This window comes from Chryseobacterium sp. GW823-FHT05E08 (genome assembly GCF_058795655.1).
On the sequence record NZ_JBXAHY010000005.1, the window covers coordinates 230686 to 288356 of the forward strand.

Annotated in this window: 48 protein-coding genes (2 of these 48 only partly in view); 18 read left to right on the forward strand and 30 right to left on the reverse strand. The window is 33.5% G+C overall.

All coding sequences use genetic code 11. From position 1 onward, the window contains the following. A protein-coding gene (locus tag AC1Q7L_RS17795) for a phosphoadenylyl-sulfate reductase (RefSeq protein WP_492307088.1) crosses the window boundary here: on the reverse strand, positions 1-604 show its 5' portion. It extends 89 nt beyond the left edge of the window; 604 of the gene's 693 nt are visible here — the first part of the coding sequence; the start codon lies at positions 602-604; its stop codon lies beyond the left edge, outside the window. Positions 605-692: 88 nt separating this feature from the next. Continuing rightward, entirely contained in the window at positions 693-1100 is a 408-nt protein-coding gene (locus AC1Q7L_RS17800; RefSeq protein WP_066750672.1) for an RrF2 family transcriptional regulator, read from the reverse strand. A 142-nt stretch (positions 1101-1242) separates the two neighbouring features. On the opposite strand from AC1Q7L_RS17800, the gene AC1Q7L_RS17805 reads away from it, so the two are divergent. The 9 genes from AC1Q7L_RS17805 (at position 1243) to AC1Q7L_RS17845 (ending at position 7817) form a co-directional block, all read left to right on the forward strand. Then, positions 1243-1671: a DUF4268 domain-containing protein gene (locus AC1Q7L_RS17805; protein WP_410693518.1), complete on the forward strand. Its 429-nt coding sequence runs from the start codon at positions 1243-1245 to the stop codon at positions 1669-1671. Beyond that, entirely contained in the window at positions 1672-1803 is a 132-nt protein-coding gene (locus AC1Q7L_RS17810; protein ID WP_492307087.1) for a hypothetical protein, read from the forward strand. It abuts the gene before it with no gap. Positions 1804-2149: 346 nt separating this feature from the next. Continuing rightward, a complete protein-coding gene (locus AC1Q7L_RS17815) occupies positions 2150-2965 on the forward strand; it encodes a DUF2314 domain-containing protein (protein WP_492307086.1) in 816 nt (271 codons plus the stop codon). 85 nt (positions 2966-3050) lie between these two features. Continuing rightward, a complete protein-coding gene (locus tag AC1Q7L_RS17820; protein WP_492307085.1) occupies positions 3051-3356 on the forward strand; it encodes a hypothetical protein in 306 nt (101 codons plus the stop codon). Positions 3357-3452: 96 nt separating this feature from the next. Further along, positions 3453-4292, forward strand: a complete 840-nt coding sequence (locus tag AC1Q7L_RS17825; RefSeq protein ID WP_492307084.1) for an SDR family NAD(P)-dependent oxidoreductase — start codon at positions 3453-3455, stop codon at positions 4290-4292. 172 nt (positions 4293-4464) lie between these two features. Then, positions 4465-5379 carry a helix-turn-helix domain-containing protein gene (locus AC1Q7L_RS17830; protein WP_492307083.1) on the forward strand — a complete coding sequence of 305 codons (915 nt, stop codon included), beginning with the start codon at positions 4465-4467 and terminating at the stop codon, positions 5377-5379. Positions 5380-5448: 69 nt separating this feature from the next. Next, the gene (locus AC1Q7L_RS17835; RefSeq protein ID WP_492307082.1) at positions 5449-6033 is read left to right on the forward strand and encodes a Crp/Fnr family transcriptional regulator; all 585 of its coding nucleotides are present in this window, start codon (positions 5449-5451) and stop codon (positions 6031-6033) included. A 678-nt stretch (positions 6034-6711) separates the two neighbouring features. After that, the gene (locus tag AC1Q7L_RS17840) at positions 6712-7449 is read left to right on the forward strand and encodes an SDR family NAD(P)-dependent oxidoreductase (protein WP_492307081.1); all 738 of its coding nucleotides are present in this window, start codon (positions 6712-6714) and stop codon (positions 7447-7449) included. Between the two features lie 128 nt (positions 7450-7577). After that, a complete protein-coding gene (locus AC1Q7L_RS17845; protein ID WP_492307080.1) occupies positions 7578-7817 on the forward strand; it encodes a hypothetical protein in 240 nt (79 codons plus the stop codon). Between the two features lie 56 nt (positions 7818-7873). Here the strand turns inward: AC1Q7L_RS17845 and gldG are convergent, their stop codons facing one another. The 6 genes from gldG to kbl all read right to left on the reverse strand — a co-directional run bounded on the left by gldG (position 7874) and on the right by kbl (position 13238). Further along, on the reverse strand, positions 7874-9541 hold the full coding sequence (gene gldG, locus AC1Q7L_RS17850) for a gliding motility-associated ABC transporter substrate-binding protein GldG (RefSeq protein WP_492307079.1): 1668 nt from the start codon (positions 9539-9541) through the stop codon (positions 7874-7876). A 4-nt stretch (positions 9542-9545) separates the two neighbouring features. Next, positions 9546-10274 carry an ABC transporter permease gene (locus AC1Q7L_RS17855; protein ID WP_492307078.1) on the reverse strand — a complete coding sequence of 243 codons (729 nt, stop codon included), beginning with the start codon at positions 10272-10274 and terminating at the stop codon, positions 9546-9548. An 84-nt stretch (positions 10275-10358) separates the two neighbouring features. After that, positions 10359-10907 carry a CopD family protein gene (locus AC1Q7L_RS17860; RefSeq protein ID WP_492307077.1) on the reverse strand — a complete coding sequence of 183 codons (549 nt, stop codon included), beginning with the start codon at positions 10905-10907 and terminating at the stop codon, positions 10359-10361. An 8-nt stretch (positions 10908-10915) separates the two neighbouring features. Further along, entirely contained in the window at positions 10916-11377 is a 462-nt protein-coding gene (locus tag AC1Q7L_RS17865) for a hypothetical protein (protein ID WP_492307076.1), read from the reverse strand. A gap of 10 nt (positions 11378-11387) precedes the next feature. Beyond that, positions 11388-11924 carry a hypothetical protein gene (locus tag AC1Q7L_RS17870; RefSeq protein WP_492307075.1) on the reverse strand — a complete coding sequence of 179 codons (537 nt, stop codon included), beginning with the start codon at positions 11922-11924 and terminating at the stop codon, positions 11388-11390. A gap of 117 nt (positions 11925-12041) precedes the next feature. After that, complete coding sequence (gene kbl / locus AC1Q7L_RS17875; RefSeq protein ID WP_492307074.1) at positions 12042-13238, reverse strand: glycine C-acetyltransferase; 1197 nt, start codon at positions 13236-13238, stop codon at positions 12042-12044. Positions 13239-13401: 163 nt separating this feature from the next. Here kbl and AC1Q7L_RS17880 point away from each other — a divergent pair, with 163 nt between their 5' ends. Next, positions 13402-14280 carry a cupin-like domain-containing protein gene (locus AC1Q7L_RS17880; protein WP_492307073.1) on the forward strand — a complete coding sequence of 293 codons (879 nt, stop codon included), beginning with the start codon at positions 13402-13404 and terminating at the stop codon, positions 14278-14280. 210 nt (positions 14281-14490) lie between these two features. On the opposite strand, the gene AC1Q7L_RS17885 is transcribed toward AC1Q7L_RS17880, so the two are convergent. From AC1Q7L_RS17885 to priA, 4 genes are all read right to left on the reverse strand, one after another. Continuing rightward, positions 14491-16422 (reverse strand): M1 family metallopeptidase, encoded by a 1932-nt coding sequence (locus AC1Q7L_RS17885; protein ID WP_492307072.1) that lies wholly within the window; start codon positions 16420-16422, stop codon positions 14491-14493. Positions 16423-16484: 62 nt separating this feature from the next. Further along, positions 16485-18377, reverse strand: coding sequence for a M1 family aminopeptidase (locus AC1Q7L_RS17890; protein ID WP_492307071.1), 1893 nt, complete (start codon positions 18375-18377; stop codon positions 16485-16487). A 93-nt stretch (positions 18378-18470) separates the two neighbouring features. After that, positions 18471-19943, reverse strand: coding sequence for a D-alanyl-D-alanine carboxypeptidase/D-alanyl-D-alanine endopeptidase (gene dacB / locus AC1Q7L_RS17895; RefSeq protein WP_492307070.1), 1473 nt, complete (start codon positions 19941-19943; stop codon positions 18471-18473). 160 nt (positions 19944-20103) lie between these two features. Then, positions 20104-22545: a replication restart helicase PriA gene (priA, locus tag AC1Q7L_RS17900; protein ID WP_492307069.1), complete on the reverse strand. Its 2442-nt coding sequence runs from the start codon at positions 22543-22545 to the stop codon at positions 20104-20106. Between the two features lie 380 nt (positions 22546-22925). Between priA and AC1Q7L_RS17905 the strand changes: the two genes are divergently transcribed. After that, positions 22926-23123 (forward strand): hypothetical protein, encoded by a 198-nt coding sequence (locus AC1Q7L_RS17905; RefSeq protein ID WP_492307068.1) that lies wholly within the window; start codon positions 22926-22928, stop codon positions 23121-23123. On the opposite strand, the gene AC1Q7L_RS17910 is transcribed toward AC1Q7L_RS17905, so the two are convergent. The 7 genes from AC1Q7L_RS17910 to AC1Q7L_RS17940 form a co-directional block, all read right to left on the reverse strand. Further along, positions 23120-24028, reverse strand: coding sequence for an AEC family transporter (locus AC1Q7L_RS17910; protein WP_492307067.1), 909 nt, complete (start codon positions 24026-24028; stop codon positions 23120-23122). The genes AC1Q7L_RS17905 and AC1Q7L_RS17910 overlap by 4 nt on opposite strands. A gap of 171 nt (positions 24029-24199) precedes the next feature. Further along, entirely contained in the window at positions 24200-26686 is a 2487-nt protein-coding gene (locus AC1Q7L_RS17915; protein WP_492307066.1) for a beta-mannosidase, read from the reverse strand. Next, positions 26686-27063, reverse strand: a complete 378-nt coding sequence (locus AC1Q7L_RS17920) for a GxxExxY protein (RefSeq protein ID WP_410693541.1) — start codon at positions 27061-27063, stop codon at positions 26686-26688. Before AC1Q7L_RS17920 ends, AC1Q7L_RS17915 begins: the two co-directional genes overlap by 1 nt. A 187-nt stretch (positions 27064-27250) precedes the next feature. Continuing rightward, a complete protein-coding gene (locus AC1Q7L_RS17925) occupies positions 27251-27913 on the reverse strand; it encodes a copper homeostasis protein CutC (protein WP_492307065.1) in 663 nt (220 codons plus the stop codon). Between the two features lie 30 nt (positions 27914-27943). Next, positions 27944-28483, reverse strand: a complete 540-nt coding sequence (locus AC1Q7L_RS17930) for a hypothetical protein (RefSeq protein ID WP_492307064.1) — start codon at positions 28481-28483, stop codon at positions 27944-27946. 81 nt (positions 28484-28564) lie between these two features. Continuing rightward, positions 28565-29563 carry an isoaspartyl peptidase/L-asparaginase family protein gene (locus tag AC1Q7L_RS17935; RefSeq protein ID WP_492307063.1) on the reverse strand — a complete coding sequence of 333 codons (999 nt, stop codon included), beginning with the start codon at positions 29561-29563 and terminating at the stop codon, positions 28565-28567. A gap of 229 nt (positions 29564-29792) precedes the next feature. Beyond that, positions 29793-32048 carry a glycoside hydrolase family 20 protein gene (locus AC1Q7L_RS17940; protein WP_492307062.1) on the reverse strand — a complete coding sequence of 752 codons (2256 nt, stop codon included), beginning with the start codon at positions 32046-32048 and terminating at the stop codon, positions 29793-29795. Between the two features lie 105 nt (positions 32049-32153). Here AC1Q7L_RS17940 and AC1Q7L_RS17945 point away from each other — a divergent pair, with 105 nt between their 5' ends. Together AC1Q7L_RS17945 and AC1Q7L_RS17950 are read left to right on the forward strand one after the other, a co-directional pair. Then, positions 32154-32966, forward strand: coding sequence for a DUF4197 domain-containing protein (locus AC1Q7L_RS17945; RefSeq protein WP_492307061.1), 813 nt, complete (start codon positions 32154-32156; stop codon positions 32964-32966). Positions 32967-33335: 369 nt separating this feature from the next. Continuing rightward, positions 33336-33602, forward strand: coding sequence for a hypothetical protein (locus AC1Q7L_RS17950; protein WP_492307060.1), 267 nt, complete (start codon positions 33336-33338; stop codon positions 33600-33602). Between the two features lie 65 nt (positions 33603-33667). Here AC1Q7L_RS17950 and AC1Q7L_RS17955 read toward each other — a convergent pair whose 3' ends face one another. After that, positions 33668-34321, reverse strand: coding sequence for a CoA transferase subunit B (locus AC1Q7L_RS17955; protein WP_410693548.1), 654 nt, complete (start codon positions 34319-34321; stop codon positions 33668-33670). A gap of 280 nt (positions 34322-34601) precedes the next feature. On the opposite strand from AC1Q7L_RS17955, the gene AC1Q7L_RS17960 reads away from it, so the two are divergent. Beyond that, complete coding sequence (locus tag AC1Q7L_RS17960; RefSeq protein ID WP_492307059.1) at positions 34602-36410, forward strand: ABC transporter ATP-binding protein; 1809 nt, start codon at positions 34602-34604, stop codon at positions 36408-36410. Positions 36411-36420: 10 nt separating this feature from the next. Then, the gene (locus tag AC1Q7L_RS17965) at positions 36421-37101 is read left to right on the forward strand and encodes a DUF3575 domain-containing protein (RefSeq protein WP_492307058.1); all 681 of its coding nucleotides are present in this window, start codon (positions 36421-36423) and stop codon (positions 37099-37101) included. Positions 37102-37167: 66 nt separating this feature from the next. On the opposite strand, the gene AC1Q7L_RS17970 is transcribed toward AC1Q7L_RS17965, so the two are convergent. Continuing rightward, complete coding sequence (locus AC1Q7L_RS17970) at positions 37168-37869, reverse strand: CoA transferase subunit A (RefSeq protein WP_492307057.1); 702 nt, start codon at positions 37867-37869, stop codon at positions 37168-37170. Positions 37870-38032: 163 nt separating this feature from the next. On the opposite strand from AC1Q7L_RS17970, the gene AC1Q7L_RS17975 reads away from it, so the two are divergent. Together AC1Q7L_RS17975 and AC1Q7L_RS17980 are read left to right on the forward strand one after the other, a co-directional pair. Beyond that, on the forward strand, positions 38033-38527 hold the full coding sequence (locus AC1Q7L_RS17975; RefSeq protein WP_492307056.1) for a DoxX family protein: 495 nt from the start codon (positions 38033-38035) through the stop codon (positions 38525-38527). Between the two features lie 242 nt (positions 38528-38769). Next, a complete protein-coding gene (locus AC1Q7L_RS17980; protein ID WP_492307055.1) occupies positions 38770-39459 on the forward strand; it encodes a DUF3667 domain-containing protein in 690 nt (229 codons plus the stop codon). A 110-nt stretch (positions 39460-39569) separates the two neighbouring features. Here AC1Q7L_RS17980 and AC1Q7L_RS17985 read toward each other — a convergent pair whose 3' ends face one another. Continuing rightward, a complete protein-coding gene (locus AC1Q7L_RS17985; protein ID WP_492307054.1) occupies positions 39570-42311 on the reverse strand; it encodes a fibronectin type III domain-containing protein in 2742 nt (913 codons plus the stop codon). Between the two features lie 282 nt (positions 42312-42593). Between AC1Q7L_RS17985 and rplS the strand changes: the two genes are divergently transcribed. Then, a complete protein-coding gene (gene rplS / locus AC1Q7L_RS17990) occupies positions 42594-42950 on the forward strand; it encodes a 50S ribosomal protein L19 (protein ID WP_047398112.1) in 357 nt (118 codons plus the stop codon). Positions 42951-43320: 370 nt separating this feature from the next. Here rplS and AC1Q7L_RS17995 read toward each other — a convergent pair whose 3' ends face one another. From AC1Q7L_RS17995 to AC1Q7L_RS18030, 8 genes are all read right to left on the reverse strand, one after another. Further along, the gene (locus AC1Q7L_RS17995) at positions 43321-44316 is read right to left on the reverse strand and encodes an alpha/beta fold hydrolase (RefSeq protein ID WP_492307053.1); all 996 of its coding nucleotides are present in this window, start codon (positions 44314-44316) and stop codon (positions 43321-43323) included. Between the two features lie 84 nt (positions 44317-44400). Then, positions 44401-45381 carry an EamA family transporter gene (locus AC1Q7L_RS18000; RefSeq protein WP_492307052.1) on the reverse strand — a complete coding sequence of 327 codons (981 nt, stop codon included), beginning with the start codon at positions 45379-45381 and terminating at the stop codon, positions 44401-44403. 127 nt (positions 45382-45508) lie between these two features. After that, a complete protein-coding gene (locus AC1Q7L_RS18005; RefSeq protein ID WP_492307051.1) occupies positions 45509-48163 on the reverse strand; it encodes a T9SS-dependent M36 family metallopeptidase in 2655 nt (884 codons plus the stop codon). Positions 48164-48314: 151 nt separating this feature from the next. Beyond that, entirely contained in the window at positions 48315-50924 is a 2610-nt protein-coding gene (locus AC1Q7L_RS18010; protein ID WP_492307050.1) for a T9SS-dependent M36 family metallopeptidase, read from the reverse strand. Positions 50925-51112: 188 nt separating this feature from the next. Next, the gene (locus AC1Q7L_RS18015; protein ID WP_492307049.1) at positions 51113-52567 is read right to left on the reverse strand and encodes a T9SS type A sorting domain-containing protein; all 1455 of its coding nucleotides are present in this window, start codon (positions 52565-52567) and stop codon (positions 51113-51115) included. Positions 52568-52727: 160 nt separating this feature from the next. Continuing rightward, entirely contained in the window at positions 52728-54530 is a 1803-nt protein-coding gene (gene rpsA, locus AC1Q7L_RS18020) for a 30S ribosomal protein S1 (protein WP_072412729.1), read from the reverse strand. A gap of 159 nt (positions 54531-54689) precedes the next feature. Further along, positions 54690-57242 (reverse strand): DEAD/DEAH box helicase family protein, encoded by a 2553-nt coding sequence (locus tag AC1Q7L_RS18025; RefSeq protein WP_492307048.1) that lies wholly within the window; start codon positions 57240-57242, stop codon positions 54690-54692. Between the two features lie 6 nt (positions 57243-57248). Then, on the reverse strand, positions 57249-57671 hold the end of the coding sequence (locus AC1Q7L_RS18030) for a DNA methyltransferase (protein ID WP_492307047.1). It continues 1458 nt past the right edge of the window; 423 of the gene's 1881 nt are visible here — the last part of the coding sequence; its start codon lies beyond the right edge, outside the window; the stop codon is at positions 57249-57251.

Consider the following 57671-nt stretch of genomic DNA (forward strand, 5'->3'; position numbering starts at 1 on the left):
TGCAAGGTTGGCATCCAACACTGATGAATCCTTTTTTATGTAAAGACAATTCCTGAATTTTATGTTGATCTAAATAATCTATAACTTCCTGATATGACCAATGAATCAAAGGATTGTATTTGTATAATTTTCTATCTTCATCCCACTCGATGATCGGCATATTTTCACGATTTTCAGATTGTTCTGAACGAAGACCTGTAATCCATACTTTTGCACCTTCCAATGCTCGATTCAAAGGTTTTACCTTTCGGATAAAACAACATTCTTTTCTGTTTTCAACGGAATGATAAAAAGCATTGATCCCTTTTTCATTAACATATTTTTCTACATCAGAAGATTCAGGAAAATAAACTTCCGTTTTCGTCTTGTATCTTGAATTATTTTTTGAAAGTAAATCGTAATGTTCGTAGAAAAGTCTTCCTGTATCCAATGTGAAAACTTTGATCGGTAATTTTTGACTAAAAATTATATCCGTAATGACCTGATCTTCCTGACCAAGCGATGTTGAGAAAACAACCTCATCTGAGAATTTTTCTGAAATAAATTTCAATCCATCCTCTACTGAAAGCTGTTTTAGTGTATCTGCATCTTCTGTTGAAATCATATTTATTCATTTGAAGTCATGCAAATATCTAATAAAATAATTATCCTACCAAATAAGTAGACTAATTATTCAAAAAAAATGGATCAGATCAATCGATCAAATCCAGTAAAGTTTTTTCTTCTAAAATTTTAAGCGAAGCGTCCCGAACTTCAATCAAAACATCATGTAAACTGCAGTGATCTTCGTTGCAGTCTTCACATTTTTCGTAAAAGTTTAAACTTACGCATGGTAACAATGCAATTGGACCATTCACCAAACGAATAATTTTCGCAAGCTTTACTGTTTCAGGATGTTCCCTTAAAAAATATCCTCCACCTTTTCCTTTTTTACTATCAAGGACATCGGCTTTTTTTAATTCAAGCAAAATGTTTTCCAGAAATTTTAATGGAATTTTTTTACGTTCCGCAATTTCGGAAATCAGAACAGGGCCATCATTTCTTTTTTCTACAAGATATGAAAGCGCCTTAAAAGCATATTGAGATTTTTTAGATAGCATTACAGCAAAAATAAGAAAATAGTTTGAGATGTGTAATAGTAAGTCGAGAAGTTGGAAGATGGGTGTTGGAAGCCTTTAAACAGCATTACTGACTTCCATCATCGAACTTCCAACTTCCACGTAAAATCCCTATTTTTGCTTCATGTTCAGTAAACAAGAGGCACAACAAATAAAAAAAGAGTTTTGGACCGCTTTTGGGAAATCATTTCCGAGAAAATGGCTGTTGTATAATACAAAGGTTAAGGATTTTTCATTCAAATTCAATGCAGAAACTAGAAAAGCAGAAGTTTCTTTAGATATAGAAATGAAAGATGAAGATTTCAGAAATGCCTATTTTAACAAAATCTGGTCTCTGGAGGATATTCTGAAAGATTTTATTGGAGATTTTCAAAAGGAAGAATATTTTACATTAGACAACGGAAAAGTAATCGCTAAAATCTGGGTTGAAAAACATAATGTTTCAGTTTTTAATAAAAATACCTGGCAGGAAATCTTTGAATTCTTTGTGGAGAAAATGGATGGATTTGAAAGGTTTTATTATGAATATGAGGATTTTATAAAGGATGTTTAAATGAAAATCAGATATTGCTGGAGATACAGAGTGGAAGTTCCTATGCTCGACAAAGAAGAAAGTGAAATTGCTTCAAAGCTTTATGCAGAAGGTTTCCAGGAATTTAAAAGATCAAAAAAAAGTTCCTCTTAAGGAAAACTTTACAAAACTTCTGGATTATTATAATGAATTAACAGGTTTTGGAGAAACTGAACCTAATGCTATCCTACATCATATTATTGATTTATATGGCCCTGATTGTGAGAATTGCGGAAAACCTTATAGAACAAATGAAGCAACCTTCTGTCCTAAATGCGGTAACAAAAGGCAACTTTAATTAAAATTTAACTATAAATTCAAACCTCCGTTTAAAATTTTTCGTATTTTAGTTGAACAGTAAAAATATATGTTTTATGAATATTCATAATGCTTTCAAGCTTAATTCATAATTCTTTTTCACTGTTTTTTTCAAACTCAAATCACAAAAATTTTAAATATAATGGAAAACAATTCGTTTATTTTCACAGACGGAACCGACCCCAGAATGATCGAAGCTTATAAAAAAGCGCAGGAAACTTTTAAATATTTCTGGAGAGAGCAATCTTGGGAATACAGAAGAATTATTCCTGCACTTAATCTGGCTTGTGTAAAAGCCGCTTTCTCACAGGAAGATCCTGAAACAGGGAAAGATATTGTAGAACATATGTGGATCAACGATATTGATTTTGATGGAGATCATGTAAAAGGATATCTGATCAATGAACCCAATGATCTGACCAACATACAACCCGGAGATTATTTTGAAATTCCTTTGAATGAAATCAGTGATTGGCTTTTTGCCATTACTCCAACTGAGAAAAAATCAAAACTTTCTAAATTATTCTCATCCTCTTCCCCTACTTTGCCTAAAGCTTACGGTGGCTTTACCATACATAAAATGCGTGCTGACATGGAAGAAGCAGAAAGACAGGAACATGATGATGCCTGGCAGCTTGACTTCGGAGATTTTAATGATGTTGAAGTGGTTCACGAACAAAAAGAAAAACCTGAAAACCTTGTTGAACATCCTATGAGCAGAAATATGAAGGAAGATTTCGTGAAATTTTTACAACAATATCCTAATGAACTAACGAATGTTGATGATAACGGATTGACACTTCTTCATAAAGAAACCATTGCCGGAAATTTGAGTTCAGTAGAAGTTATGCTCGAAGCCGGAGCTGATAGAAATTTACAATCCAACAACGGAAAAACGGCGCTTGATTATGCCAAACAACTAAAATGGGAGCATTTGATTCCTGCTTTAGAAAATTAAATAGATAAAGAGAGACTTTCGGGTTTCTCTTTTTTTTGGTAGAAATCTATTTTATTGCATTTTTGTATAATCAAACCAACATATTATGGCTCTTCCTAAAAAGAATTCAAGAAATATTAATGTAAACAATACGGAATATTCATGGGTAGCTTCTGGAAATGATGATATAATATATTTAATTATTTGTCTAAAAGAAAACTCTGGTCAAAAACTAATTGCGCTATTTAATTATGTAAATATGATTGAAAATAATCTAATTGAAGTGCAAATTATGCCTTCAACTGTAAAACAAGTAATTGAATACTCTATTAAAAATGGCTGGAATCCTGATAAAAAAGACAAAGATTTCAATATTGGTATAATGAACGATATTATAAATAAGACAACTTAGTTATACATTCACGATTCGGTTACATCATTCATTGATTGAGCTACTTTTTCCACTGCCCATATTTCCACCTTTGTACCATCATTTAAACAAATAAAAATGGAAACAAAAAAAGTATGGTTCGTTACAGGAGCCTCAAAAGGTTTGGGATTAGCCTTAGTTAAAAAATTATTAGAAAAAAATTATCGTGTTGTTGCAACTACCAGAAATGCTCAATCATTAATTTCAGAAATTGGAGAAGCTTCCGAACAATTTCTACCGCTTGAAGTTAATTTAGGAGACAATGAAGATGTACAATCAGCCATCGCAAAAAGTATTGATTATTTTGGACAGCTTGATGTCATCGTCAACAATGCAGGATACGGATTGATTGGAACTTTAGAAGAGCTTTCCGACAAAGAAGCAAGAAGTAATTTCGACATCAATGTATTCGGAACATTGAATGTGATCAGAAATGCAATGCCTTATCTTCGTCAACAAAAATCCGGACACATTTTTAATATTTCTTCCATTGGAGGATATTCTGGAAACTTTCCGGGTTGGGGAATTTATTGCGCCACAAAATTTGCCGTTGCCGGACTTACAGAAGCGTTGGCAGAGGAGATTAAAGATTTTGGAGTGAAAGCAACCGTTGTTTATCCCGGATATTTCAGAACAGATTTCTTAGATAAAGATTCTATCAAAACGCCTGAAAATGCTATTCCGGAATATGAAGCAGCAAGAAATTCTCAACACGCTCATCTTGATGAAATCAACGGAAATCAGCCCAATGATCCTGATAAAGGTGCAGAAGCTTTAATCGCAATCAGTGAAGAACAAAATCCGCCAGTGCATTTCTTATTGGGAAGTGGAACGCATGAGTTTTTGGATAATAAAATTGCAACAATCAAAGGTGATGCTGAGAAGTGGGAAAGTTTGACTTTGTCGACTGTGATCTAGTTTAATATAAACTTTATAGATCCTTCGACTCCGCTCAGGATTACATTGCTAATACTAACTGTTATCATTAATACGCAAAGTTCTCACAGTGTCAGACTGAGCGGAGTCGAAGCCTTTCCTATAATAATTACGAATATATTTTATAAAAAAATAAAATTAATACCTTAGCATTATGAAACAGACATTTCGTTTTAATTCAATCTCTGAATTTCATACTTTCTGTAATCTTCCGAATCCTGAACATCCGTTGATCAGCCTGATAGATTACAGTAAGGTCAATTATCCTACGGACGATAATGAGTTGAAATGGATTCAGAATTTTTATTCGATCGGCTTGAAACGGAATGTGAATGCTAAGTTCAATTACGGTCAGCAGAAATATGATTTCGATTCCGGAGTATTGTGTTTTGTTTCTCCGCTTCAGTTTTTAAGCCTTGAAATGAAACCTGATGTTGAAGTGGAGCCTACCGGATATTTATTGCTCATTCATCCCGATTTTCTTTGGGGAACTTCCTTAATCAAGAAAATAAAATCATACGAATTTTTCAGTTATCAAATTAATGAAGCACTTTTTCTTTCAGATAAAGAAGAGAAAATTATTGTTGATTTGTTTAAAAATATTGAAAAAGAATATCAAACCAATATTGATAAATTCACACAGGAATTGATTGTTGCCCAATTGGAACTGTTCCTGATTTATGCTGAACGCTTCTATGAGCGTCAGTTCTTTACACGAAAAAAATCAAGTCATGAATTGCTGGAAAGATTTGAGCAAGTTCTTGCGCAATATTTTGATAATGGAAATCTTATTGAAAACGGTATTCCATCCGTAAAAGCCATAGCCGAACAAATGAATATTTCCCCTAATTATTTGGGAACTTTATTGCGTATTCATACTCAACAAAATACACAGCAACATATTCAAAGTAAATTAATTGATACCGCAAAAGAACGTCTAAGTACAACAAGTTTATCAGTGAGTGAAATTGCTTATGAATTAGGATTTGAGCATCCACAGTCTTTCAGTAAACTGTTTAAGCAAAAAACGAATCAGTCGCCATTGGAGTTTCGAAAATTGTTTAATTAAAATATATAAATCATAACTTTTTTACCAAATGACAAATCACGGAAAACTAAGTTTAGCTAACTTGCATTCATGAAACAATTATTTGATTTTATTTTAAGGTTTGGAAATCTTAATCAACAACAGATCGATTTTATTTCAAGCAAAGCCACCGAAATAAACCTCTCGAAAGATGAATATTTTTCAGAAGCAGGAAAAGTGGCAAAACAAGTTGGATTTATTGTGGACGGAATTTTACGTGTTTGCTATTACAACAACAAAGGTGAAGAAATTACCAAATATTTCATCGAAGAAAACAATCTGGTCGTAGATCTTGAAAGTTTTGATAATGAAATTTCTTCCAGCGCTTATGTTCAAGCAGTAACCGACTGTAAAATGATCGTTTTTTCAAGAAAAGATTGGTTAGAATTATTACAAACCATTGTCGGATGGGAAGCTATTGTTCACAAAATTATTTCCAGAGCATTGATGCAGAAAGTGGAAAGAAGAAGCCCGCTCGTTTCGGAAGATGCTACGACTCGCTATCTTAAATTTTTAGAGATCTACCCTACTGTTGTGAACCGTATTCCGCTTTCGTATATCGCTTCTTATTTGGGAGTGACGCAGTCTTCTTTGAGTAGGATTAGGAAGAATATTGGTCATAAAGACCGTACTTAGAATATTTTTTTTAACGCAAAGATTTATTTTTAATGCTGCATATGTAAGGGAGCAAAGAATTGAATCAATGTAATTGATTCTTAAGAAGCTGCCTTCATCAGCGACTTTGTCGCATCTTTTTGCTCCCTAAAAGTAATTCATTTTTATAGTAAAACTTTGCGTTTAAAAATGAATTTTATTGTTTACACTAATTGCCATTTCCGAGGAATCTAAATACATTTGCCAAAATAAACTTTTTTGAGATTTCTACTAAATAAGAAAGTTGCTTAAATATTTTGCATGTTCTTTTGTCTTGAAACAAACGAACCAAAAGTTCAAGACTGGAATCTTCCGCTAAAAATGATTTCTGTTCACTAAAAATTCTAAAACTTGCACGATAGCAATATTTGTTCTTCAATTCTAAATTGGTCTCGTGCTTCGAACAGTAGAATTTTCTTAACGTTCACAAAGTTTATTTTCTTAACGCTACAGCTTCCTAGGTCGATTATTCGGTAAGATTAAATTTAGACCCAAGTAGATCAATTCGGTTAAATTTTACCTTTTGGGACTAACATATCTTCTAACTCCCAACTTCTGACTTCCCTCAACATCTTGCAACTCATCATCGCTTTTTGTCATTTGGCAAATGTTATCTTATTTAATTGGCGGACTTTTACATCATCAATTAAAAACAAAAAAATGAATTCAGTATTAATTACAGGAGCCAACAGAAGTATTGGCCTTGAAACCGCAAAACAACTTTCAGAAAAAGGATTATTCGTTTATTTAGGAAGCCGTGATCTTGAAAAAGGAGAAGCTATCGTCAAAGAATTAACCGAAAAAGGATTTCAGAATATCAAAGCGATCGAAATAGATGTTACCAATCCTGATTCTATTTCAGCCGCTAAAAATTTGATTGAAAAAGAACAGGGAAAGCTGGATATCCTAATCAATAATGCAGGAATTCTAGGCGTAAATCCTCAGACTGCAGCAGAAACCTCGATCAAAGATATCCAAACTGTGTTTGATACCAACTTTTTTGGTGTGATCAGTGTGACACAGGCATTTTTAGAATTACTTAAAAAATCGGAAAGTCCGAGAATCAGCAACATTACTTCGGGGCTTGGTTCATTAACCCTTCACAGCGATCCGACTTGGAAATATTACAATGTAAAAGCAGCAGCTTATGGACCTTCAAAATCTGCTTTGAATGCTTACACAATTGTTCTAGCCTATGAATTAAAGGATCTTCCTTTTAAAGTAAATGTTATCGATCCAGGTTATACCGCAACAGATTTCAATCATCACAGTGGTCCGGGTTCTGTTGAAAGTGCCGCCTATTTTATCGTCAAACACACAGTTACCGATGAAAATGCACCAACAGGACAGTTTTACAGTAATGATATTGAGGATGAAATTGGGATCAGCCCGTGGTAGAATATATTTTATAACGCATTATTAAAGAGAGACTTTTGGGTTTCTCTTTTTCTATTCAATCTAATTTTTCTAACCGCTAAATTTTTCTTTAAAAACTAATTTGTAATTTTGATTTAAATACATCAGTCGTGGATATTCAAACTAGAAAATTAAATTTAATCACTTATCTTGCTCAACTTCAGGATGAAATTTTCTTTGAGAAAATCGAGGAATATATTTTATCTAAATTGGAAAAAGAAGACCACTCTGAGTTTGCTCCTTTTACTGTTGATACTTTGATTAATCGTATTGAAAAATCTGAAGAAGATTTTAAAAACGGAAAATTTAAAACTCAGAAAGATCTAGAAAACCAATCTGCAAATTGGTAACGAAATAAATTACAACAAAAAAGAGAAGCTAACCACTTCTCTTTTTTACTTATATTCTATCCAAACTTTTTCTTCCTCAACCAGAAGAACAATCCTCCTAACAATCCTATAATTGCTAAAGGAAGCAGTAAGTTCAGCCACTGCCAATTACCTTTTTCTTCGGTAATTCTTTGTCGGTCAAGAAGTCTTTCTTCGATGTTTCTGTTTCTTAAATCCATCAAATTGCTGTCGTCTAATAGATAATCTAAAGCATTTCTTAAAAACTGTTCGTTTCCGAACTGCTCATTCGTCATCAGGTCAACGCCTAAGGGTAAAGGCTCGTCTTTGATCACTTTATTTCTTCCGACATCACCGTCTGCAATGACGATCATTTTGTTTTCAGGACTTTGCGCTTTAAATCCGGGATATGATTTTCTTTCAATTCTAGATCCGTATGCAGAAGTGAATTTCCCTTCTAAAGCAACGGCATATATCTTCGGAGTACTAGGCTTTTCCATTTGTCCTAGACTATCTACACTTGCAATTTCTTTCAGATCAACATAGTTTGGAACCTGTTTTAAAAGCGTTCTTTCACTCGATTCAAAAAGAATATTAGTCTTAATATTTTTCCTTCCTAACGTATCTATTGAGGTTGGGAATTCAAATTTTACAGGGTTAATATTTTTAGTGATCGGATTATTGTGTTCAGCAATTCCAAGAGGATAATACGGCCACGGAAGGCTTGTGTATTGTGCGTTTCCGCTTACTTCTCCCGTTACCAATTTCAACAAAGCAAATTTCTTCAAATCCTTCACCAAAGCAGGATTGATTCTTAATCCATAATTGAAAAAGAAATCCGTCATATTGACATCCACAGGGAAAGGCATTACTTTTTGAGACCTCATCAACGTATCCATTTCGGCGTTCACGGCATCAATCATCCACAATGTTTTTCCACCATTCATGATGTATTGGTCAAGAATTACCTTTTCACCATCAGTAAATGCTTTTCTAGGTTTTGCAATCACCAAAGCGCTCATTTGCTTTAATAAAGGAACATCAGCAACAGTCAGTTCAACCTGATTTTTAGGAATTACTGGTCCGGCATCATAACTTTCAGAAGCCAATTCCATAAAACCATGAAATTCACGCGGATTTAATTCATCCTGATTTACCAAAATTCCGATCTTTTTTCTTTTATCAGCTGCAATATTTTTGATGTTTGAAACCAGATTATATTCAAGATTTTCAATGGATTTTGTCAGTTGCTCGTCTGCATTGATATTCGCCTGCTGTACAACCAACGGAATAGAAACTCCCCTTTTGTTATATTTAATCACTGCATACGGGAAAAGCATGATCTGAGAAACTTTGCCATCCTTAATATCCGGAAGTACCGAAGGCTGCATTCCCATTGCCATCAACGTGTCCTGAGACATTTTAGTTTTAATAGGATCAATGAATTTAAAATCTATGTTTGAATTGATCTTTCTGAATTCTTCCAGCATAAATTTCGTTTCGCCCTGAAGCTGTTTGAAACTTGCCGGAAAATCACCTTCCAAATACACATCAACTGTCAATGGTTTCTTTACTGATTTCAATACCTTAATTGTATTTTCAGAAAGCGTATATCTTTTTTCTTTTGTTAAATCTAATCTAACCCCAGAAATTGCGAGGATTATAGCTAACGGTAAAATAACAAAAAGTAAAATTCCTAATGGAGATTTAAACTGTATCTTCTTCATAATTCTACTTCTTTTTATTGATAAAATGGTTAGACAAAGCGAGCGTAAGGCCGATGATAAAAACAAAATAAGCTACATCCTTAAAATCGATAAGACCTCTCGTGAAACCTAAAAAGTGCTGATAAAAACCAACATTCTGCAAGATAAAATCTGCCCCACCCAATAATTTATAACTTGCCAACTGTTCGATTCCGAAATACATGATGAAACACATGAAAACGCCCAACAAATAAGCCATGATCTGATTTTGAGACAATGAAGAAGCTAAAATTCCAACGCCTGAAAAAGCGGCGATCAAAATAATCATTCCGATATAACTTCCGAAAGTCATTCCAAGGTCGATATTTCCCGCAGGAACACCCAAAACATAGACTGTATAAAGGTAAATCAATGAAGGAATCAAACATAAGATCCCAACTACCCAAACGGAAAGAAATTTTCCAAGAACTAAATCTGAAATTTTCAACGGCTGAGAAAACAACCAGTTTAATGTTCCTGTCTGCTGTTCTTCCGCAAAAGTTTTCATAGACAATGCCGGAATAATAAACATCAACAGCCACGGAACTAACACAAAATAACTTTGTAAAGAAGCCATTCCGATGTCGAAAATATTAAAATCGTTGTCGAAAAAAAACAGAAAAAGAGTCGCGATCAAACTGAAAGCCGCAATGATGATCCACGCGCTCCAATTCCCGAAGTAACTCCAAAGTTCTTTCTTAAAAATTGCAATCATAGTTTTTTAATTTGCTGTAAGCAATATGCTCTAAGCAGTAGGCAAAAAAGCTTATCGCTTACTGCCTTTAGCCTAAAGCTTTTATTATTTTTTCTTGTTTTTATTAACCAATTTAACGGTCATCATAATTAAAAATACCAGAACGAAAAATCCGGCAATTAATTGCCACCAATATTCAATCGCCATTGATTTTAATATGACTGTGAATACGACCAAAAACAAAATAAAGGTTGCGATTTCATTCGCTTGTCTTAGTTTTATATTAGGTGTTTCAAGGGTGTTTCCATTTAATTCTCTTAATTGAAGTACTTTTTTCCAGCACCAGTAGTGATAAATTGCCAGACCGATCAGAAATGTTAATTTTAAATGAAACCAAGACATTTTCATTAATCCCGGATTCAAAAAGATCATCACCAATCCGCACACCGTCATAATAACTCCTGCGGGAACGGTAATAATATTCCATAATCTTCGAGCCATGAAAGTATACTGTTCTCTTAAGATCCTCTTCTTTTCTTCGGCAAATTCATCGGTATCTTTATAGTAAACGAAAATTCTTACGAGATAAAAAATTCCCGCAAAATAACTTACCATGAAGATAATATGTAAAGCTTTTATTATTGTATAAAGCATCTTACTGTCTAATTATTTAGTGAAGAAACTTCACATAATTTATCTAAATTTCTTAAATATTCCAAAACTTCATCTTTTGAACTTATCCAATATATTCGAATTGATTGGACATAAATAGCATAAAAGATTAAAATAAAAATCCACGCATACTTTTCAAAAAATAATGTAACCAAGAAAGCTATAAAAAATGTAATAAGTGTGGCAAATAATACTGCCAATAGGTTCAGAAACCCAAAACTTATTGTAAGCCATAGCTTTTCTTTACCATCTTCATCTTTTCTAAAATCTCCCAAAATTTTTGGAGATAAATTCCAATTGACATATTTCAAATCGAATCCTTCAGATGTAACTTTTCCTTTAAAAGATTTATCCCAATCAAAAAACTTTTTATAGAGATTATTTTCTATCTTATTTAAAATTTCTTCTTTTGGTTTCGAAAACTCTATCCTATATTTTGACTTGAAAATCATTTTAAACTTATTATTCCGCTACAGAATCAGCAACCTCAGTAATGATAGATTCATCAGGTTTCAATTGTATTCTTTTTGCGCCTAACTTGGTGTAATATTTTTCCAATTTATTCAAATGATCTTCACTTGTTTCTTTACCTTCTACATGCAGACTGTAATCACTCCAAATGCGGATAAAAAATAAATCTTTGACCAAAACCCTGTAATTCGATTGCTCAAAAGTCTTGGCGAGATAAGCATCAAGATCGCCTTTAGTTTTAAATTCATTTATAATAACTCCACCATCACCTCTTTCTCCATTATTATAAATGAAGGCGTATAATTTTTTGATCGACGAGCCAACTTCTTTTTCCTCAATTCTAGAAATAACATCGGGATTATCAGTCACAAAAGGGATCTGAGTAATCCCGATGTCTTTCATTTCTTTACTTATTTTAGCAGGTTTCATGCCTTGCAGTTCAACATTTTTAAGATCAAGATCCATAATGTTTTGTGCAAAGAAGCTTTGAAAACAAACAAAACCAATGATCAGCATTATTTTTTTCATAACCTGCTTTTTAAATTTTTATAATTAAGAAATTTTGAGTATTTGCTTTTAATACTCATATTTTTTTATCGCAAAGTTCACAAAGATTTTTTCTTTATGTCAAATTGCAGATAATGACTAAGAAATTACTCCTAACTCCTTTCCTACTTTTTCAAAAGCAAAGATTGCCTTATCCAAATGCGCTCTTGTATGCGCTGCAGAAAGCTGAACTCTGATTCTCGCTTTTCCTTTTGGTACAACTGGATAGAAGAATCCGATTACGTAAATTCCTTCATCCATTAATTTTTCAGCCATTTTTTGAGCCAATGGAGCGTCGTACAACATTACCGGAACGATTGCAGCGTCACCATCTGGAACATCAAAACCTCTAGCTTTCATTTCTGCTCTGAAATATTCTGCGTTTTCCATTACCTGATCACGAAGAGAAGTGTCGTCTGAGATCATTTCCAATACCTTCAAAGCAGCACCCACAATTCCGGGAGCCAATGAATTGGAGAATAAATAAGGACGAGAACGTTGTCTCAGCATATCGATAATCTCTTTTTTACCGGAAGTAAATCCACCCAAAGCACCACCTAAAGCTTTTCCTAGCGTAGAAGTAATAATATCTACTCTACCCATTACTTCGTTGGCTTCGTGAGTTCCTCGACCTGTTTTTCCGATGAAACCTGTTGCGTGAGAGTCGTCAACCATCACCAAAGCATCGTATTTATCTGCTAAATCACAAACTCCTTTCAAATCTGCAACAATTCCGTCCATTGAGAAAACTCCGTCTGTTACAATAATTTTGAAACGGTGATTTTTTTCAGAAGCAGCGATTAACTGAGCTTCCAAATCTGCCATATTATTGTTTTTATAACGATATCTTGCCGCTTTACAAAGACGAACTCCGTCGATGATCGAAGCGTGATTTAATTCATCTGAAATAATGGCATCTTCTTCTGTAAATAAAGGTTCGAAAACACCTCCATTTGCATCAAAACATGCAGCATATAAAATAGTATCCTCAAGACCTAAGAATTGAGCAATTTTTTCTTCCAATTGCTTGTGAATATCCTGAGTTCCACAAATGAAACGTACAGAAGACATCCCGTAACCATGAGATCCGATCATGTCCTGAGACGCTTTCATCACTTCCGGATTGTTTGATAATCCCAAATAATTGTTGGCACAGAAGTTCAACAGCTTTTTACCGTTGGCTTCTATTTCCGCACTTTGCTGAGAAGTAATAATCCTTTCTCTTTTGTAAAGCCCGTCATTATCAATATTTTGTAGTTCGTTCTGTAAATTTTCAAGATACTTGTTAGAGATCATTTTAGATAATTTTTTGGATGCGCTAATTTAATAAAAAGGCTGTAAACTATTCGCTTTTATGATGGTTTATTCTAAAATTTTGATTTAAGTGTTTAATTTTCTTTCATTAGTCTATTAAATTAGTAGGATAATAATTATATTTGAACCTTTAAAATGAATAAGGATGAAATTAACACCAATAAAAAGATCAGAAAATGTTGCGGCGGAAGAGTTTCTACAAGATTTCATGAAACCGTGTAAACCTATCATTCTCAAAGACTTTGTCGATCCTAAAAGTCCAGCATTCGAAAAATGGAATTATGATTACTTTAAACAAATCGCAGGCGAGAAAAAAGTAAATGTCTACGGCAGCGAAATAGAATCCATTGACAGAGTGGCAAGTAAACCGATTGGCGAAACCACATTTTCAGATTATTTGGATCTGATAAGCTCAAAAGCTACAGAACATCGTTTGTTTTTATTCAATCTTCTCAGCTTAAAACCTGAAATGAAGAATGATATTCAATATAAAGACGTTACCAAAGGAAAAATTTTAAAATGGCTTCCTTTTATGTTCTTCGGAGGCAAAGGCTCTATCACCAGAAATCATATTGACATCGATATGTCTCATGTTTTTATCACTCAGTTTCAGGGAATTAAAAGGATTTGGCTTTTTCCTTGGGAACAGTCGGATTTGATGTACAAGTTGCCTTATAATTTTCACAGTTTAATTAATCTTCAGGAAGCAGATTATGAAAAATTTCCTGCCTTAAAATATTTAAATGGATATGAAGCCGTCATCAATCCTGGCGAAACGTTATACATTCCTTCCGGATGGTGGCATTATATCCAATATGAAACTGAGGGTTATTCTGTTTCTATCCGTGCTTTGCCTTCAAGTTGGCTGGAAAAATGGAGAGGTTTCAAAAATCTTGTTGTCATCAGACATTTTGACAATGCTATGAGAAAGATCTTCAAAGAAAAATGGTTTAATTATAAAGTAAAAATAGCCAATAAAAGAGCTCAAAAAGCGCTTAAAAGACAGAAAAACTTTCAGATTTAAGCTTTTCAATCATAAAATTAATAACAATCAAATTATTCAAACAATGGAATTACTGTACGCATTACTTTCTTCAGAACGATCTCTGTATTCGTTCTATCCTATGTTTTAAAGTATTAATTCAAATTCTCTCTGGTTATTATCAGGGAGAAATTAAAAACAAAAACGGACCAATAAAGTCCGTTTTCATTTGTATTGTATTTAAAGCTTAAATTAATGCTTAATAAATTTAATATTCTTGTCTTTTATCGTGAAAACATAAGTTCCTGGAACCAGTTCTGAAATATTAATCGCTTTATTAGGTTGATAAGTATCTTTTCTCACTAATTTTCCGTCTACAAAATGGATCGTGAAATCTGTTGGTTTGTCAATTCCTTTTAAATACAATTCATTCTTCGCAGGATTTGGATATAATGAGAATTTATCTATATTTAAGTCTGCTGTAGATAACGTATTATCTTGTGATACCGTAGAATTTCTCTCCAACATCTGGTATTCGTAATTAAACTGAACACTTGCTATCGGAAAAGCCACAGATTGTGTAAAATATTGATTGTTTGTCGTATTATTTAAAGCAAAATAAGCTGTTTCTCCTCCTGTTCCTGTCACTTTTATTGGAAGTGGCATTTCAAAAAAGCTTACTGTAGGGCTACTTTGTGTTTGTGATGCTTTAAATGTTACCTGATTTCCAACCTGTCTCCATTTGATATCATAAGTTGGATATCCTTCTCCGTAAATCCAGTCGTTAAAAAATTCTGTGAAATCTTTTCCAGTGGATTGTAATAAAGAAGCACTTAAGTCTTGTGTTTTAGCATAATTATATGCTAAATTCGGTCTTGAGTGATAATCTTTTAATGCCTGATAAAAAGCTGTTTCACCTAAAACCCATTTGATCATTCTTACAACATATCCACCTTTTGCATAAGACAATCTTCCACTGAAAATATCTCCGATATTTCCTAGTTTTGAATCCGGAACATACGTACTTCCACCTGTTGAACCAGTAACATAATCTTTCTGACCAGACAAATAATTCATAAACTGGACATTCGTCATTAGTAATTTTTCATTAGCTAAATGTTCACCGAATGTCGCAAAACCTTCATTCAGCCAAATGTCATTCCATGCACCGCAAGTAACTTTATCTCCGAACCATTGATGAGCCAATTCGTGTGCGATTACCGGTTTATTCCAACCACTCATAGAAGACATCGTTTGATGTTCCATACAAGTCCCTCCATATTGAAACTCCATGTGACCGTATTTTTCATTTCTGAAAGGATACGGCCCAAAATAGGTTTCAAAAGTATTCATGATCTGCTTCGTCCAATCAATATCAGCCATAATAGATGGATTATTGGCAGAAGTCGGATATATATAATTCACAAAAGGAAATGGTGGATTTCCCATCGTATCATTCAATTTAACAAAATTCGTGATCGAAAGTGCTATCAAATAAGCCGATGTTGGATACATTGTTCTCCAGAATGTCAGTTTCTGACCACCCGAAAGTGAAGTTTCAGACATTAATTTTCCGTTCGCAGCGACACTGTATTGAGAGGGGGTTGTAATTTTAAAATCAAACCTGTCGATTTTATCATTCATGCTTTGCTTGGTTGGGAACCAGTCCTGCGCGCCATAAGGTTCATTTAATGTTGAAAGAATTGGCGTCCCGTTTTGAGAACCTGTGGCAAAAGCATTATTACTTGTTGCAGGAGGTCCTGCATATTGTATCGTTAAAGAATCCAGAACATTAGCCGGAAGAGAAGATTGAAAATTGATTTTCAATTCCTTCGTTGGAAGTTGCTGAAAAGCAAGATTTGTTCCGTGATACTGAACCTGAGAAACCGTTAATGTATTCGCCAAATCAAAATAAATACTGTTCATACTTTGAGTCGGTTTAAAATGCGAAGTCACAGAGCCTGCAATATTATACACCGTTGGATTTAAAGTAACATCCATTCTCTGATACTGCAAATCGTAATTTAAAGTATTGGGATTGATGTTATAGGCAGTCATTTTATGGGCAAAAGATTTGGCTTCTTTTGCAATCAGACCTTTCATTTCTATATTTTGATCCTGATTTTGGCTATAGATTTGTTGAAAGGCTAAAACACCTAAAACTAATAGATAATTTTTTTTCATATTTGATACACTTTAGTTCATAGCTAAGCTACAAAAAAGCCATTAAATGATAGCTTTTTTATTTATTTTTTCAGAAACTTAATTCTATTTTCGTTAATATTCAAGAAATATACACCAGGAATTAATTCTGATATATTTATTGGCTTATTTACCTGATAAACACCCTCTTTCACTATTTTGCCGTCAGAGAAATAAATTTTATAATCCACAGATTTTCTTACACCTTTTACATTAAGTTCATGACTCGCAGGATTTGGATATACAGAAAAATTATCAAGATCTGTTTCTGCAGTTCCTAATGTATTATCTAATGTTACCGTAGAATTTTTTTCGAGGATCTGATATTCATAATTAAACTGAACACTTGCCACAGGAAAGGAAACCGACTGCGTAAAATATTGATTATTGGAAGTATTATCCAAAGCAAAATAAGCAACTTCGCCCCCTGTTCCCGTAACTTTTATAGGTAAAACCATATCAAAAAAACTTACAGAGACATTACTTTGAGACTGAGAAGCTTTAAAAGTGATCTGATTTCCTACTTGTTTCCATTTAATAGTATAAGTTGGATATCCCTTACCGTAAACCCAATCATTAAAAAACTCTGTAAAATCTTTTCCTGTAGACTGTAATAATGATCCTTTTAAATCCTGAGCAACAACATATTTGTACGCAAAATTCGGATTAGAATGATAGTCTCTAAGAGCCTGATAAAATACGGCATCGCCCAAAATCCACTTCATCATTCTTACCATATATGCTCCTCTAGAATAATAATCTTCTGTTGCAACACTTTGATTAGTAAAACTTGTACAATAATTTTTTTCACCTAATAAATAGTTTAAAAATTCTGTGTTGTTCATTAAAAGTTTTTCGTTAGCCAAATGCTCTCCAAATGTTGCAAAAGCTTCGTTAAGCCAAAAATCTCCCGGTGTACCGGCTGTAATTTTATTTCCAAACCATTGATGGGCTAATTCATGAGCAATTAAGTACTTTTCCCAGCTACTCATTGATGACATTGTTTGGGTTTCAAGATTAATATAATTATAAAGAAATTCCATATGACCATATTTTTCATCTCTGAAAGGATAAGAACCGAAATAATTTTCAAAAGTTGCCATGATTTGTTTAGTCCATTCTATATTAGTCATTGAGGTTGTATTAGCTGCAGTATTGGGATAAACGTAATTTACAAAAGGAAATGGCGGGTTCCCGATCGTACTGCTCAGCTTCACAAAATTTGTAATTGAAATTCCCACCACATATGATGCTGTAGGATACATTGTTCTCCAGAAAGTAAGTTTTTTTCCGTTTGGAACAGACGTTTCAGACATCAATTTTCCGTTTGCTGCAACATTATATTGGGAAGGTGTGGTAATTTTAAAATCAAATCTCTCGATCTTATCATTTAAACTTACCTTAGTTGGAAACCATTCCTGCGCTCCAAACAACTGATTAAAAGTAGAAAGTACCGGAGTCCCGTTTTGAACACCTGTAGAGAATGGATTAAGTAACAAACTAGTTGTTGGTGATCCTGAATAACTTATCGTAAGAGAATCTAAAACATTTGCAGAAATAGAAGCCGGAAAATCAATTTTGAGCTCTTTGGTTGCAGAAAGACTTTGAAAATTAAGATTAATCCCATGATACTGCACCTGAGATACAGTCATTAAACTCGAAAGATCAAAATAAATACTGTTTATGTTTTGATTCGGGATAAAATGTGAGGTAACAGATCCTGAAATATTTTGAACAGCAGGATCTAGAGAAACATCCATTCTTTGATAACGAAGGTCATAATTTAAAGTATTCGGATTCGGATTACCACCTGCTCCCAATTTATGGGCAGCTGATTTCATTTCATTCTTTCTAAAGGATTTTATTCCTTGATCTGAGGTCTGTGCATAGAAGCATTGTGCCAAAAATATGGCCAGCCAAAAAATAGTTTTTCTCATCATCACTTGATATATTTATTAAGGTATAAATATAAAAAAACCTTTTAATCATTGATTAAAAGGTTGTTACAAATATTGAAAATAAGAATATTTTTAAAGATCTAACGCTGGTTCTAGAATTTTTTCCATTCTTTTCTTCACCATATCCACAGATCCTGAATAATTATTAACTAATAACGAAAATACTAAAGTCTTCCCTGAATTTGTTTTCATATATCCAGCTAACGCTTTCACTTTGTTTAAAGTTCCTGTTTTAGCGAAGATTTGTCCGTTTCCTGTTCCTACGAACATTCTTTTCAAAGTTCCGGACTGTCCACCAATCGGCAATGAAGTTAAATAAGTCTTGTAATATTTTTCATCCATTAAAGATGTTAAATATTTAACCTGAGAAATCGGCGTTACATTATTGCTTCTTGAAAGTCCGCTACCATCAATGTAATTTAATCCCATCATATCAAAACCTTCTGCTTTCAAGTGATTGGTTACTACTACTCTACCAGATTCAGAAGTCTGATCACCCTTACTTTGGAAACCTACTGTTTTCAATAAAGCTTCAGCTAAAGAATTATCACTGTGCTGATTCGTGTAATAAACAATATCACCTAAAGTTGGAGATTTATACGCTGAAACCAATTTTCTGCTTTCAGGAGTAGCATCTGTCATTTTAGGAGTTACTTTTCCGGTAACGCCTATTCCGCTTTTTACCATTGTAGCTCTCAAAGTATTTGCTAAATAAGCTGGCGCATCGGGGAATTTTGTTGTTAAAATTCCGTCACCTTCGTATTTGTCTGCAAAAACCATTTGACTGTTGTAAGGAGAAACATAGAAATATTTCTTCTCTCCTGAGAAACTGTTTCCTTTTTTAACGATCAGTTTTTCGTTGGCAGGATTGATTTCACGAGTTGTACCAACCGGCAAGTAGTAATTATTGTTCTCTAACCAAACAACATTTTCCGGAAGTCTCGAAATGTTACCTTTGAAAAGCGCTGTCTGAATAATAATATCACCATTTACCTTTTTGATTCCCTCACGAGACATCCCACTGATGAAGTCTGAAATAATATCTCTGTAAGAATAAGCTCCGGCTTTGTTCGTCCCTAAAGATGGATCGCCACTACCTACAACATACAGATTTCCATTTAAAACTCCATTTTCGTCTACACTTCCTGAGTATTCCAACTGAGTCATCCAACGATAATTTTCACCTAACAGGTTTAAAGCTGTTTCTGTGGTTAATAATTTTGTTGTAGACGCCGGAACCAGAGGAGTATTTTCGTTGTACGAAGAAATGATCTTCTTCGTTTTCGGGTCATACACTACAAATCCCCAAGTTGCATTTTTCAGCACAGGATCTGCCATCATTGTGTTTACATTAATGTCTACCAGCTCTTTAGCCGACAAAATCGTTTTCTCCACAACCGAAGTAATGGGAGAAGGCAAGTTTAAACTACTTTTTTGATTGTCGTAAGCCTGAGAATAAAGAACGGTAGAAACAGTAGATTGAGCGAGGAATAAACCAGAAGCCAATACTGCTGCACTTGAAAGATATTTTCTGAAATTTACCATCTATTTTGTTTTTGTTTCTTATTTGATTCCAATAAAAACGATTTGTTAAAAATCATTTAATATAAGACTCAAACATTTAATCAACGTCCAAAAGTAGATATTATTGTAATAGGTCGGGCTTTTTTGGGTGATAAAAGACTCTAAATTATGTTAAATATTGTTAAAAATCTACTAAAACGTCTTTTTTGATGCTTTGGTAAGCAGTAATCTCATCAAATTCTTTCAAACTTAACAAAACCATTTCTTTAAATTTTTCATAGTTTTTCCCTCTCGGAAGCTTGAGCATAATTTGGAACTGATAGAGATTATTAAGTCTTGCAATCTGCGCTCTTTCAGGACCTAAAACACAATCTTCCGGAAGATATTTCCTTAAAATAGAGCCTAAAAACTGAGAAGCGCGATCAACTTTATCTTCTCTTCTATGTTTCATTTCGATCATAATCAGCTTTGTGAAAGGCGGATAATGGAATTTCTGACGTTCTGTGAGGAAATATTTATAGATCTTCGCCGTATTGTTCATCTTGATCAACTGAAAAACAGAATGATCCGGATTATAAGTCTGAATTAAAACTTTCCCTTTTCCGGAAACTCTTCCTGCTCTTCCTGAAACCTGGGTAATCAACTGATACGCTCTTTCCTCCGCTCTGAAATCCTGAACATATAATAAAGAATCCGCTTTCGGAATACCTACCAATTCTATATGATCAAAATCCAATCCTTTGGAAATCATTTGAGTACCAACTACAATATCTGTTTCCCGGTCTTCAATTTTCTCGTATAATTTTTCGTAGGCGAATTTCTTACGCATAGAATCCACATCCATTCGATCTACTTCATTTTCAGGGAAAATTTTAGAGATTTCTTCATGAATCTGTTCCACTCCAACTCCTTTTTCATTAAGTTTTTCGGAATGACATTTTGGACAGGCTTTTGGCTTTGATGCTCTCTGACCGCAATAGTGGCATTTCATTTCATTGGCAGCCTTGTGATACGTCATCACAACGTCGCAATTGGAGCAGTAATTAACGTAGCCACAACTTTCACATTCGATAACATTCGCATAACCACGGCGGTTGTGTAGAATTATTGCCTGATTTTTATCGTCTAAAGTTCTCTGGAGTTCTTCAATTAATCGCATGGAAAAATTTCCTGATATCTTTTTAGAATCCTGAGCTTCTTTAAAATTAATTAATTCAAATTCAGGCAAGTTGACATTTCCGAAACGTTCTGTCAGGAAAATATACTTCATCTTCCCTTTTCTTGCTCGATAATAGCTTTCAACAGACGGTGTTGCCGATCCCAAAATCACTCTTGCATCATAGAAACTCGCCAAAACCAACGCGGAATCTTTTCCATTAAAATAAGGAGTAAACTGTTTGTAAGCAGAATCATGCTCTTCATCAACAACAATTAATCCTAAATTTTGATAAGGTAAAAACAAGGAATTTCGTGTTCCGATAAGAATTCGGATATCGTTTTGCTTGATTCTTCTCCAAACTTCTACGCGTTCAAAATCAGTCAGTTTCTGATGATAAAAACCGATTTGTCGTCCGTATTTTTTTTCTAATCTTTGGGTGATTTGCTTGGTTAAAGAAATCTCAGGAAGCAAAAACAAAACATTTTTTCCTTCATTGATACATTCTTCAATTTTATCTAAATAAATATGAGTCTTTCCGGAAGAAGTAACGCCATGAAGCAATACATTTTCCTTTGCTTCAAACGCTTCATCAACCTCAGCTTTTGCTACTTTCTGCAGTTCGGAAAGCTCTTCGATTTCTTCAATTTCGCCATCATAGCTTTCGATTCTGTCTTTCTGCATGTAATATTCTTCAATCAGATTTTTATCTGCTAAAGATTTGAAATGCGAGCTTCCAAAATTACCATCTGCAAATAAGTCGGATTTCTTTATAAAACCTGATGGATCTTCAGTCTGCTTATCCAGAATAATAAGAAAAAGATCTTTCTGTTTAGGAGCCTTGTTCAGTTTTGAAAGGATTTCCGTAAGATTTTGATTATCTAAAACCGATTGATTAATTCTCACATAAGCAACTTCCTTTGCCTTATATTTTTCCGTTATTTTTTCATCAATTTCAATGTATTGAAGGTCAATCAAAGAATTGATGGTTTTAATAATATCCTTTTTTTGAATAAAGGCCTCAATATCTGTAAGATTGATGAGCTGTCTTACTTCTAAGGCCTGAATGAGATACATTTCATTCACATCCAAATTTTCAAAATCAACTGTTACATTGGGTCTTAATTTTAAATAGGTTTCACTTTCCAATTTCAAGGAAGATGGAAATGCGAAACGATAAATTTCGCCAAGACCGCATAAATAATAGTCGGCAAGCCAGTTCCAGAAGTTAATCTGCTCTTTCGGTAAGATCGGAGCATCATCCAACAAACTAATGACTTCTTTAGCAACAAAATTTTCAGGTTCGTTGTCATGAAGTTCAAATACAAGTCCCGTGTATATTTTCTTCCCACCAAAAGGAACTAAAACACGCATTCCAGCTTGAATTACAGACATAAGCTCTTCAGGAACTTTATATGTGAAAGAACCTTTTAAATTTAACGGTAAAACAATTTGGGCGTATCGCAAAGGGAAATATTTAAAGTGTAAAATTAAATGTTTCTTTAGAGAACTGCAATTTTTTCTATTTTTATCGTTCTTATATCAATTTAACTTTTCAATTTAATACAACTAACCATGAAAAAAATCTTTGCATTATTATTTTTATTTCTTCTCACTATTATTCAAGCTCAAGAAAAAACTTCTTTAAATAAGGAAGAAATTACTATTCCGATCGGTAAAAACTTTTACTTAAACCTGAGTTCAAAGGAAACAAAATAATCAATTTTGAAATTATTAAAGAAGAAAATCTTACAGAAAAAATAGATCTTTTTGACAATCTGGAAAATTTTAAGAAAGATAACATAAAAGATAACAGTATTGAACTAACATTTTCCGAAGCTCAAATGATGACATCTTCTGTTTACGCTCTTCTTACAATTCAAAAAACAGGAAAAAAAATGATCTTTAAAGCTAAAATAAGATTAAAAGGAGATAACCAATATCAATCAACTTCTATCTTACCGTCTGCAAGTAACTCTTCACATGTGGAGCAATGGCAAGATAATATTGACTCTATTATTTTGTCTGATTTTGAGTTAAATTAAAATATTAATTCAAGAATATGATACCAAATCGCTGTTGTAAAAAATCCTACAATTATGCTGAATCCTATCGTTAAATTCGTCAGTTTCGTATTTAATCTGAATTGTTCTGCAATAATGCTTGCTGTAACAACGGCCGGCATTGCAGCTTCAAAAATGGTGATTTTTGCAATATTTCCTTTTATTCCTAATAATAAAGCCAATCCTAGCATGATTGCCGGAGCCAAAATCAATTTATACAACATGGAAACTGACATTTGCGGAATTAATTTCTTCCAACCATTGAATTTTAGCTGTAATCCAACCGAAAACAGCGCCAATGGACTTACAGTTGCAGCAAGTTTATCAAAAAATGGTTCTGCTAAAGTGAAATCTATAAATTGAGATAAAATGAGAGCTGCAATACAGCCAACAAGCGGAGGAAAGGTGATCAATCGTTTTAAAATAAATTTTGCACTCACTTGTCCTGATTTGCTTCCTCCTCTTACTGCTGCAATAATTCCTAATGTTGAAAGCGAAAAAAACATGGTTTGATCACAAATGACCGCAATGCTTAAAAGACTTTCTCCATAAAAAGCAGAGATCAAAGGAAATCCGATGAATGAAGTATTGCTGTAACCACTCACCAACTCCATTGTACTCATAGACCGCCTTGAATAGCCTTTGCTTTTACTATAAAACATCATGAAAAAGAAGCAAAAAACCGCTGTCAAAAAAGTGGCTGCAATCGGAAAAAACATTTCTCCTGTCCAATGAATTTTCGGTAAATATTTAAATGAAACCGCCGGAAGCGCAAGATATAAAATCCAGGTATTAATGCCTTTGTGAGCATCGGGATGAATAGATTTTGTTGATTTGAAAATCATTCCCGCCAAAATGCAGACTGCGATCAGAACAAAATTTACCATGTGTAAGAAATATGACGCAAATTTACAGTTGATTTTTGAGTTGAGAATGAAAACTGGTATTTTTTACATAGTTTTTGATGTTTTGAAGGAATCTGAACATTATTTTTATTATTAAATAGTTGAGACTCCTCCGGGGTGACAAAATCTATGAGAATTACATATCTTAAAATATTAATTATTCATTGTATCCCAAAGACTCATCACCTCAAAATCATTCATAGGTTTGGAAAAAGTGATTATTCTTGAATCATTAGGAAACAAATCAAAAAAGTTATCGCTAAAATGATTATCACCCATTAAATAAACATCTTTTGCATAAACATCTGTAGAAACCTGTATCTGAAATGAAGAGACTTTCTGAATTTTTATTTTTGGTTTTGTTAATTTTAAATCTTTCGGTTTGCTGAAAAAATAATGGTTTTTCGACAAGCGAACACCGTTGCCAGTCCATAATTCTAATTTTAAATAGACTTCATTTTTATCCAAATTCTGAAGAAGATCCTGTACATTTACGGGATCAGATTTTAAAATACCTTCAAGATCTTTACCAAAAAAGTTTATTTCATGTTGTTTAATAATTTCACCATTAAATTTGATGACCTGAATTTCTAAACGAACATCTTTATATGTATACAATCCGTCATTAATTAAAGAAAAATTTAGAGCTCCATCTTTCTCATCCGTCAAAATAACCTGATTTTCAAAGCTCCTTTTTACTTGATAATGCAACGCTTTCCAGTTTCCTAAATAATCAATTGACGACCATGAAACTACCGGCCAGCAATCGTTCAACTGCCAATATAAAGTTCCCATATTGTAAGGTTTTGCACGGCGGTGAGCTTCAATGGCGATCTGCATTCCGCGGGCTTGAAGTAACTGAGAAACATAGTTATATTTCACAAAATCTGTTGGAACATTATAGTCGCGTTTCATATACGAGTTAATAATTTCCCAACCTCTGGCGTGTTTTTCGTGAGCTTTAATTGTTCCGTTTTCTAAACTTAAATTGGGAGTTCCAGAAAACATAGATTTTGTAGTTTCCAAAGTCGGCATTCCCTGAAAGCCGTATTCTGAAGCAAATCTTGGAACTTTTTCTTTGTAAATTTCAAATGGTTGCTCTCCCCACCAAACGCCCCAATAATGGGAATCTCCTTCTGTCAAACTTTCTTTATGTCCCCAACCAATCGACGGTGAACTTGGCCAATAGATATTTTTATCAGCAGTTAAGTTTTCTTTTAACGTGTTAGGAATTAATTCTTGAAAAACCTTTTTATAATCTTTCCAAACCTGCAGAGAATCCTCTTTTGAATATTTGAATTGTTTTTGATAACCCCAATTGACAATTGCTTCATCAACTTCATTATTCCCGCACCACAAAGCAATTGACGCATGATTTTGAAGTCGGTTAACCTGATCTTTTACTTCTTCTTTTACATTGTTCAAAAATGCTTCATCAGACGGATAAAAGCTTCCCGCAAACATAAAATCCTGCCAAACCAAGATCCCATTTTCGTCGCAGGCTTTGTAAAATTCATCATCTTCGTAAATTCCTCCGCCCCAGGCACGGATCATATTCATATTCGCTTCCTTGGAATCTTTGATGAGTTTCTGATATTTTTCTTTGGTAATTCTGGGTGAAAAACTATCTGATGGAATCCAGTTTGTACCTTTTGCATACATTGGATTTCCGTTGACTTTAAAATAGAAAGATTTTCCTTTTGCATCTTTTTCCTGAATTAATTCGATTGTTCTTAAGCCAATTCTTTCCGTTTTATTATCTAAATTTTTCGAATCTTTTTGTAGAGAAATTTTAATATCATATAAATTCGGATCTCCCCAACCATTGGGTTGCCAGAGTTTTGGATTGTTAATTGTAAAAGGAATCTGAATTATATTTCTTCCTTTTTTTAATTGAAAATTGTTTGATTGATTGTTAATTAAAACAGAATATTTCCCTTCTTTTCTAGCAACAATTTCGGTTTGAATATTTAATTCTGCTTTTTGTTTTGTTAAACTTTTTTGCTCGATCTTAATATTTTCAACTTTAGCACTATTCCAGAAATTAAGTTTTACATCTTTCCAGATTCCAGCCGTAACCAATCTCGGTCCCCAATCCCATCCAAATTGATATTGCGATTTTCTCACAAAGCTTCTTGGAGATTCCGGCATTGTAAAAGGAACTTTTTTTGCCAATTCTTTTCCGACATTTACAGCTGATTTGAATTTAATCTGTAATAAATTATCTCCGGCTTTTAGATACTTTTTAATGGGAATTTCCCATTTTCTGAACATATTATCTGTTTTCTTTAATAGTTTTCCGTTCAGGTAAATTTCTGAAAACGTATCTAATCCATTAAAAACCAAATCAATATTCTGATTCTTTTTTTCTGTTGAAGAAATTTTAAATAAAGTCTGATAATCCCAATCTTCATTTTCTATCCACTGAACTTTCTTTTCATTTTCATCTTTGTAAGGATCGGGAATGATTTTATTATTCATCAAATCCAAATGAACCGTTCCCGGCACAGTGGCCGTGAGCCATTTATTTTCTTTTGAGTTTTTGAATTGCCATCTTTCAGAAGATAGATTCCGTTCAGAAAACTGTGCAAAAATGATATTTTGAATGAAAAGGAAAGCAAAAAGGATAGTTTTGTTCATTATAAGTTATTTACAATTCTATGAATTCCGTCTTTGATAAGAGGAGTATTAAAGTTAATAAGAAGTCCAAGTTTTAAATTTGTAAATTTTAAATAAGTCAATAGTTGAGAATAAAAAATCGGATGAATTTCTAATGTTGCCTTTATTTCAATAACAACCTTATTTTCTACTATTAAATCAACCTTATAAGCATTTTCAATATTTACTCCTTTATATTTTAAGGGTAGATATAATTGTTGTTTTACATTAAATCCCGATTTTTTCAATTCATATGCTAAAGCTTGTTCATATGCATTTTCTAATAATCCTACTCCTAAATTTCTGTGAACTTCGAGAGCTGATCCTATAATTTTATAGGATAATTCGTTTTCTGTCATTTGTGTTTGTATTTTATTTTTTAACGCAAAGATTATATTTCTTGATGTTAAAATTAAGGAGCAAAGATTAATCAATAAATTGATTTTATTAAGCGTATGTTTTATTTTCAAGCTTCATCAGCGACTTTGTCGCAATTCTTTGCTCCTTAAAAGTAAACCGTCTGTATATTAAACTTTGCGTTTAAAATCAACTGTTTTTCAAAGCTACAACCTCATCAGCATTTGCAAAAGCACCACCATCAGTAATCGCAGAAGAATGAAAATATCCAGCTTTTGTCATCTCTCTGATTTCTTCAATATTTGTTGAACGAAGTCCGCTGCCGACAAGAATCTCAATTCTTCCATTGGATAATTCTACCAGCTTTTTAAGGTTTTCCTTGCCTTCAGAAACATTTGGTTTTTGACCTGAAGTAAGAATTGTTTTAAAACCGCATTCAATTACTTTTTGTAAAGAATTTTCTAAATCTTTTGCTCTGTCGAAAGCACGGTGAAACGTACATTGATAAGGTTTTGCAAGTTCAACCAATTCTTTGTTTTGTTCAATGTTTACCTCATCATTTTTATCTAAAATTCCGAAAACAAAACCGTCAACATTCAATGATTTTAATTGAATTAATTCAAATTTCATTTGTTCAAATTCTGCATCAGAATAGGTGAAATCTCCACCACGAGGGCGAATCATTACAAAAATTGGAATGTCTATTTTTTCTCTAAGCTGTTTTGCAATTTCGAAGTTTGGAGTTGTTCCTCCTTCGCTTAGTCCGTCACATAATTCTATCCTGTCTGCTCCATTTTCAAAAGCAATAATTGCCGATTCTTGGTTGAAGCACGCTATTTCTATTTTTGACATTTCTGAATATTAATTTTTAATTTGAAAATACTATTGAAGGACATCAGCTATACGAAATCCTTCTTTTTCCTTTACTACTTTTACCTGAATTGGATATTCTGCTTTATATTCTTTATCCTCAAGAATTACATCGAACAAATAATTGTTTCCATCTTGGGAAATGAAATTGCATTTTGAAACTTTAATTTCATTCCAGTCTTGTCCGGAAATTAAAAACCCTACATCTATCCCGGCTTTTTTTGTATCAAATTTGTTCTTCCATTTTTGGTCAAATTCCTTTTCTGTAAGACTTCCATCGGTATCCATTTCTACATTGGTAGCATCCATTTTATACTCGTAATAATCTTTGGTAGTAATATTTTGCATCTCTGAATCCATTGTAGAAAGATCTGTTTTAAAGAATTTCTCAATACTTTCTGTCAGCCATTTTTTTGCTTCTTCGGATTCAGTAGGTTCATGCTTTGCAACGATATTTTCTTTTGGAGCTTGATTAACCTTGATAGTTACATTTTTGTTTTCTTCTTTGCAGGAAAGAATTAAAAATAATGACGAAAGAATTATTAATCTCATTGACAGTTAAGTTTTGGCTAAAGCCAATTGAATATATTACATTTTGAAAACGGGCTAAAGCCCGTTCCTATTGATCTTAAATTAGGCTTTCAAAGCAAATTCAGGTTTTTCCAAGCGATTTCCTTTTTGGTCGTAAACCGCAAAATTAAATCCGTCCTGAATACAGTATGAACCATATTCCCCTTTTTTATTAATGGCAATAAAACCAACCTGAATATCTTTTAAATTCTTATTTCTTTTCTTAGTAATTTCTACAATTCGTTCAACGGCTTCTTTACAAGCTTGTTGAGGCTTTTTTCCTTGTCGCATTAATTCAACCACAAGATGAGCCCCAACCATTCTGATTACTTCTTCGCCGTGACCTGTCGCCGTTGCAGCACCTACCTCATTATCAACGAATAAACCCGCTCCGATAATTGGTGAATCTCCTACTCTGCCGTGCATTTTGAAAGCCATTCCGCTGGTTGTACAAGCTCCGGAAAGATTTCCCCGAGCATCCAAAGCAATCATTCCGATTGTGTCGTGATTTTCAATGTTTACGATAGGTTGATATTTACTGTCTTTTAACCATTCTTTCCATTCTTTTTCGGACTCTGGGGTTAAAATATTTTCCTTTTTAAAACCTTGAGAAACCGCAAATTGTAAAGCTCCATCACCCACCAACATGACGTGTGGCGTTTTTTCCATCACGGCTCTGGCAACAGAAATCGGATTTTTAATATTTTCGATACAGGCAACTGAACCAATATTATAATTTTCATCCATAATACAGGCATCCAGCGTCACTCTTCCGTCTCTGTCCGGACGACCGCCGTAGCCAACACTTCTTTCAGTCGGGTCATTTTCAACCAAACGAACGCCTTTTTCTACTGCATCCAAAGCTCGTCCGCCTTTTCCTAAAATCGTCCAAGCTTCTTCATTGGCTTTTAATCCGAAATTCCATGTTGAAAGTACGATTGGTTTATTTACAATTTTATTATCTGTTTGAGGTAAATCTTTAGCAATTAAATCCAATGGATTCAACAATAATGCTGAAGAAGCGAGTGCTGTATTTTTTAGAAATTTTCTACGTGAGTTCATAGGTTTTTATAATATTTAGTTGCAGGTTTTTAAAAACTTATTTAATTTTTTAACCACAAAAGTTACAAAAGATTAACACTTTAGTCATTTTAAGTTGCTCATTGAACTACAGATAAGAACACATAAGTTAAAAATCTTTGATTTTTTCTTTTAGAGGCTTTTGCTTTCGCAAAAATTAAATTTTAATAAGCCCTTAATATCTTTTGAATCTTTTGTGGTTAAAATTATATTAATTTGCTCCGATTTCATCAACAAAGAGCCATGCTTTTGAGTCGGCTCCCGGATTTCCGGCCGGAATAATTCCTGCGTTTTCTATTTTAATTTTAATATATTTTGAGTTTTGATTTCCTACATTTAATTTAATCTTTCCTTTTGCATTCTGAATTTCATCTTTTCCGATTTCTTTAATCATTTTGAAATTTTTATTATCATCAGAAACAAAAATCTGTGCAGATTTTGCCATATGAATCCAGCTTCCCTTATTTTCTAAGGTATTAAAATAAATTTCTGAAAATTGAGTTTTATTTCCTAAATCAATCGTTGCCACAACATCTTTTCCTTGGAAACCTAACCACGTTTTTCCTAACTGTCTTTGATTTCCAATAATTCCATCTATTAAAGTAAAAGCTCCACCAAAAGAATAATTTTCGCTTGGCTGTTGTTCTAACGTAATATTTTTCCCTGTAATCTTTGAAGTTGTAAATTGTTGAGAAGAAATTGCACTTTTCAATTGTCCATTTTCAAAATAAGCCGATTTAATGGTCATTGATTTTGAAACAGGAATCGGATTTTGATAGGTCTGAGAATTTGCAGTCGGATCTGTCCCATCTAAAGTATATCTGATTCCGCTTGGATTTTGTGAGGTTGAAAGTTCGTAAACAACACCATTATTATTCGGAATCACCTTTCCTGAAACGTTATAAATACTTTTAGCATAATTTACGTTCATTTTATCCAAAACTTTGAATTGATTGATCACACGACCTTCAAATTCTTTATAATTTTTAGGGTCAGATGTACCCCAACCTACTTCTGAAAGAGCCATCAATCTTGGAAAAATCATGTATTGAACCTGTTTAAAATCTTCAATATATTCTGTCCATAAATTGGCTTGAACACCTAAAATATATTTTGCCTGCTCAGCATTCAATTCTGTAGGAATCGGGTTGTAAGAATAGACTTTATCTAATGGTGTAAATCCACCAAAAGCGTTTGGTTCAGACTGCGGATCTCCCTGATAATGATCAAAATAACAAAAAGATCCGGGAGTCATTACGGCAAAATGTTTTGATTTTGCGGCTTCAATTCCTCCGTTTACGCCTGTCCAGCTCATTACGGCTGCGTTTGGAGCTAGCCCGCCTTCTAAAATTTCATCCCAGCCAATTATTTTTCTGCCTTTTTTGTTAACATATTTTTCAATTCTGTGGATGAAATAACTTTGTAAACCGTGTTCATCCTTCAAATTATTTTTCTTGATTAATTCCTGACAATGAGCGCATTCCTTCCATCTTGTTTTCGGGCATTCATCACCTCCGATGTGAATATATTGAGATGGAAAAAGCACAATAACCTCATCTAAAACATTCTCTAAAAACTTGAACGTTTCATCTTTCGGACAAAAAACATCATCAAAAACGCCCCATTTTGTAGCAGGTTCGAAAGGCCCTTTTGTACAGGCCAATTCAGGATACGCAGCCAATGCAGCCAATGCGTGACCAGGCATTTCAATTTCAGGAACTACTGTGATATGGCGATCCGTAGCATATTTTACCACATCTTTTATTTGATCTTGTGTATAAAAATAAGGCCCGTAAGGTTTTCCGTCGAAAGTATTATCAACGTAAGCTCCGATCATAGATTCTTTACGTTTTGAACCGATTTGCGTTAATTTCGGATATTTTTTAATTTCAATTCTCCAACCTTGATCGTCTGTTAAATGCCAATGAAATGTATTCAATTTATACATTGCCAGATAATCGATATACTGCTTTACCTCCTCAACCGTGAAGAAATGACGGCAAACATCCAAATGCATTCCGCGCCATGCAAATTTGGGTTGATCTTCAATTTTTAAGGCCGGAATTTTTTTATCTGTTTTATGATCTTCTATTAATTGAATCAATGTTTGAAGTGCTAAAAAATATCCCTGTTTTGTATAAGATTTAATTAAAATCTGTTTTGAATTGATTTCTAGTGAGTAAAACTCATCATTTTGCTGAGAATTAGTCGATTTTGGTAACTGAGAATATACCAAATGAGCCTCTGATTTCCCTGAATTCTGAAATTTCAGAGTTGAACCTTCCTTCTTTTTAAAGTATTCTGTTTCCTCTTTAGGTAAATCACTATTTAACATAATAATGTCTGAAATAGTAAAATTTCCCTCATTTATTTGAACTTTTTGAGGATATGGAATTAAATTCAGTTTTTTTTGAGAAAAAATTGTAGTTGAAACTAGTATAAAAAACACTAAAAAAGCTCGTATCATTGGATTTGATTAAGGTTTTAGCTAATATAATTATTTTCTGAAAACTTCAACAACCTTTTTAACTTATTAAAAAATAAATCATCTAATTTTGCAGAAAAATATACAATGAGAAAAACAATTTTATTAGCCGGCGTACTGCTATTTTCAGTTTCTGCACAGGCGCAAATTTTAGATATTATAAAATCTACAGTAAAAGATAAAACAGGTGTTGACCTTAATAATCCTGTAAAAACAAACACGTCAACCTCTACTACGACGACAACTCCTACAAAATCAACTTCTACATCTCCTATCAGTTTAGGCAGCCTAACTTCTACTCAAATTTCATCTGGATTAAAGGAAGCTTTAAATCTTGGGGTAACTGAAGGGGTGAAAAAATTAGCTGTAACAGACGGATTTTTTAAAAATGAAGCTGTAAAAATTTTAATGCCTGAAAAACTAAGAAAGATTGATACTACACTTCGCGCCATTGGTTTGGGAAGTTTAGCTGATCAAGGGGTGAAATTGTTGAACAGAGCTGCGGAAGATGCAGTGACAGAAGCTACACCGATTTTCGCCAATGCAATTACTTCGATGACGATCACGGATGCAAAAAATATTTTATTGGGATCTAATAATGCCGCAACGACTTATTTGCAGGGTAAAACTCAAAATCAATTATTTACTGCTTTTCAGCCGAAAGTGAAAGCTTCGTTAGGAAAAGTAGGTGCTGATTCGGTTTGGAAAAGTATCATTACGAAATACAATACTTTCACCGGACAAGCTGTAACGACGGATATTAATGAATATGTTACCACAGAAACCATCAACGGAGTTTTTAAAATGGTAGCACAAAAAGAAAGCGGAATCAGAGATACTCCTGCCATGAGAACAACTTCTATTTTACAGAAGGTTTTTGGAGCACAGGACGGTAAATAAATCTTGTTCTCTACATTTAATAAAATCTTAGACATATTAACTCTGCTCATTGGCAGAGTTTTTTGTTTTTTGAAATTTTACGTCTTACAAAATAACCACAGGACGTAATTTCATTGTTATAAAATGAGTTCATTTAAAAGGTGTTTAACAAACTTTAACTTAAAAATAAATCACCTAATATTGAATACTTTTCAAATATTTATTGAAAATGATAAATTACTTTTATTATTTAGTGTTAAATTATTTATTTTTTATTGAATAAAAGACATTCTTATTTATAAGTTAACAAACAGTAAATCAATAAGAAAAACTGACAATTATATAACTCTTTTTTTAATTTATTTTTTATTTTTGCATAAACTAATTATTATGACATTCAGTGAAGCTGTAAGAAGTAAGAAAAAATTCATTACCAATTCTAGTAATTTTATGCAAACTATTTATCATTGTTTAATAATTCCTAGTATAGAAGAAGAGGCTGCAAAATATATTACCGATTTTAAAAATTCACCATCATCTTTTATAGATGAAAGCTGTAAACTTTACAGTTCGGATGAAGATTTTAAATTATGGGTAATTCCCATAAAAGATTTTAAGCATAGCCATGAAAAGGTAATGGTAAAAATATCAGAATAATTTATTTGTCTTCATTACAATATAGAGCTAAAAAAACCTTGTCAGTGACAAGGTTTTTATTTTATTTAGAATTGCATTTCGGGAATTTCACCTTCAATGATCAGATCTGCTTCTGTAGATTTTATAATGTGTTCTACCGAGATTCCCGGTGCTCTTTCCACCAATTTGAAACCTTCAGGAGTAACGTCTAAAACAGCAAGTTCTGTAACTACCCTTTTTACACAATTAACTCCGGTTAAAGGAAGTGTACATTTTTTTAAGATTTTACTTTCTCCGGCTTTGTTTACGTGCATCATCGCAACGATAATATTTTCTGCAGAAGCAACCAAATCCATGGCACCACCCATTCCTTTTACCATTTTTCCCGGGATTTTCCAGTTGGCGATGTCTCCGTTTTCTGAAACTTCCATTGCTCCAAGAATAGTAAGATCTACTTTCTGACCTCTGATCATCCCGAAACTGAACGCAGAGTCGAAGAATGAACCACCTTCTAAAATTGTGATAGTCTGTTTTCCAGCGTTGATGACATCCGCATCCTCTTCACCTTCAAAAGGGAAAGGTCCCATTCCCAACACCCCGTTTTCACTCTGGAATTCTACGGAAATACCGTCTGGAACGTAGTTAGCGACCAAAGTTGGGATTCCTATTCCAAGGTTTACGTAGTAACGGTCTTTGAGTTCTTTTGAAATTCTTTTAGCAATTTGTTCTTTTGTGAGCATATTAAAAACTTAGACTGCAATTTAAATATTTTCACTTGAATACAAAAGCTCTTTATTATTCAAAGTTACTTTGAATACATGCTTTTAATCATAATCCTATTTTTAACGCAAAGCGTGCAACGATTTCTTAACTACTAATTACTTTTAAGATTTGCAAAGGCGTTCTACTCAACTAAGTTCACAAAGATTTTTTCAATTATACCAAATCATGATAATCATAAAATTATTAACACCGTTAGTCAAAATAATATTGTTAATTTTGTGCAATTATTTATTAGAAATGAAAATACTTTTAAAATACCTTAAGCCTTACAAATGGTTGATTGCCTTTTCTTTATTTTTGGCTACCATTAATCAGGTTTTCTCTTTATTTGCTCCAGCCATTACAGGTAATATCCTTGATAAACTGGTTACGCATCCTAACTTTTTTGATAAAGAAAAGCTTCTACCCAGAAATATGGATCAATATTTATATGGAGAAGGAATTTATCATGGTGTATTCTACTTTTTAACATTATTGATTGGAACAGCAATGGTCAGCCGAATTGCGAAAGCTTTTCAGGATTATGCAGTAAGTGTGATTACTCAAAAGTTTGGTGCGAAAATCTTTACAGATGGTTTGAAACACTCAATGGCATTGCCTTATCAGGAATTTGAGGATCAGAGAAGTGGTGAAACGTTGTCAATTTTAACGAAAGTAAGAGAAGATACTGTAAAATTTATCACGAGTTTTATTAATATTTTCTTTGGAATTTTGGTAAGTATTATTTTCGTTTCGGTGTATGCAATTCGTCTTCACTGGTCGATTATGCCTGTTTATATTTGCGGAATTTTTCTGATTGCATTTATTACCAACTTATTAAGTAAAAGAATCAAAAGTATTCAGAAAAATATTGTTTCGGAAACTACAGCTTTAGCAGGAAGTACTACGGAAAGTTTAAGAAATATTGAAATTGTTAAAAGCTTAGGATTAACCAATCAGGAAGTTATCCGTTTGAATAATAACACGTATAAAATCCTTGGACTTGAACTTAGAAAGGTGAAAAGTATCCGTTCTTTAAGTTTTATTCAGGGAACGATGGTGAATTTTCTTCAACAGATGATTACCATGACTTTGTTGTTGTTGATTTTTAAAAACATTGTGACTCCCGGGCAATACTTATCCCTAATGTTTTATGGATTCTTCATTTTCGGCCCGATGCAGGAAATAGGGAACATCATTATTTCTTACCGTGAGGCAGAAGCTTCTCTATTTAATTTTGATAATTTAATGAAAAAAGAGGTGGAAGAAAAACCACTTCATCCAAAACAAATTGGTGCTATTGAAGAATTGGAATTTAAACATGTTTCTTTCAAGCATCAGTCTGCTCAATATAAAGCTTTAAATAATATTTCTTTTGATGTTAAAAACGGGGAAACCATTGCTTTTGTCGGACCAAGTGGTTCAGGGAAAAGTACGTTGGTGAAATTGCTTGTTGGATTGTACAGACCTCAGGAAGGAAATATTTTTTACAATTCGATTAACGGAAAAGAATTTGATTTTGATGAATTAAGAAATCAAATTGGTTTTGTAACCCAAGATACCCAGCTTTTTGCAGGAACCATCAAAGAAAATCTTCTTTTTGTAAATCCTGATGCAACAGAATCGGATCTGGAAATTGCTTTACAGAAATCGAGCTGTACTGCATTACTGGAAAGAGCTGAAAAAGGTATCGAAACCGTTATCGGTGAAGGCGGACTGAAATTAAGTGGTGGTGAAAAGCAAAGAATCGCCATCGCAAGAGCGCTTTTAAGAAAACCTCATTTATTGATTTTTGATGAAGCAACTTCCGCTTTGGACAGTATTACCGAAGAAGAAATTACCTCAACGATAAAAGATATTTCTAAAGAAAAAGAACAAATTACGGTTCTTATTGCGCACCGTTTAAGCACGATTATGCATGCAGATAGAATCTATGTCCTTGAACGTGGACAAGTCATAGAAATGGGTTCTCATGATAATTTAATTGCCGAAAAAGGTTTGTATTACGCGATGTGGAGACAACAGATTGGGGAAAGGAAAATGATGCAAAACGTTGACTTAAAATAAACTAATTTTAATGAAAAAACTTTTAACCATTCTTATTTTAACGTTTTCAATTTTGATTTTTGCCCAAGAATCAAAGGAAAATAATTGGATTTTGAAATTGAACGCAACGCAATTAGTTGATGTCGTTTCTTATCCCACTTTGCAAATTTCTGTTGAAAGAAAAATCAATCCGTACTTCAGTGTGAATGCGGAAGTTGGTTATCAATTATATGATTTTAGCAAACCAGATACAATATTTTTAAAATCAAAAGGTTTTAAAGCCAATCTTGAAGGTCGTGTGTATTTATTCAAAATGCTTCATTCGAGAATTGAATCTAAACGAAATGAATTTTATGTTGGATTGCAATTGTTTTATCGAGAAAACGAGAGTACAAATTCTTTAGATTATTCGCCAAAAGATGATGATACGAAGCAATATACGGATAATTTCGGGACAAAAAGGACAGCAAAAGGTTTCAATGTAACTTTTGGAAATCAAATTTCAGTATCAAAAAAGATCATCTTGGAACCATTTATTGGGTTGGGAATGATGAATCGAAAAATAACAAACAGCGATATTGAATATAATGAGACAAAGGATACCAGAAATGGAACAGGACTAAAACCACTTTTCCAAAAATTAGATCTGGAAGAAAGTTCCGGAAATTTGTTTAATTTTTGTTTTGGGTTGAGGATTGGATATAAACTTTAAAATAAAAAATTACCCCGAAAAATTAAGTTTCGGGGTATTATTTTCTAAGAAAAGTAATGCAAAAGATTATTCTTTCGTTCTAACTGTTCTTTGTTCAATTCTTTTTTCAAATTTTTCTCCCTGGAAAATTCTCTGAATCATAATTCCTGGAATATGAATTTGGTTTGGATCTAATTCTCCCGGTTCTACCAACTCTTCTACTTCAGCAATCGTAATTTTTGCTGCACCAGCCATCGGATGGTTAAAATTTCTTGCAGATCCTTTGAAAATCAGGTTTCCTGCGTGATCACCTTTCCAAGCTTTAACGATAGAAAAATCTGCTTCGTAAGCGTGTTCTAAGATATGAGGTTTCCCTTTAAAATCTTTTACTTCTTTACCCTCCGCCACTTCAGTTCCGAAACCTGCAGGCGTGTAAAAAGCAGGAATTCCAGCCTGAGCGGCTCTGCATTTTTCAGCAAGAGTTCCCTGTGGAGTCAATTCAACGTCTAATTCTCCTGAAAGCATCTGTCTTTCAAACTCAGCATTTTCGCCTACATAAGAAGAGATCATCTTCTTGATTTGTCTTTTATGAAGCAATAACCCCAATCCGAAATCGTCAACACCTGCATTATTTGAAATACATGTTAAATCTTTCACATCGCTTTCTACCAAAGCATTAATTGAGTTTTCAGGAATTCCGCAAAGTCCAAAACCACCCAACATTAAAGTCATTCCATCATTAATTCCGTCGATGGCTTCCTTTGCATTTTTTACTCTTTTATCTATCATGAAATATTAGATTTTTCTGTTGGTTAAATTTAATAATTTTTCTCATAACTACAGTATCAAGGAATTTATTTGAATTTTTATCTAACTTTTTATACATTTGGTAATCATACATTATGTTAAATCCCTCTACAACATAAAATTTTTAATTAATAATAAATACAAAATGGAAAAAGAAAATCTAGTTAAAGTTGGCGACGTATTTTATGTAATCTGCAGAATAAGCATTGGTTTATTCTTTTTTATTACTGGTTACAATAAGTTATTTCACCCTGTTTTTCAAGGATATATGTTAAAAACTATTACAAGTCTGGGCTTTTCAAACCCTCAATTCATGGCTAATTTTGTAGCTTTTAATGAAATGTTCTGGGGACTGTTATTGCTTTTAGGATTGCTGACAAGATTAAGTTCATTCGCTTTAATAGTTGTGATGCTCGTGGCTCTTTTTACGAAAGATATTCATTCTATTCCGACAGAATTAATTCCGATTGATCCTAAAGTTGGGAATCGTCCGATGGATGATTTTACATGGTTAACTTATTTCTTTTATCTTCCGCAGGTTTTATACATTATGATTTTAGGCTTATTTTCATTGTATGGTTATAAAGCTTTTGGAATTGACAGATTTATTAAACGAAAAAAAGCTGATCCTTATAAATAGTAGAAAAGCAGGAATTAATTTTCCTGCTTTTTTATGTTCTGTTTTAATCAATGCGTTTGATTGGATTTTATCCAATCCTTTATTAAATTGTCCCTTCGAGACTCTTCTTTTTTTAAATGAAGTTTCCATTAATTACGAGTTTCTTTCATTTCAATTGGATAAATATCCTCTAAAACTACACTAAAGTGTAAAGCTTATTTAAAATCATTTATCGTTTTTTGCATTCAAAATTAAACCTAACTATGAGTGAAGAATTTTGTTCTAACTGCAAACAAACAGTAAAACCAAAAAGAATCGATGGTCATTATATCATTCATGAGATCGAACATGTTTTACATTTTGAGAGAGGTATTTTATACACCATACGGGAATTATTAATAAGACCCGGAGAAAATATTAAAAATTTCATCACTGAAAACCGAAGCAGACTTGTAAAGCCTATTATATTTATTATTGTTACATCACTGATATACACGCTTATCAATCATTTTTTTCATATCGAACAGAGTTATATAAAAATTGATGGAGCAAAAGATACGAAGCTCAATGCGATTAATAATTGGGTTCAAAGTCATTATGGGTATTCCAACATTATAATGGGAGGATTTATTGCTTTTTGGTTAAAAATATTTTTCAAAAAATATGATTATAATTTTTTTGAAATATTAATCCTGTTATGCTTTGTTCTTGGAATGGAAATGCTGATGTTTTCTGTTTTTGCCATTTTTGAAGGAGTAACAAAATATCATCTCATGCAGATTGCCGCAGTGATTGTGTTTGCTTATTTTTCTTGGGCCGTTGGACAATTTTTCGATAAAAACAAAGTAGCCAGTTATTTTAAAGCTCTTGTTTCCTATATATTGGGAATGATTACATTCGGAATTTCAATAATGATTTTAGGAGTCTTAATGAACCTAATTACACATCATTAAAAAATAATAGAATAATTATTGTCATTTTTATTCTACTTTTCCTTTTTATATTAAATAGAGAAAGCGGGAAATAACTCTCCCGCTTTTATTATGATATTTAAATTAAAATCTTACTGAATAATCAATTTTAAAGTAAATAATTTTCTTGTGTGAACTTTCACAAAATATACTCCTTTTGGTAGGTTTTCATTCACCAAAGAGAATCTTTGATTGTTGATGTTTTTAGATTCATACAATAGATCTCCATTCGCAGAAAGTAATTCAATTTTATCAATCGGATAATCACTTTTAATAAATGTTGGCTGACCCGGTTTTGTAGGATTTGGATATAAAACTACGTTTTTAGTTGTACTGTTATGAACTTCATCCGTACCTAACGTTGGCCCAGAAACCTGAAACTGTACTCTGTTTGAAACCTCTGTATAAGAATCGTTGGTAAACATTACCATATAATAATTCCCAGGTGTTGCAGGAATTGCAGTTCCCTGAATTGTTTTTGTTCCCTGTGTAACCCCATCAAAATAAGTATAAGAAACAAAATTATCATCCGGAGTCTGAATGTTTTGAGGATAAATTCCCAACCAATCCTTGATAATTCCCGGAGAATCCGTCCAAGAAGCAGTGATGCTTTCACCTAAAGTATAAACCGGTTTGTTCGTCCAAAGTTCTGTAACAATGTCTCCCACTTTAAAGAAAACTTTCTCACCAATTGTTGTATATGCGTCTTCAAGCAAATAGGTAGCGTAATAATATCCTTTCGGAAGTCCTGTGAAATTAAGCGCTCCTGAAGCTGTTGTTACATAATCCCATTTGATCGAAGTATTCGTTCCGGGAGTTTGTCCCATTTTATAAATTCCGATCCAGTCTTTTACTAAATTTGGTCCGTTGCTGAAATTAATTGTTACTGTTCCGCCCACAGGGTACGTATCTGCAGTTGCCTGTAACACTACTTTTGGCCCTACATAGAAATTTTTTCTTGGTGTAATTTCCGTGTAACCATTATTAGCAAAAAATCCAGCGTAATATTGACCTTTATTAGGTAAACCATTCGTGAAAAGAGCTGTTCCGGCGGTTTGTCCGTTAGTATAAATGAATCCTTGAGAGGTTACTCCCGCAGGACTCTGACCTTTTTTATAAATTCCAACCCAATCCTGCTGATTTCCGGGACCTCCTGTGTAAGTAGCCGTGATCGGTGAGTTTTGTGTGTATTCAGTTTTATCTAAAACAAATGTTGGATTAGAAACCACACTTCCAATTACTTCAAATTGTTTCACATCACTCCAATCGCTCCATTCTAAGTTTCTGTCTCTGTAACGGGTTTTTACATAATAAGTTCCGTTTGAAATAGAATTGGTTGCAATGGTAGCTTTGGTGATATCAACTCCGGCATTTAAGTTTTTAGTTTTATCAGGCGTTCCGTTTCCGTCCTTCCCGAACCAGTTTTCAAAATCTCTGTAGAATTCTTTTTCAATAACAGAAAAATCGGCTGCTTTACTTATTAAAAACTGAGTTGTATTTAATAATTCGTTGTTTGACGATGAAAAAGTACTTCCATTTAATGTCAAAGGCAACGTTATTGGCGCTGAAAAAGTATTCGTAATTGATGGTTTCGCAGGTTTTGGCTGATTTTTATACCTGTGGAATGTATCAATTAATTCATTATTCTTTTTATTGTAAACGCCACCAATTGAGTAACATTCAACATCAACTTTTCCGTTGGTAACATCAACTTCAACGATTTGATACGTCCAATCTGTCAATGTTTTTTGAACATCATCAAAATCCTGCTCAGTAGACATTCCCCAATATTGATCCCAAGCAACTCCACCAGAAATCAGCTGATAATTCGGAGAATCTTTCAATTGGCCTCTGTGATATAAGTGGTGGTGAGCCCCAACATGCATTAAATATTTATTAGATGTTGTTAAAAGCGGAACGGCATTATTTCTAACCCAAGTCGAAATATCACCTACATATTGCTCAGCCTGATATGGTCTGTGACTTAATGAGATAATCCAATCTACTGTAGGATCATTGTTTGCTTCATTTAAAATCTGTTGAAGCCAAGTCTGTTGAGCTGAACCCGTATGTTCTGAACTCAAACTGATAAATAAAACGTTACCAGCCTGTTGAGCATAATAATTCTCATTTCCTGAACTGATGTTTTTATATTTAATTTCATCAATATAGAAATGAGCATAATAGGAATTCATTCCCATTGTCCCATATGTTTCGTGGTTTCCAACTGTAGTTTGGATCGGAAGATAAGGCGACAAATTAATATTTTTCTTAAAATGTACATTTTCATAATGATCCAAAGTCCCCACATCTACCTGATCTCCAACCATAAAAGTTAAAGCCACGTTATCAGAAGGATCTGAAGTTGGTCCAAATTTATCTTTTAACTTTTTATAAGCATTCAAAGTTAAGGTATCATATCTTGGTTCAGCTTTGATCTGGTTGTCTCCCATAATTAGGAAACGGATCTTCCCATTCGCTGTTACAGGCTGTCCCGGCAAAGGCAGTGTTCTGAAGTTATAAACCGCAGATTCACTTGTTCCTGTTTTTATTTTGTAATAATATTTGGTATTCGGCAATAAGTTGGTGATTTTCGCCGTGTGATAATAATAGTTGTTATTATATCCTGTATCTGAAAAAATGTTTGTCGTTCCTGTAACGGTAACATTCAAACTTGTAGGAGAATTTCCATAAATAACGGTTGTTTCATTATTAGAAGAGGTCTTCCAATTAACGATCATAGAATTTGGTGTCGGGTTTTGTAAATACGGATACAAAGCCTGCCCAAATGTCATCTGGACGACAAAAAAGAAAAAAAATAAGTAGTGTTTCATAATAAGTAGTGTATTGAGTTTTAAATTGTGTGTCAATGATTTGAGGAAAAGATTACTGCCGTTTTTAGTTCGGGCAAAAGTAAAACTCCCATGTAAACTCAATCTGCCGTCTGCGTAAAGGATATGTTAATTTTTGGAGCCAAAAACTCTGAAAATATGTGGTTTAATAACAAAAAATTATTTGGCATATTCAAAAAGTATTTTGTACATTTGCAACCTGTTATTCAACCTCTGACGAAAAACGTGTAAGTTGCTTAGCCTTAACATTTTATTTTATTAAAAATGGATTTATTAAAGTACGTACAAGACAAGTACATTACAAAAAAAGAATTTCCTGAATTCAAAGCAGGTGATACAATCACTGTTTATTACGAAATTAAGGAAGGTCAAAAAACCAGAACTCAGTTCTTCAAAGGAACAGTTATTCAATTAAGAGGTACTGGTTCTACAAAAACTTTCACAATCAGAAAAATGTCTGGTGATGTAGGTGTAGAAAGAGTATTCCCTATCAACATGCCAGCTCTTCAAAAAATTGAACTTGACAGAAAAGGTAAAGTTAGAAGATCTAGAATCTATTACTTCAGAGATCTTAGAGGTAAGAAAGCTAGAATTAAAGATGCTTCTTACAAGAAGAAATAATTCAGACAACAATACATACAAAAAGAGGCTGTTCATATTTGAGCAGTCTCTTTTTATTTTAAGCTATTTCCCGCTTTCCATTACAATCTTTTTTTCAAAAAAGGATTTTCATTACAATCGGGGCTAGGGTTTTAGGGTTGGTGGCTTCGAGAACCTCAGCCACCATGGAATTTTTGTCGTTCTTTCTAAGTATGACTTTACAATTTAGCTAACACAATCTTTGTCATTCCGTAGGAATCTAAACACAGATTTTACAATTCGATCTCTACAAAATGAACCTAGATTCCTACGGAATGACAAAGATTGTGAATGACGAACATATTATTCTCAATACTGTAAACTTCCTACATCCATCTCCTAGCTTCACTCTTTACTTAATAAAATCATACAAAGCATTCCAGAATTTATCATACACTTCAATGTGCGGAAGATGACCTACATTTTCAATTTCGACTAATTTTGAACCTGTAATTTGTTGCTGAGTTTTCTTTCCTAATTCCTGATACTGCCCCATTTTTGGTTGCAATTCTTTTGGTGCTCTATCCTTCCCTATAGCTGTTCTGTCTCTTGTTCCAATAATTAATAAAGTTGGAGTTTTAATATTTTTAAATTCATAACAAACGGGTTGATTATAAATCATGTCTGAAGTTAAAGCTGCATCCCAAGCTACTTTTGGATAATCAGAATGCAATGTCCAACCTGCAATTAAATCAAGCCAAGGTTGATATTCTGCTTTCCATTTATTGTCATAGTAAAATTTTAACTGATAATTTTTATACGTTTCTGCCGTATTTTTTAATTCTGACTGATATGCCTGATCTATCGTCTGGTAACCTGCAAAGGTTTTGTAATCTTCAAGCCCGATTGGGTTTTCAAGAATTAATTTTTGAACTTTTTCAGGATATAATAATGTAAATCTTGTGGCAACCATTCCACCCATTGAGTGACCTAGAACAATTGTTTTATCAATCTTCAATTCATCCAAAATAGCTTTTGTATTTTCCGCCAATTGAGAAAAAGAGAACTGATAACTTTGAGGTTTTGAAGACTTTCCAAATCCGATCTGATCCGGAATAATGACTCTGAACCCTTTATCTGCGAGATCTTTTGCCGTCTGTTTCCAATAGGCTCCGTTGAAGTTTTTACCATGAAGAAGCATTATTGTTTTTCCGTTTGAAGTTTTTGGTTTTACGTCCATGTAAGCCATTTTCAAATCGTTATTTTGAGATTTTAAATTAATGAAATGAACTTCATAAGGATATTGGTAATTGGTAAGATCTGCATCCAATGGTTTTACCTGCGAAAAGAATAAAGTTGGCGCAATCGATAACATTATAACCGCAACAGCATTTTTAAAATATTTCATGAATTTTTATTTAAGTATAAAATTAAAAAAACCGCTTCAAAAGAAACGGTTTATACTTATTATTTTTAGTTTAATTAAGATTATTTATGATACTTCCGCAACTACAAGTTCTTTTTTGGAAGGTAAGTTCATTAGAACAATCGCAAAAAGAATAAGGATAATTCCCATCCATTGAATCAATTCTACTTTTTCGCCCAACAGAACATAAGCCATTGTTACAGAGACCGGAAGTTCTAATGATGAAACAATACTTCCTAAGCCTAATCCTGCATTCGGAAAACCAATATTAAATAAAATCGGAGGAATAATTGTCCCAAACAGAGCCAGCGCAAAACCATACGTCCATAAAATAGAGTAATTAAAAGAATGGATATGCTCTGTATTTTCTGTAAAATTTAAATAAAATGATCTTAAACCATCAGAATACATTGGTCCAATCTGAGCAAAAAATAAGAACGCAAAGATCACAATCGAACCTCCCGAAAGCATCACAATACTCTTTCTTAAAACAGGTAAATGAGTAGCCAAAGTATTAGATGTAAACATTGTTAATGTATAAGATCCTGCAGCCAATAATCCCCAGAAGATTCCGTGCCAGTCTAGCTCAATATCCATATTGATAAGGTTTGTAGCTAATACTGTTCCTAATAAAACAATAACAACGGATACAATTTTTCTGGCGTTCGGCAATTTTTTAGTTAAGAAACTTTCAACTACAACACTAAACCAAACAGACTGCATTAACAATACAATCGCAATAGAAACTGCGATATACTGAACTGCGATATAATAAAACAAACTTGTACAACCCAAAGAAGTACCAGCCAACATCAGCATTTTGATTTCTTTACCACTTGGCGATGATAATTTTTGCTTTGATGTTATTGTTTGAATAAAATTTAAAATTAACAAACCTACCAATCCCAACACGAACTGCGATGTCGTAACTTCTGAGGTCGTATATCCGTCATGATAAGCCATTTTAACAAATGTTGCCAACATACCATAAATACTGGCTCCGATCCCGACAAACAAAACTCCTTTTAGTATATTTTTCTTCTTCATAATTTTTTAAACAGCCGGCAAAGTTACGACATAATAATCAAATTTGTCGGAAGGTGATTAGTATCATAGATAAATAGAATCGCCGCAAGCAAAGCTTACGGCGATTCGTAACATTACTATATTAAAATTATTTTTTAACAATAACTTTAGAGGAAGCGTCAAAGCCAAGACCTTTTACCTTTACCATGTATACTCCGTTTACCAATTTATCTGTAGAAATTGCCTTTTTAACATCAGGAGAAATTTTATCTTCTGAAGAAACTAATTTTCCGGACATATCATAAATTTCAACACTTACTTTTCCAAGAGTATTGCTTGGGAAGTTGATGAAAAATTCATTTTTAGCAGGGTTTGGATAGATTGAAATTGTATTTTTAGTATTCTTCACTTCGTCTGTTGCTAATGTATTACAATCAGCTGGAATTGAAAAATCTTCCACCTGATCACTAATAGCTGCTGTTACAGCCGCTGTTGAAGAACTTGTAGGAGTTAAAGCTCCTGATGAAGCGTTTACTCCTAAACCTCTTTTTGCAAAGGTCTTCCAGATCATGCATTTGTCTTCCCCTCCTGTAGCAGCCTGATCTGCAGCTATAATAGCATCTCTTCCTGCAATAAAAGAAGGATTACAACCTTGTAACTTCAATCCGTTAACAATCATTTGAAGTACTCTTGCGCTTCCACTATTTGGATTCGCCATTACATCTGAAGAATATCCATACTTTTCAACATATTTCCAGTGAAGATCCCAAAGCATTGTAGCCCAAATAAACCCGATAGAATGTGAATGAGGAACTGTTTCTCCAAATTGATTGACTGTGATAAGCCCGTTAGTTCTTGTATATGTAAAATCATTTACGCTAAAATCCGGAGAATATTTTGCAGGACGTATACCTAAGCCAGTTGTAGGTTGACCTTGTGCATAGGTACCCATACCTCTTGCAACAGAAGCATTATCTCCCGGTTGATTCGTTAACATTAATGCAAAAAAATCTGACCAACCCTCACCCATCTGCTCATTATCAACTGATGAATTTAAGCAAGAAAAACCGTTACCGGTTAATCTAGTTGAAATTCCATGCCCATATTCGTGAGTAATGATTCCATTGTCAAAATCTCCATCAGGAGTTACACCAGTAGCCGGATCATTTTTTAAAGTAACAATCACCATTTCATTTGCGGAAAGTTTACCTTTAATATATTCTCCTTCGGAATTTGAAATTATCACAGACGGAATTGTAATTGTAGGATCAAATCCTGCCATTACGAAAGTTGGTGCTGACGTAGGCAAACTATATATTATTGCTGCTTTAGCTCCAGCATTCTGTGCATTTTTTACCTTAGCAGTAAAGTCACAGTTACCTCTTTCTATTAAACCGATCTTCCCGGTAAGTGATCCTGCCGGTAAAGCACTACATCCGTCTAATACCGAAGACAACTGTACATTACCGATAACTCCCATAACAGTTAGAGCAGACCCAAATTGAGCAATTCCAGCATCCGGCTGACGTGTAATAGCTGAATTAGGAGCATTATAAAAAAAGAATCTATTCTTTGTTGACCATAAAAACATTTGCATAACAGGTTTGTTACCATCTGGCGGAGTTCCAAAATTTGCATTATTCGTTCCTTCACCATCTTGTGCCTCTGCTTTTACATAATCATTACCTACTCCACCATTTGCAAAATTATTGTTCTGAAAATTCCTTGCAGATTCCGTAAAACCGAACTTATAAAATACATCATGAATCTTATTATTCATATAAAATAAGTTGGTAATAGCAGCACTTTGATTAGCCGCAGGTGTACCATTTGTACTATATGGGAAATTAAAATTTCTTGAAGCTCCGCCATCAGGAGAGAATCCTGGCTGATTGAGATTTGCAGTATCTTCATATGCATAAACATTATTTCCTCTGGTAATCGTATAATGCGTTGTTCCATCGTAATGCCACCCATCCGGAGAGGACGCTAAAACCCATGGATTAGATACGATTGATCTTGCCCCAAACGTCGGAGCTTCTATTGGCAGAGGAAATATATTATAAGAAGCATTGTCCGGAACTAAAAGTGAATTTGTCTGCTGAGATGTTTTTTCCGAAGCAGCTGACACAGAATTATTACTATGCATATGAGGTTCTGCGACATCAGAAGAATAAGAATAAGCATCAGGGCGGAAGTTACACGATAATGTTAAGTTATTTTTCTCTATAATTTTGCCATTATTTGCATCTACCAGAATATCCCAATAATTTGATGATTTGGGTTCTTTTAAAATAAATTCGTAAGCTAAACGTAAGTTGTTATTGATATCTTTAACATATACGAGTCTCTGTTTGGGTACTTCTTGTGAGTTTGAAGTTTTATCTGAAAAATCAAGAATAGAAAGATTAGAAATATCTACATTACCCAGTGCACTTGCAATTTTTTGAAGAGCTACTGCTTTATTAATGCCAGCCGAATTTGAAATAGACTGATCGTAGTCCTTCACAAAATTATCGGTATAATAAACAACCTTTTTATTTTTAATAAGGGCAGAACCTATAGAATTATAAACAGGCAGCCCATTGTATGTTTGCTGAAACTTCACCACATCTCCATTTAATGATGTTGAAGGATCTACATTATCCACGATAAAATTTGTAAGGTCTGATTTTTTATATTCTCTGATTTTATTTTGAGAAATATAATTTTTAATCAGCATTTCACTTTCCTGGGAAAATAAATTTAGACATGGGAAAACTGCAAATGCAGTAATCATAAGAGGTAGTTTTATCTTTTTCATATTTGCTTAATTATTACCACCAATTTACAATTCCAGTTCAATAAAAAGCGAAATACGATAAACATTAAACAAAAGAATCGCTTCATATGAAACGATTCTTTTATTATTATTTAAAAATTTTATTTATTTCTAAATATATAGTTTTTAACGATTATTTTTTAACGATAACTTTAGACGAAGCATCAAAACCAAGGCCTTTTATCTTCACCATATACACTCCGTTTACTAAATTATCTGTAGAAATTGCTTTTTTAGCATCAGGAGAGATCTTATCTTCTGAAGAAACTAATTTTCCGGACATATCATAAATTTCAACGCTTACTTTACCGATCGTATTGCTTGGGAAATTAATGAAGAACTCATTTTTAGCAGGGTTTGGATAGATTGAAATCGTATTCTTAACTGCTTTCACTTCGTTCGTTGCCAATACGTTACATTCAGCAGGGACTGTAAGGTCTTGTACCTGATCGTTGATATTTGTTTTAGATCCCGCACTTGCATTTACTCCTAAACCTCTTCTTGCAAAAACATTCCAGATCATACATTTGTCTGCACCTCCTGTTGTTGCTAATTCAGCAGCTAATATTGCATTTCTACCATCAATAAATGTTGGATTACAAGCCTGAAGTTTCAATGCATCAGTAACTAATTGTAGAACTCTAGAACTACCGTTAGTCGTGTTTGCTGTCACATCAGAAGAATAGCCGTATTTCTCAACATACTTCCAGTGTAGATCCCATAACATAGTTGCCCAAACAAAACCAATTGAGTGTACATCCGGAACGATAGCAGTTCCATTATTGTATTCCATTCCGTTTGTATCAGTATAGGTGAAATCATTGATAGCAAAATTAGGAGAATATTTTGCAGGTCTGATACCACCTCCAGTAATATCCTGTCCTTGTACGTAAGTACCTATTCCTCTTGCTACTGTCGCGTTATCGCCTGCTTTGTTTGTTAACATTAAAGCAAAGAAATCTGACCAGCCTTCGCCCATTTGCTCTTTATCAGCAGCTGAGCTTAAACATCCATAACCTGAGCCTGTTAATCTGTTTGAAATTCCGTGTCCGTACTCGTGAGTAACAATACCGTTATCAAAATCTCCATCAGGAGTTACACTTGTAGCAGGATCATTTTTCAGTGTTACATTCACTACTCCTGAAGCCAATTGAGTTTTAATATATTCACCTTCTGCATTTGTAATTAATACTGAAGGGATAGTAACCGTAGCATCAACTCCGGACATATTTCCGATAGTAGATCCGTTAGCTGTATTGTTATAAATAATAGCTGCCAATGCTCCGGCATCTTGTAAATTCTTTGTTTTGACAACAAAAGAACATGTTCCTCTTTCTACCAAGCCAATTTTCTCAACAAGTGAATTGGCAGGTAACGGCGTACATCCGTCTAGTACTGAAGATAATTGTACATTTCCTGTAACACCCGTAGCTGTTAAAGCTTGCCCAAATTGAGCTGTTCCTGCACTCGGTGTACGTGGAATTGCAGCACTAGGAGCATTATAAAAGAATAATCTGTTAACCGTAGACCACAAATACATTTGCATCTTTGGATTGTAGTAATCTGGTGGTGAGTTGAAATTAGCATTATTCAAACCTCCTCCATCTTGAGCTTCAGCAAAAACTCCATCGTCATCTAAACCTCCTTTTCCAAAGTTATTCCATTGGAAGTTTCTGGCAGATTCCGTAAACCCGAATGTATAAAATACATCGTGAATTCTATTATTTAAATAAAATAAATTGGTAATTGCCGCACTTTGATTAGCCGCAGCAGTTCCATTTATACTAAAAGGAAAGTTAAAATTTCTTGAAGTTCCTCCATCCGGAGAAAATCCTACTGCATTTGTTCCAGCAGTATCTTCATATGCGTGTACATTATTTCCTCTCGTGATACTATAATGAGTTGTCCCATCAGAATGCCAACCCTCTGGTGAAGCTGCAAGTATCCAAGGATTTGTAATTGTAGATCTTGAACCAAATGTAGGCGACTCTATAGGTAATGGAAATACATTATATGAAGCATTATCAGGAACGAAAAACACGAAATTCTTTTGTGCTTTATTTTCTGCGCCAATTAATTGATCTGAATTATCCGCAAAATGTTCATGAGAAAGATCAGAAGAATAAGCATCATGTGTAAAATTACACGATAATGTTAAATTATTTTTTTCAATAATTTTACCATCATTTGCATCAACTAAGATATTCCAGTAGTTTGCAGATTTTGGTTCCTCTAAAATATACTCATAAGCTAAACGAAGATTTCCATTGCTATCATTAGCGTATACAAGTCTTTGTTTTGCTGTATTTTTAGCCTTCCCTGCTTTTTCGAAGAAACCAAGAATAGGAAAAGCAGAAACATCTGTATTTCCAAGCTCGTCAGCAATTTTTTGAAGAGCCGTACTTTTATTTATTATTGCATTACTTGGTGTAGATGCAGTATAATCTTTAACAAAATTATCTAAGTAATAAACAACTTTATTATCCTTAATAAGTACTGTTCCTACAGAACTATATACCGGTAATCCGTTATAAGTCTGTTGAAATTTTACAATATTCCCATTTAGAGACTTCGAATTATCAACATTATCAATAATGAAATTCGTAAGATCTGATTTTTTATAATCTCTAATTTTGTTTTGAGAAATATAATCTTTAATCAACTTCTCGTTATCTTGTCCGAATAAAGTAGAAGGAAGTACTGCGAATGCAGCAAATAAAAGAGGTAGAGTTATCTTTTTCATATACACTAATAAAGGCGCTAATTTACAAATAATTCATAATCAGAAAATATATTTTTTATATTTTTTACAAAATAATTATAAAATGATTAATTATTTTAAACCAAAATATCATTAACAACCTTTCAACAGCCTCATTGAACAAAAAAAGACCGCCAAAAGGCAGTCTTTTTTCAATTTATTAACTATAATTATTTTTTGATTAATTTTTCAGAATATGCTTCATTTTTATCTGAAGTTACTCTTACAATATAAATTCCCTGATTTTGAGAATGTATATCAATGTCAATTTCTTTTTGATCTTTAAATGATTTTTTGTAAACCGTATTTCCGCTAACATCTGTAACCATTAATAATCCTGCTGTAATATCTTTATCTAAAATTACCTTAAATACGCCACTTGTCGGGTTTGGAGTAAGCTTAAATCCTGCTTTTTTCTCAAGAGAAGACTGTGGAACCATTCTTAGAGGGCAATTAGTAGTAATATCTGTATCAAACCATGGATAATTATTCCAGCTATACGTTTCGTATACACTTCCATTATATGTATAAATCATCACTAGCATAAATTTATAATTTGATATACCACCTGGAAGGCTACTAAAATCAGAAAGCTGAAAGGTATAGTGAAACTGTGTTGCAGAGGTCCATGTCGGGGAAAAGTTCACTGGATAAGTTGCCCCTGTTACATTATCACTTAAAAATAATTTAAAAGTATTGAATACAGCACCAGCCGGTAGATTAATAGTACCATTAATAGTTTGTGCAATGGCTGGGCACATACCTGGCTCATATTCAAATTTAAAAGTTCCCCAGCCTGAAGAGTTACAGATATCGCTGGCAAGATTAGCCCAATAACCAGACTCATAACTATACAATCCAAATCCATTGGTTCTGTTATAATATAATCTTGGCAATATACCCGCATCAGGATCTGAAGGATAGTTTTCAATCAATCCTGAATATGCACCACCCTGGCTCGCAATAACCGCAGCAGCTCGCTGCGCAGCCTGAGTTGCCGCATTGGAAACTGTAGTTAAATGCACAAATGCAAATTTTGCGTCTCTGTTTAATTTAAAATCTATGACATTTTTAAATGCATCATCAGTATTCAAAGTTGGATTAGCATAATTTACTAAATATGACCCGTTAATTATAGCTCCTGTATTTCTACTTGCATCAGTTAAAGTAATGATGTAAAGGGGAGATAAAGGATTAGTATTTCTTGTTAAAGCCGTCTGTGGACTTATAATATTTGCATTGAAAGCACCATCCAGCGCGTTACCGACCAATCCTAATGCTTCATGAAAGTGATCTCCGTAATAAAGTCTTCTTGTGATATTCTGGGCTACAGAATGATCGCTGGTAAAATCATTTTCGATGTAAATTCTTGGAGCAAAACTCGTATTTGGAGCATTATATTTTCCGGCTCCGTAATGAACTACTGCAACTCTGTTTTTGGGATTACACGATAATAGCTGTTCAGCCAATTTGCTGGCTCCCAGTTTCATGTCAGTAAAAGTTTGATCATTAATGGAAAAACCGTTATCAAGCATAATAACGTAATCTCCACCCTCAGTCTGAGCACGTAGCGTTCCCACGGACATCATCAATGTAAAAAGGAATAATAAAAATGTTTTTTTCATAGTTAAAAGTTTGTTATTTAATTTTGTTTAAAAATAATAATTTTTTCTACATATAGTGAAATATTGTAAAAATAATTTATTATTAATGTAAAATTTCAAAATAACGAACAAAAAAAAGCCACTCAAATGAGTGGCTTAATATTATAAAATGAATTAAGGATTATTTACCTTCTTCCATTTTTCTTTTCAATTCTGCTAATGCATCGATATCACCAAGAGTTGATCTTTCTTCGTTATTTGAAGAAGACGATGTATTGTTAGATCTGTTGTTGTTAGAGTTATCTCTTACATTTTTCTTCTCTTCGTCTCTGAAGATACCTGTGTGAGAAACTACTACTCTCTTGAATTCTTTGTTGAATTCAATTACTTTGAATTGAGCATCTTCACCTTTTTTGATTTTAGATCCATCTTCTTTCTCTAATAATCTTGAAGGACAGAATGCTTCAACCTCAGCATCTTCGAATTGTACAGAAGCTCCTTTATCGTGAACGTCTACCGCTTTACCAGCGTGGATAGTTCCCTCAGCATACTTCGTTTCGAATTTATCCCATGGGTTCTCAGTCAATTGTTTGTGACCTAGAGATAATCTTCTAGCTTGGATGTCTAGTTCAAGAACTACAACATCTAATTTATCACCAACTGCACAGAACTCAGATGGGTGCTTGATTTTCTTAGTCCAAGAAAGATCAGAGATGTAGATTAAACCGTCGATACCTTCTTCTAACTCAACGAATACTCCGAAGTTAGTAAAGTTTCTTACAGTTCCTACATGCTTAGATCCTACCGGATACTTAGTTTCGATATTTTCCCATGGATCTTTAGACAATTGCTTGATACCAAGAGAGATTTTTCTGTCTTCTCTATCTAAAGTTAATACTTCAGCTTCAACTTCATCACCTACTTTCACGAAATCACCTGCAGATCTTAAGTGAGTAGACCAAGACATTTCAGAAACGTGGATTAATCCTTCTACACCTGGAGCGATTTCTACGAATGCACCATAGTCAGCAAGAACTACTACTTTTCCTTTTACTTTATCTCCAACTTTCATGTCAGCAGAAAGAGCATCCCAAGGATGAGCTTCTAATTGCTTCATACCTAATTGGATTCTTGTTTTCTCGTCATCAAAATCAAGGATAACAACTTTTACAGTCTGTCCGTCCTCAAGGATTTCAGATGGGTGGTTCACTCTAGACCAAGAAAGGTCTGTAATGTGGATCAATCCATCAACACCTCCTAAGTCAATGAATACACCGTAAGAAGTAATATTCTTAACAGTACCTTCAAGAACCTGACCTTTTTCAAGTTGAGCGATGATTTCTTTTTTCTGACCTTCGATATCTGCTTCGATCAATGCTTTGTGAGATACAACTACGTTTTTGAACTCAGGGTTGATTTTCACAACTTTGAACTCCATAGTTTTACCTACGAATTGATCGTAATCTTTAATTGGCTTAACATCAATTTGAGAACCAGGTAAGAATGCTTCGATTCCGTGAACGTCAACGATCATACCTCCTTTAGTTCTAGACTTAACAAAACCGTTAACGATTTCTCCAGTTTCGTGAAGTTCGTTTACTCTATCCCAAGCTTTAAGCGTTCTAGCTTTTCTGTGAGATAACTGTAACTGTCCTGTTTTGTCTTCTCTTCTGTCTACCATTACTTCAACATCATCACCTACTTTTAGGCCTGGGTTGTAACGGAATTCGTTAAGAGAAATAACACCTTCTGATTTGAAGTCGATGTCAACGATAGCTTCTTTATCAGTTAATCTTACAACTTTACCAGTGATAACGTCGTTATCGTTTAAACTGCTAAGAGATCCGTTGTAGATTTCCTCTAAATCGCTTTTTTCTTTTCTTGCGTCTGCATCAAGACCTGATTCGAAAGAATCCCAATCAAATTGTTCTGGTGCTACGTTTTGGTTTAAAATAACCTCTGCTGAATTTGTCTCTTTTGACATTTTCTAATAAAATTTGTATTCCTTCTTTTTTACCGGTTTGAATAAATGTGGATTTAAAAAATACGGAAGTAATTAATTTATAATAATTTACCTTTTCAAACCTTACCCACAAAAAGTGGTGCAAAGATACGGAATTTATTTTAACTAAATACAATAATTTTACTTTTCAAATGTACTTTCTAAAACCTTCTTAAACTCGTTTTCATTTCCGTAATTATAAAAAGGAACTGCCGTAATTTTGTATGTATCTGTGTAAATTTTTATGGATTTTTTCTCATTTCCTATTACTTTCAAAAAATCTTCTTTCCACTTGTCATATCCTATTAAATGAGCTCCTTTAGGCTCTATAAAAACTTGAAAGGTTAGTTTTTCATTGGCACGCTCACTGCAGAACAGCAAAAAATCCGGTTCAAATGCACGGCCGTATTTATCAAAAATTTTAATTTCTCTTTCATTCCGAATGAGATGAATATTTTCAAACTTATGACTGAAACCTTCAAAACGTCTGGAAAACAGTTCTACAAATTTCTTCTCTTCCATTGTTCCGTAATTAGCATTATAAGCATACCAAGATTCATTTGAAACCAAATCTTCCTGTCCTTTTGCTCTTTCACTGTGCTTATTGACTCTGATTTCTTTATCCCTGAAAACCTCATGAATAGGCTGTGGATAATAGCCTGAACCTTCATAATCCGTAGAATTATTTTTAATTTCAACCTCTATACTTTGCAAAAGCCCGTTCAATGCCTGAAGGTAATCAAAATGTGAAATTTCCTGAAGACGATTATAACTTCCTGTGAATGTGATTTCTAAATTTCCCAAATAGTTTTCATCTTCAATAAAATCTGAAAGTGATTTGATATTAGGAAAATAACGCGAAAGATGATTGAAATAATAAAACGGATTCTGGCTCAATGCGCATTTGATAACGTGTTTTTGAATATCCACAAGCTTCACATCTTTAGACTTCATAACCTCATCAAAAGTGACGGGACTTTCCAATTGAAAAAACACATTTGAAACTCTTCCGCCACCTGAAGAAAGCTGATGTCTATAGTTAGTTTTCGTAACTCCCAAATCTATAAACGATTTTACTTTATCAAAGTTTTTGGGCAACTTTTTATTAGAAAAAACATAGCCTTTTTTGTATAATTCAGAATCTTTAAATATTGGCTTTAATTTTAATTGTTTGGTTTCAAGATTAGCTTCATCCTCATAAATTCCGGTTTCTATCAATGCTTTTTTTAGCTCTGAAACATACCTGCTGTCTTCTTTCGTATGATAATACAATTCTTCCAGAATTTTCAGGTCATTTGAAATATCGTCATCATATTTTCGAACAAATTTATCTTCCCCTTCTTCCAATGCAAAAGGATAATATCTCGCTCCACGACCGATTAACTGTGCTTCTGAAAGTGTTGTTTTCCCTGGTTTCCCGTCTTTTCCGTCGCGGTCTTCGTATAATCTTACAATATCAAACAAATTAAGGACATCCCAGCCTTCATTCAGTTTTTGAACAGCAAATACAGCTCGAATCGGGTTATTTTCATCTTCCAGAGTATTAAGCAAAATCTGATTTTTCTCTGCCTCGGTATCATTATTTGCACTCAGGCAATTTTCTTCCCGGAAATTGGTTTGAATACGTTTCGCAATCTCATTAAACGAAATACTTTTGGTTTCAAAAAACTGAAAAGCCTTTTGAACAACAGGAACTGTAGACGTTCTTTTAATTTTTTCTACCATTATATCCGAAAACTCTTCAATAAGCTTATGGAAATTCTCTTTATTTTGCTCCGATTCTTTGATTGTTTTCTTTGCTTTAAAGAGAATTACAGGTTTTAAATTAATATTGTTAATCGTTGCCAATTCCTGACGGTACAAATTAAGAATTAATGCCTGAATTACACGCTCTTTCTCATCGTACAAGGAAAGGACAAGATTAATTTCTTTAGAAAATTTATCTGCCCGGAACTGCGAAAGATCATATTTATAAATGACTTTATCTTTATACTTATTGATAATTTCCCGACTTTCATAATCAAGAGTTGCGGTAAATTCCAATATAATATTATCAAAATTCTGATGAAGGATTTTCAGAACTGTTTCTTCCCAGCTTCCAAAAAGATTTCCGCTTTTTGTACCACCGCTCAAATGATGCGCTTCATCCGCAATCATTACTATTTTTTTATCTGTAAAATCTTCATAAGTAACACTGTTTTCTTTGGTATTATTCAAATCAATATGCAACTGTTGGATAGTTGTAAATTTGATATTGATATTTTCATTATCAGCTTCATCAAAGTTATCAATCTGTTTCAGCAAAACTTCTTTTCCGTTGATGACAATTTTATTATTGAACAGATATTTAGACGTTTGCGGATTGAGAAAATTGTCTTTGGTTTTTTGGATGATATTATTGCTGTTCACAAAAAATAGAAAATTCCTGTATCCTTTCTCGTATAAATGGAGCATCAAACCTGCCATTACCAAAGTTTTTCCGCTTCCTGTAGCCATATTGTACAGTAAATGAAGAGGTTTGTTGGGTTTTTCGTCAAAATTTTCCTGCTCTGTATATAAATATCGTTTGAAAGCCTCTTCCTGATAAGGACGAATGCCGAATTTTAAATTATCGATCAATCCGTTTGGCAATATAACCTGCGCTAAAGCCTTGCGTGCAAACGTATTGTTGAATATTTCGTGTAAAAATGCCATTTGCTACTATTTAATTTGATAAAAATCTTTTGTTATTTTCTTGTCTTCCTGTGTACACTCAAAGTTTTCGTCATTGAGTGAAGAAAGATTTACATATAGCTGATTTTTGTTGAGCAGGTCAAAAAGATGTTGTTTTTGTTCTTTCAGACTTAATTTTTTAAAATCTTCGAGATGTTGTTCTTGTTTTTTAATATCAACATTGTAATTCAGGAAAGACTTGTTTTTCATTTCTTCCCAAATCGTTAGAAGATTTTCAGAGTTTTGAGCTTCTTCAATTTGCTCAATAAAGGTTTGATTGTATTTTTTGAGTTCGAGGTAAATGAAGGAACCGCCGCCTTGCCAGTTGATGGATTTGGAAATACCTCCTTGCTCGCCATCGATCACTTTTTTTAAACGTTCAACAGCTACGGTTTCTATATAGTCCATCTG

What these genes read in the sequence shown, in the direction of transcription:
- AC1Q7L_RS17800 (WP_066750672.1), bottom strand. Translation starts at nt 1,100, where the DNA reads ATGCTATCTAAAAAATCTCAATATGCTTTTAAGGCGCTTTCATATCTT.
- AC1Q7L_RS17805 (WP_410693518.1), top strand. Translation starts at nt 1,243, where the DNA reads ATGTTCAGTAAACAAGAGGCACAACAAATAAAAAAAGAGTTTTGGACC.
- AC1Q7L_RS17810 (WP_492307087.1), top strand. Translation starts at nt 1,672, where the DNA reads ATGAAAATCAGATATTGCTGGAGATACAGAGTGGAAGTTCCTATGCTC.
- AC1Q7L_RS17815 (WP_492307086.1), top strand. Translation starts at nt 2,150, where the DNA reads ATGGAAAACAATTCGTTTATTTTCACAGACGGAACCGACCCCAGAATG.
- AC1Q7L_RS17820 (WP_492307085.1), top strand. Translation starts at nt 3,051, where the DNA reads ATGGCTCTTCCTAAAAAGAATTCAAGAAATATTAATGTAAACAATACG.
- AC1Q7L_RS17825 (WP_492307084.1), top strand. Translation starts at nt 3,453, where the DNA reads ATGGAAACAAAAAAAGTATGGTTCGTTACAGGAGCCTCAAAAGGTTTG.
- AC1Q7L_RS17830 (WP_492307083.1), top strand. Translation starts at nt 4,465, where the DNA reads ATGAAACAGACATTTCGTTTTAATTCAATCTCTGAATTTCATACTTTC.
- AC1Q7L_RS17835 (WP_492307082.1), top strand. Translation starts at nt 5,449, where the DNA reads ATGAAACAATTATTTGATTTTATTTTAAGGTTTGGAAATCTTAATCAA.
- AC1Q7L_RS17840 (WP_492307081.1), top strand. Translation starts at nt 6,712, where the DNA reads ATGAATTCAGTATTAATTACAGGAGCCAACAGAAGTATTGGCCTTGAA.
- gldG (WP_492307079.1), bottom strand. Translation starts at nt 9,541, where the DNA reads ATGAAGAAGATACAGTTTAAATCTCCATTAGGAATTTTACTTTTTGTT.
- AC1Q7L_RS17855 (WP_492307078.1), bottom strand. Translation starts at nt 10,274, where the DNA reads ATGATTGCAATTTTTAAGAAAGAACTTTGGAGTTACTTCGGGAATTGG.
- AC1Q7L_RS17860 (WP_492307077.1), bottom strand. Translation starts at nt 10,907, where the DNA reads ATGCTTTATACAATAATAAAAGCTTTACATATTATCTTCATGGTAAGT.
- AC1Q7L_RS17865 (WP_492307076.1), bottom strand. Translation starts at nt 11,377, where the DNA reads ATGATTTTCAAGTCAAAATATAGGATAGAGTTTTCGAAACCAAAAGAA.
- AC1Q7L_RS17870 (WP_492307075.1), bottom strand. Translation starts at nt 11,924, where the DNA reads ATGAAAAAAATAATGCTGATCATTGGTTTTGTTTGTTTTCAAAGCTTC.
- kbl (WP_492307074.1), bottom strand. Translation starts at nt 13,238, where the DNA reads ATGATCTCTAACAAGTATCTTGAAAATTTACAGAACGAACTACAAAAT.
- AC1Q7L_RS17880 (WP_492307073.1), top strand. Translation starts at nt 13,402, where the DNA reads ATGAAATTAACACCAATAAAAAGATCAGAAAATGTTGCGGCGGAAGAG.
- AC1Q7L_RS17885 (WP_492307072.1), bottom strand. Translation starts at nt 16,422, where the DNA reads ATGAAAAAAAATTATCTATTAGTTTTAGGTGTTTTAGCCTTTCAACAA.
- AC1Q7L_RS17890 (WP_492307071.1), bottom strand. Translation starts at nt 18,377, where the DNA reads ATGAGAAAAACTATTTTTTGGCTGGCCATATTTTTGGCACAATGCTTC.
- dacB (WP_492307070.1), bottom strand. Translation starts at nt 19,943, where the DNA reads ATGGTAAATTTCAGAAAATATCTTTCAAGTGCAGCAGTATTGGCTTCT.
- AC1Q7L_RS17905 (WP_492307068.1), top strand. Translation starts at nt 22,926, where the DNA reads ATGACATCTTCTGTTTACGCTCTTCTTACAATTCAAAAAACAGGAAAA.
- AC1Q7L_RS17910 (WP_492307067.1), bottom strand. Translation starts at nt 24,028, where the DNA reads ATGGTAAATTTTGTTCTGATCGCAGTCTGCATTTTGGCGGGAATGATT.
- AC1Q7L_RS17915 (WP_492307066.1), bottom strand. Translation starts at nt 26,686, where the DNA reads ATGAACAAAACTATCCTTTTTGCTTTCCTTTTCATTCAAAATATCATT.
- AC1Q7L_RS17920 (WP_410693541.1), bottom strand. Translation starts at nt 27,063, where the DNA reads ATGACAGAAAACGAATTATCCTATAAAATTATAGGATCAGCTCTCGAA.
- AC1Q7L_RS17925 (WP_492307065.1), bottom strand. Translation starts at nt 27,913, where the DNA reads ATGTCAAAAATAGAAATAGCGTGCTTCAACCAAGAATCGGCAATTATT.
- AC1Q7L_RS17930 (WP_492307064.1), bottom strand. Translation starts at nt 28,483, where the DNA reads ATGAGATTAATAATTCTTTCGTCATTATTTTTAATTCTTTCCTGCAAA.
- AC1Q7L_RS17935 (WP_492307063.1), bottom strand. Translation starts at nt 29,563, where the DNA reads ATGAACTCACGTAGAAAATTTCTAAAAAATACAGCACTCGCTTCTTCA.
- AC1Q7L_RS17940 (WP_492307062.1), bottom strand. Translation starts at nt 32,048, where the DNA reads ATGATACGAGCTTTTTTAGTGTTTTTTATACTAGTTTCAACTACAATT.
- AC1Q7L_RS17945 (WP_492307061.1), top strand. Translation starts at nt 32,154, where the DNA reads ATGAGAAAAACAATTTTATTAGCCGGCGTACTGCTATTTTCAGTTTCT.
- AC1Q7L_RS17950 (WP_492307060.1), top strand. Translation starts at nt 33,336, where the DNA reads ATGACATTCAGTGAAGCTGTAAGAAGTAAGAAAAAATTCATTACCAAT.
- AC1Q7L_RS17955 (WP_410693548.1), bottom strand. Translation starts at nt 34,321, where the DNA reads ATGCTCACAAAAGAACAAATTGCTAAAAGAATTTCAAAAGAACTCAAA.
- AC1Q7L_RS17960 (WP_492307059.1), top strand. Translation starts at nt 34,602, where the DNA reads ATGAAAATACTTTTAAAATACCTTAAGCCTTACAAATGGTTGATTGCC.
- AC1Q7L_RS17965 (WP_492307058.1), top strand. Translation starts at nt 36,421, where the DNA reads ATGAAAAAACTTTTAACCATTCTTATTTTAACGTTTTCAATTTTGATT.
- AC1Q7L_RS17970 (WP_492307057.1), bottom strand. Translation starts at nt 37,869, where the DNA reads ATGATAGATAAAAGAGTAAAAAATGCAAAGGAAGCCATCGACGGAATT.
- AC1Q7L_RS17975 (WP_492307056.1), top strand. Translation starts at nt 38,033, where the DNA reads ATGGAAAAAGAAAATCTAGTTAAAGTTGGCGACGTATTTTATGTAATC.
- AC1Q7L_RS17980 (WP_492307055.1), top strand. Translation starts at nt 38,770, where the DNA reads ATGAGTGAAGAATTTTGTTCTAACTGCAAACAAACAGTAAAACCAAAA.
- AC1Q7L_RS17985 (WP_492307054.1), bottom strand. Translation starts at nt 42,311, where the DNA reads ATGAAACACTACTTATTTTTTTTCTTTTTTGTCGTCCAGATGACATTT.
- rplS (WP_047398112.1), top strand. Translation starts at nt 42,594, where the DNA reads ATGGATTTATTAAAGTACGTACAAGACAAGTACATTACAAAAAAAGAA.
- AC1Q7L_RS17995 (WP_492307053.1), bottom strand. Translation starts at nt 44,316, where the DNA reads ATGAAATATTTTAAAAATGCTGTTGCGGTTATAATGTTATCGATTGCG.
- AC1Q7L_RS18000 (WP_492307052.1), bottom strand. Translation starts at nt 45,381, where the DNA reads ATGAAGAAGAAAAATATACTAAAAGGAGTTTTGTTTGTCGGGATCGGA.
- AC1Q7L_RS18005 (WP_492307051.1), bottom strand. Translation starts at nt 48,163, where the DNA reads ATGAAAAAGATAAAACTACCTCTTATGATTACTGCATTTGCAGTTTTC.
- AC1Q7L_RS18010 (WP_492307050.1), bottom strand. Translation starts at nt 50,924, where the DNA reads ATGAAAAAGATAACTCTACCTCTTTTATTTGCTGCATTCGCAGTACTT.
- AC1Q7L_RS18015 (WP_492307049.1), bottom strand. Translation starts at nt 52,567, where the DNA reads ATGAAAAAAACATTTTTATTATTCCTTTTTACATTGATGATGTCCGTG.
- rpsA (WP_072412729.1), bottom strand. Translation starts at nt 54,530, where the DNA reads ATGTCAAAAGAGACAAATTCAGCAGAGGTTATTTTAAACCAAAACGTA.
- AC1Q7L_RS18025 (WP_492307048.1), bottom strand. Translation starts at nt 57,242, where the DNA reads ATGGCATTTTTACACGAAATATTCAACAATACGTTTGCACGCAAGGCT.